The 57671-nt window shown below is 42.0% G+C and carries 43 protein-coding genes (2 of these 43 cut by a window edge); 20 read left to right on the forward strand and 23 right to left on the reverse strand.

Annotated elements, in window-relative coordinates; genetic code table 11:
• The 3 genes from btsR to AAEZ02_RS04565 form a co-directional block, all read left to right on the forward strand.
• Window positions 1-405, forward strand: partial view of a two-component system response regulator BtsR gene (gene btsR / locus AAEZ02_RS04555; protein WP_124011770.1) — the 3' portion only. It extends 306 nt beyond the left edge of the window; the window shows 405 of its 711 coding nt (coding positions 307-711); the start codon falls outside the window, past its left edge; the stop codon is at window positions 403-405.
• Window positions 406-536: 131 nt separating this feature from the next.
• Window positions 537-2009, forward strand: a complete 1473-nt coding sequence (locus AAEZ02_RS04560; protein WP_101032113.1) for a carbon starvation CstA family protein — start codon at window positions 537-539, stop codon at window positions 2007-2009.
• Window positions 2010-2118: 109 nt separating this feature from the next.
• Window positions 2119-2532 (forward strand): VF530 family protein, encoded by a 414-nt coding sequence (locus AAEZ02_RS04565; RefSeq protein WP_124011771.1) that lies wholly within the window; start codon window positions 2119-2121, stop codon window positions 2530-2532.
• A gap of 28 nt (window positions 2533-2560) precedes the next feature.
• On the opposite strand, the gene AAEZ02_RS04570 is transcribed toward AAEZ02_RS04565, so the two are convergent.
• From AAEZ02_RS04570 to AAEZ02_RS04580, 3 genes are read right to left on the reverse strand one after another with little or no spacing between them, the layout of a single operon-like run.
• The gene (locus AAEZ02_RS04570) at window positions 2561-3496 is read right to left on the reverse strand and encodes a hypothetical protein (RefSeq protein ID WP_124011772.1); all 936 of its coding nucleotides are present in this window, start codon (window positions 3494-3496) and stop codon (window positions 2561-2563) included.
• A 20-nt stretch (window positions 3497-3516) separates the two neighbouring features.
• Window positions 3517-4125 (reverse strand): GTP cyclohydrolase II, encoded by a 609-nt coding sequence (gene ribA / locus AAEZ02_RS04575; RefSeq protein ID WP_101032116.1) that lies wholly within the window; start codon window positions 4123-4125, stop codon window positions 3517-3519.
• A 37-nt stretch (window positions 4126-4162) separates the two neighbouring features.
• Window positions 4163-4519: a YibL family ribosome-associated protein gene (locus AAEZ02_RS04580; RefSeq protein WP_101032117.1), complete on the reverse strand. Its 357-nt coding sequence runs from the start codon at window positions 4517-4519 to the stop codon at window positions 4163-4165.
• Window positions 4520-4964: 445 nt separating this feature from the next.
• Between AAEZ02_RS04580 and AAEZ02_RS04585 the strand changes: the two genes are divergently transcribed.
• Both AAEZ02_RS04585 and AAEZ02_RS04590 read left to right on the forward strand, forming a co-directional pair.
• Window positions 4965-7442: a TonB-dependent receptor gene (locus AAEZ02_RS04585; RefSeq protein WP_124011773.1), complete on the forward strand. Its 2478-nt coding sequence runs from the start codon at window positions 4965-4967 to the stop codon at window positions 7440-7442.
• A gap of 170 nt (window positions 7443-7612) precedes the next feature.
• Window positions 7613-8851, forward strand: a complete 1239-nt coding sequence (locus AAEZ02_RS04590; RefSeq protein WP_124011774.1) for an NADH:flavin oxidoreductase/NADH oxidase family protein — start codon at window positions 7613-7615, stop codon at window positions 8849-8851.
• A gap of 34 nt (window positions 8852-8885) precedes the next feature.
• Here AAEZ02_RS04590 and nrdG read toward each other — a convergent pair whose 3' ends face one another.
• The 3 genes from nrdG to rssA all read right to left on the reverse strand — a co-directional run bounded on the left by nrdG (window position 8886) and on the right by rssA (window position 12921).
• On the reverse strand, window positions 8886-9353 hold the full coding sequence (nrdG, locus tag AAEZ02_RS04595; RefSeq protein ID WP_124011775.1) for an anaerobic ribonucleoside-triphosphate reductase-activating protein: 468 nt from the start codon (window positions 9351-9353) through the stop codon (window positions 8886-8888).
• Window positions 9353-11470 (reverse strand): anaerobic ribonucleoside-triphosphate reductase, encoded by a 2118-nt coding sequence (nrdD, locus tag AAEZ02_RS04600; protein ID WP_124011776.1) that lies wholly within the window; start codon window positions 11468-11470, stop codon window positions 9353-9355. Before nrdD ends, nrdG begins: the two co-directional genes overlap by 1 nt.
• A 512-nt stretch (window positions 11471-11982) precedes the next feature.
• Window positions 11983-12921 carry a patatin-like phospholipase RssA gene (rssA, locus tag AAEZ02_RS04605; protein WP_124011777.1) on the reverse strand — a complete coding sequence of 313 codons (939 nt, stop codon included), beginning with the start codon at window positions 12919-12921 and terminating at the stop codon, window positions 11983-11985.
• Window positions 12922-13106: 185 nt separating this feature from the next.
• On the opposite strand from rssA, the gene AAEZ02_RS04610 reads away from it, so the two are divergent.
• From AAEZ02_RS04610 to AAEZ02_RS04620, 3 genes are all read left to right on the forward strand, one after another.
• Complete coding sequence (locus tag AAEZ02_RS04610; protein WP_101032123.1) at window positions 13107-14462, forward strand: DEAD/DEAH box helicase; 1356 nt, start codon at window positions 13107-13109, stop codon at window positions 14460-14462.
• Window positions 14463-14579: 117 nt separating this feature from the next.
• Complete coding sequence (locus AAEZ02_RS04615) at window positions 14580-15017, forward strand: DUF3010 family protein (protein WP_101032124.1); 438 nt, start codon at window positions 14580-14582, stop codon at window positions 15015-15017.
• Window positions 15018-15133: 116 nt separating this feature from the next.
• Complete coding sequence (locus tag AAEZ02_RS04620; RefSeq protein WP_101034695.1) at window positions 15134-15736, forward strand: YgjP-like metallopeptidase domain-containing protein; 603 nt, start codon at window positions 15134-15136, stop codon at window positions 15734-15736.
• A 197-nt stretch (window positions 15737-15933) separates the two neighbouring features.
• Here the strand turns inward: AAEZ02_RS04620 and AAEZ02_RS04625 are convergent, their stop codons facing one another.
• Both AAEZ02_RS04625 and AAEZ02_RS04630 read right to left on the reverse strand, forming a co-directional pair.
• Window positions 15934-16257, reverse strand: coding sequence for a hypothetical protein (locus tag AAEZ02_RS04625; RefSeq protein WP_124011778.1), 324 nt, complete (start codon window positions 16255-16257; stop codon window positions 15934-15936).
• A gap of 650 nt (window positions 16258-16907) precedes the next feature.
• Complete coding sequence (locus tag AAEZ02_RS04630) at window positions 16908-17399, reverse strand: MarR family winged helix-turn-helix transcriptional regulator (protein ID WP_124011779.1); 492 nt, start codon at window positions 17397-17399, stop codon at window positions 16908-16910.
• Window positions 17400-17491: 92 nt separating this feature from the next.
• Here AAEZ02_RS04630 and AAEZ02_RS04635 point away from each other — a divergent pair, with 92 nt between their 5' ends.
• Entirely contained in the window at window positions 17492-18691 is a 1200-nt protein-coding gene (locus AAEZ02_RS04635; RefSeq protein WP_124011780.1) for a multidrug effflux MFS transporter, read from the forward strand.
• Window positions 18692-19542: 851 nt separating this feature from the next.
• Here AAEZ02_RS04635 and AAEZ02_RS04640 read toward each other — a convergent pair.
• From AAEZ02_RS04640 to AAEZ02_RS04655, 4 genes are all read right to left on the reverse strand, one after another.
• Window positions 19543-20826, reverse strand: a complete 1284-nt coding sequence (locus AAEZ02_RS04640) for a peptidoglycan DD-metalloendopeptidase family protein (protein ID WP_164839576.1) — start codon at window positions 20824-20826, stop codon at window positions 19543-19545.
• Window positions 20827-21145: 319 nt separating this feature from the next.
• Window positions 21146-24844, reverse strand: coding sequence for an AAA family ATPase (locus AAEZ02_RS04645; RefSeq protein WP_124011781.1), 3699 nt, complete (start codon window positions 24842-24844; stop codon window positions 21146-21148).
• A complete protein-coding gene (gene sbcD / locus AAEZ02_RS04650) occupies window positions 24841-26184 on the reverse strand; it encodes an exonuclease subunit SbcD (RefSeq protein ID WP_124011782.1) in 1344 nt (447 codons plus the stop codon). The genes AAEZ02_RS04645 and sbcD overlap by 4 nt, the downstream gene beginning before the upstream one ends.
• A gap of 88 nt (window positions 26185-26272) precedes the next feature.
• The gene (locus AAEZ02_RS04655; protein WP_101032129.1) at window positions 26273-27034 is read right to left on the reverse strand and encodes a TSUP family transporter; all 762 of its coding nucleotides are present in this window, start codon (window positions 27032-27034) and stop codon (window positions 26273-26275) included.
• 276 nt (window positions 27035-27310) lie between these two features.
• On the opposite strand from AAEZ02_RS04655, the gene AAEZ02_RS04660 reads away from it, so the two are divergent.
• Complete coding sequence (locus AAEZ02_RS04660; protein WP_124011783.1) at window positions 27311-27988, forward strand: SDR family NAD(P)-dependent oxidoreductase; 678 nt, start codon at window positions 27311-27313, stop codon at window positions 27986-27988.
• Window positions 27989-28071: 83 nt separating this feature from the next.
• On the opposite strand, the gene AAEZ02_RS04665 is transcribed toward AAEZ02_RS04660, so the two are convergent.
• Window positions 28072-28275 (reverse strand): hypothetical protein, encoded by a 204-nt coding sequence (locus AAEZ02_RS04665; RefSeq protein WP_101032130.1) that lies wholly within the window; start codon window positions 28273-28275, stop codon window positions 28072-28074.
• A 94-nt stretch (window positions 28276-28369) separates the two neighbouring features.
• Between AAEZ02_RS04665 and AAEZ02_RS04670 the strand changes: the two genes are divergently transcribed.
• Window positions 28370-28576 carry a hypothetical protein gene (locus tag AAEZ02_RS04670; protein ID WP_101032131.1) on the forward strand — a complete coding sequence of 69 codons (207 nt, stop codon included), beginning with the start codon at window positions 28370-28372 and terminating at the stop codon, window positions 28574-28576.
• A gap of 117 nt (window positions 28577-28693) precedes the next feature.
• On the opposite strand, the gene AAEZ02_RS04675 is transcribed toward AAEZ02_RS04670, so the two are convergent.
• The 8 genes from AAEZ02_RS04675 to smc form a co-directional block, all read right to left on the reverse strand.
• Window positions 28694-29080 carry a ribonuclease E inhibitor RraB gene (locus AAEZ02_RS04675; protein ID WP_124011784.1) on the reverse strand — a complete coding sequence of 129 codons (387 nt, stop codon included), beginning with the start codon at window positions 29078-29080 and terminating at the stop codon, window positions 28694-28696.
• 10 nt (window positions 29081-29090) lie between these two features.
• Window positions 29091-29324 (reverse strand): RNA-binding S4 domain-containing protein, encoded by a 234-nt coding sequence (locus AAEZ02_RS04680; protein ID WP_101032133.1) that lies wholly within the window; start codon window positions 29322-29324, stop codon window positions 29091-29093.
• A 50-nt stretch (window positions 29325-29374) separates the two neighbouring features.
• Window positions 29375-30181 (reverse strand): SDR family oxidoreductase, encoded by an 807-nt coding sequence (locus AAEZ02_RS04685; RefSeq protein WP_124011785.1) that lies wholly within the window; start codon window positions 30179-30181, stop codon window positions 29375-29377.
• A gap of 27 nt (window positions 30182-30208) precedes the next feature.
• On the reverse strand, window positions 30209-31408 hold the full coding sequence (locus AAEZ02_RS04690) for an HD-GYP domain-containing protein (RefSeq protein WP_124011786.1): 1200 nt from the start codon (window positions 31406-31408) through the stop codon (window positions 30209-30211).
• Between the two features lie 166 nt (window positions 31409-31574).
• Window positions 31575-32084 (reverse strand): DUF2919 domain-containing protein, encoded by a 510-nt coding sequence (locus tag AAEZ02_RS04695; RefSeq protein ID WP_101032136.1) that lies wholly within the window; start codon window positions 32082-32084, stop codon window positions 31575-31577.
• Between the two features lie 54 nt (window positions 32085-32138).
• The gene (gene ligA / locus AAEZ02_RS04700; protein ID WP_124011787.1) at window positions 32139-34151 is read right to left on the reverse strand and encodes an NAD-dependent DNA ligase LigA; all 2013 of its coding nucleotides are present in this window, start codon (window positions 34149-34151) and stop codon (window positions 32139-32141) included.
• Window positions 34152-34252: 101 nt separating this feature from the next.
• Window positions 34253-35302 carry a cell division protein ZipA gene (gene zipA / locus AAEZ02_RS04705; RefSeq protein ID WP_101032138.1) on the reverse strand — a complete coding sequence of 350 codons (1050 nt, stop codon included), beginning with the start codon at window positions 35300-35302 and terminating at the stop codon, window positions 34253-34255.
• A gap of 21 nt (window positions 35303-35323) precedes the next feature.
• On the reverse strand, window positions 35324-38758 hold the full coding sequence (gene smc / locus AAEZ02_RS04710; protein WP_351122111.1) for a chromosome segregation protein SMC: 3435 nt from the start codon (window positions 38756-38758) through the stop codon (window positions 35324-35326).
• A gap of 160 nt (window positions 38759-38918) precedes the next feature.
• Here smc and cysZ point away from each other — a divergent pair, with 160 nt between their 5' ends.
• On the forward strand, window positions 38919-39692 hold the full coding sequence (gene cysZ, locus AAEZ02_RS04715; protein WP_124011789.1) for a sulfate transporter CysZ: 774 nt from the start codon (window positions 38919-38921) through the stop codon (window positions 39690-39692).
• Window positions 39693-40820: 1128 nt separating this feature from the next.
• On the opposite strand, the gene AAEZ02_RS04720 is transcribed toward cysZ, so the two are convergent.
• Window positions 40821-41942, reverse strand: coding sequence for a beta-ketoacyl-ACP synthase III (locus AAEZ02_RS04720; protein WP_101032141.1), 1122 nt, complete (start codon window positions 41940-41942; stop codon window positions 40821-40823).
• Window positions 41943-42340: 398 nt separating this feature from the next.
• Here AAEZ02_RS04720 and cysK point away from each other — a divergent pair, with 398 nt between their 5' ends.
• From cysK to pflA, 6 genes are all read left to right on the forward strand, one after another.
• Window positions 42341-43306 (forward strand): cysteine synthase A, encoded by a 966-nt coding sequence (gene cysK, locus AAEZ02_RS04725; protein ID WP_101032142.1) that lies wholly within the window; start codon window positions 42341-42343, stop codon window positions 43304-43306.
• A 733-nt stretch (window positions 43307-44039) separates the two neighbouring features.
• A complete protein-coding gene (locus AAEZ02_RS04730) occupies window positions 44040-46910 on the forward strand; it encodes a TonB-dependent receptor domain-containing protein (RefSeq protein ID WP_124011790.1) in 2871 nt (956 codons plus the stop codon).
• Window positions 46911-47533: 623 nt separating this feature from the next.
• On the forward strand, window positions 47534-48424 hold the full coding sequence (locus AAEZ02_RS04735; protein WP_124011791.1) for a LysR substrate-binding domain-containing protein: 891 nt from the start codon (window positions 47534-47536) through the stop codon (window positions 48422-48424).
• A gap of 1462 nt (window positions 48425-49886) precedes the next feature.
• Entirely contained in the window at window positions 49887-51419 is a 1533-nt protein-coding gene (locus AAEZ02_RS04740; protein WP_101032145.1) for a DUF3360 family protein, read from the forward strand.
• Window positions 51420-51821: 402 nt separating this feature from the next.
• Window positions 51822-54104 carry a formate C-acetyltransferase gene (pflB, locus tag AAEZ02_RS04745; protein WP_124011792.1) on the forward strand — a complete coding sequence of 761 codons (2283 nt, stop codon included), beginning with the start codon at window positions 51822-51824 and terminating at the stop codon, window positions 54102-54104.
• A 77-nt stretch (window positions 54105-54181) separates the two neighbouring features.
• Complete coding sequence (gene pflA, locus AAEZ02_RS04750) at window positions 54182-54919, forward strand: pyruvate formate lyase 1-activating protein (protein ID WP_351122116.1); 738 nt, start codon at window positions 54182-54184, stop codon at window positions 54917-54919.
• A 51-nt stretch (window positions 54920-54970) separates the two neighbouring features.
• Here the strand turns inward: pflA and yfbV are convergent, their stop codons facing one another.
• Window positions 54971-55408, reverse strand: a complete 438-nt coding sequence (yfbV, locus tag AAEZ02_RS04755) for a terminus macrodomain insulation protein YfbV (RefSeq protein WP_206191814.1) — start codon at window positions 55406-55408, stop codon at window positions 54971-54973.
• A 225-nt stretch (window positions 55409-55633) separates the two neighbouring features.
• Between yfbV and ackA the strand changes: the two genes are divergently transcribed.
• Together ackA and pta are read left to right on the forward strand one after the other, a co-directional pair.
• On the forward strand, window positions 55634-56836 hold the full coding sequence (gene ackA / locus AAEZ02_RS04760) for an acetate kinase (protein ID WP_101032149.1): 1203 nt from the start codon (window positions 55634-55636) through the stop codon (window positions 56834-56836).
• A 61-nt stretch (window positions 56837-56897) separates the two neighbouring features.
• Window positions 56898-57671, forward strand: the beginning of a protein-coding gene (gene pta / locus AAEZ02_RS04765; protein ID WP_101032150.1) for a phosphate acetyltransferase. 1374 nt of this gene lie beyond the right edge of the window; only the first 774 of its 2148 coding nucleotides appear in the window; it begins with the start codon at window positions 56898-56900; the stop codon falls past the right edge of the window.

The following is a 57671-nucleotide window of genomic DNA, read 5'->3' on the forward strand; positions in this document are numbered from 1 at the left end:
ATTGATGAAAAACGCTTTAACCAAACACTCAATCGAGTCAGAGCCGATCTGTCACCACAAATGATGCACCCTATGATCCCAACTCAGTTAGCCCATTTACCCTGTTACAGCGGTAATAAACTCAAAGTAGTCGCAACGGCTGATGTTGAATATATTTTTAGTGATGTCGGTGGGATCCATGTGTGCTCAAATAAAAATTATTGTCACACCCAATTAACCTTGAAAGTGTTGCAAGAAAAAACCCCGTTAATCCGCTGCCATAAACAATATTTATTATCTCCCAACGCTATTTCTGAAATAGAACTCATTGATTCAGGTGCAGAAGTCACTACCCGTAGTGGTGCAAAAGTGCCCGTTTCACGCCGTTATTTAAAAGAGCTTAAATTATTACTGGGCTACCAATAACCAACTCATCTCGCCGCTTAGTCTGCCTATTTACCGCTTAGGCACCCGATCCGACCACTTAATTAACTGTCACCCTTTTTTGATAAAAACTGCTTTACAGTGATATCACTTAAAAATGGGGAGATAACAAAATGACGTGGTTTTTACTCTGTGTGGGCCTGCTAATCGGCGGCTACTTTATTTATGGGGCCTTTGTCGAAAAAGTATTCGGCATCAATACCCAGCGACAAACACCTGCTTTCACCCAAACAGACGGCGTCGACTTCGTGCCAATGTCCAAAGGTAAAGTGTATTTAATTCAACTGCTAAATATTGCCGGTGTGGGGCCAATTTTTGGTCCTATTTTAGGCGCATTATATGGCCCAGCCGCTATGTTGTGGATTGTATTTGGTTGTATTTTTGCCGGTGCGGTTCACGATTACTTCTCGGGAATGCTATCGGTACGCAATAACGGTCAGTCAGTACCCAGCTTAGCAGGTAAATACCTAGGTAAAAACGCCAAGCACTTTATGAACTTGTTTGCCATTATCTTATTATTGTTAGTCGGCGTGGTATTCATCTCTGCACCTGCTGGCTTACTGAGCAAACTGACTGGTTTAGATGTTACCCTCTTTGTTGGTATTATTTTTGTCTATTATTTAATTGCCACCATCGTTCCTATCGACAAGATCATTGGTCGCTTATACCCATTCTTTGGCGCATTACTGGTATTTATGTCAGTGGGACTTATCATAGCGTTAGCCATGTCAAGCGAACACACCATGTTAGCGGGTTTTGAAATGGGTGACTTCGTTACTAATTTAAACCCTAACGACATGCCATTATGGCCTGCCTTGTTCATCACCATTGCTTGTGGTGCCGTATCTGGTTTCCATGCTACACAATCACCATTAATGGCACGTTGTGTTGAAAATGAGTCAAATGGCCGCTTTGTGTTTTTTGGTGCCATGATTGGCGAAGGTATTATTGCGCTAATTTGGTGTGCCATTGCATTATCATTCTTTGGTGGTGTAGAAGGATTAAATGCCGGTATGGCAGGCAACCCAGCTAACGTAGTGTACGAAGCCTCTAACGGATTATTGGGCACATTTGGTGGCTTCTTAGCTATCTTGGGTGTCATTGTATTACCTATCACCTCTGGCGATACTGCATTTCGTTCAGCTCGCTTAATCTTGGCTGAATTCTTTAACATTAAACAAATCGAGTTACCTAAGCGCCTTATGCTTGCAGTGCCCCTTTTTGTTGTAGGTGCGGTGCTAACTCAAGTCGATTTCGGGGTGATTTGGCGCTACTTTGGTGTCGCAAACCAAACTACCGCAGTGATGATGTTATGGACTGCAGCAGCTTATTTACTGCGCCATAATAAATTTCATTGGATTTGTACTGTACCGGCGATGTTTATGACTTGTGTGGTGATTAGTTTCATACTCAACTCATCAACATTAGGCGCAGGTTTACCGATGACAGTGTCAACGATTGCAGGTTTAGTCTCCACAGCAATAATCACTGCGATGGTGATCATAAAAACCAAAGGCAAAGGCGATGTTGATACGGACAATGATATTGACGATGATGATAAAGTTGAACTAGCCAACGAGCTATAACATTCAGTATGGTTAAATAAATGGCAGCCTTGGCTGCCATTTTTACGTTGATATCACTTTGGCGACAATGTGGGTATAATATTGCAAACTTAATTAGCTCGCACAATCCATGACCCAAGCAAACAATCCGCTTCACGGCATTAAACTAGAAACTATCGTTACTGAACTCGTTGAAAAGTACGGGTGGGAAGAATTAGGATCTAGGATAAATATTCAGTGTTTCAAAGATAATCCGAGTGTAAAATCAAGCTTGAAGTTTCTGCGTAAAACGCCTTGGGCGCGTGATAAAGTTGAATACTTATATCTTAAGGCCAACAAACTGCCCTTGCCGCCACCTAAAGACGATAACCGCGGTTCTTTTGCGGCTAAAACGCGGCCTGCGAAGGTAAAAACACCGTCAGCTAAACCCGTCTCAAATAAAACGGTTGCCGCTAAAGCTAAAGCTGACTCTGACTCTGACACAGCAAGTACAGAATCAACAACACCAGTCAATGCCGATATTTGGGGAGCAAGCTCAAATTAGCTTATCAATGGCTAAACTCTGCCAGGGCTTATAGCGGAAATTCGAAAATTAATCGCCAAACTTTAAGCCCGCCACCCACTTGATAACTGAACCCAAAATGTTCGATTTTTACGCTGTCTAAGCCTATCGCACTGAAGCTGATGGGTTTTGAAAAGGCTAATGTCGTGCCGATTTCATAAGTGTATGAGGTTAAAACATCATTACCAACTGGGGTGACGAATTTTAGTTTGTCAAAATACCAATGTGCGGCAATAAAAAATCTCGGCGCAACAAGGGTATCTTGCCACTGCCAATCATAATTAACCCCAAAGTCGATACCGGTTTTAAATACCGAATAGCCTTCTGTGCTGTCATTTTGATTACTTTGATAGCCGGCATAATACACTCGGTTTACCCATACAGGGGTGAATAAAGGCGCATCAAGTTTATAGAGGGCCGATATGCCTGTGGAAAAAATCCCGACATGGCTGTAAGTCGAAAAATTATGCCCATAGCCTAAATCAACATAACTCTCCAATGTTAGCTGATCATCCACCAGCCAATGATATTCAAGCCCTGGCGTTAAAGTAATAGTGCCCACATTGTTAGGAAAACTGCCTTGAGGTAAGTCATTAAATGAATAATCAAAAAAACCAAACGATGCCGTAAAACGTAACTTCAACACGTAATCATCTGCTGAATCAAGTTCGAATCCCATCGGGATATTGGCAACAGCAGCACTTTGGCCAGAGGTACGATAAATACCACTGCCTAAGTAATTGGCAAATGCATAATGAGAAGCATCTGGTTCAGAGATCAATTCAGGCGATGTAGCGGGAGATAATTCAGATGCTTGGCTAATATTACTGCCAAGAATGAGTAATACCGTCACGGATATGACGCGAGAAAAAGGATACAAAAAACGCGTATAACTAAACGATGATGAACCAATGAGTGGTATGATCTGCCTTTGTTTCATCATCATCTAAACTTTATGTTGTCAGGCTATTCATCGTGGAAGTAGTGCTCCGACATCATATGACCCATTTCAGTTGACTTGGTCTTTAAATATGATTCGTTGTAACGATTTTTACCTACTTGTAATGGGATACGTTCGACCACTTCAATGCCAACATTTTGCATTGCCATGACTTTACGCGGATTATTGGTCATCAACTTCACTTTAGTGACCCCAATTTTCTCTAGCATAGGCAAAATCATGTCGTACTTGCGCATATCCGCTTCAAAACCTAAACGCAAATTAGCTTCTACCGTATTGGCGCCAGCATCTTGCAGCTCATAAGCACGAATTTTATTGAGCAAACCAATCCCACGTCCTTCTTGACGTAAGTACAACAAAAAGCCTTGGCCTTTCTCAGCAATGCTTTGCATTGCTGCTTGTAATTGAAATCCACAATCACAACGTAAACTAAATAATGCATCACCGGTCAAACATTCTGAATGAATACGACCTAGCATAGGTTGAGTGGGATCCAGTTGACCGAATGTCAACGCAACGTGTTCTTTACCCGTGGCGGTCTCTTCAAAACCGTGCATAGCAAAAACCCCCCAAGGAGTGGGTAACTTAGATGTTGCGATATACTTTATCGACATGAATTAACCTTACGACAACTAACTGTAAAAGAAAATATTAGAACTTAGCAGGAGCAAAACCTGTTACATCTTTAATGCCCATTTCACGGCCTAATGCCGTTAAAGGATGCACAACCACTAAGCCTTTAACTGATTTATTTAACTTGCCCATATCAGCTTGTTCTGCTTTGGTTAGCGTGCGCTTAAAGCCTAGCGCTTTCAACGCTGTACCTTCTTGGCTAAACTGACGTGTTTGTTGGCCTTTAATATTTGCGATTCGCTTAGTAACGGTTGCCACTTCTTTCTTAAACTGCAGGACAATCGCGGCATCACCACGTGCTTCAGCCGCGGCTAATTTGCGACGAAACTTGTCTAATTTATCATTCCAAGTCTGCAGCTCTTGCTTTAAATTCATTTGATTACCTTCAATGCTTTACTGTGTTAATGATTCATTTTCGCTTATGCGTTTATCACAACACCGTTTCGGAGGCAGATTATATACCCAAAACCCCCTAAGATGCGAATAGCAAACGCTTGATATATGAATGTACCAGCAAACTTTTTCACCCCATACAAATAATCAAGATATTATTACATTACAACAAACAATCAACACTATTGGACTGTGCACATTTTGCATGACTTACGTAATGTGTTTTATGCCATCGTATATACCTAATCGCCCCATGGTTTATGCCCTTCGCTGCCAAGTTAGTGATCCGCATTTCTCACTCATATTGATTAATTGATCCGCAACCAAATCACCTATATCCCCTTTTTACGACATTTGAGATAAATCACTATTGCAATACTTATGATAATCATTATCATTCGCACTATTGTAAATAAAGGTGCCTGTTATGACGTTACTCCGTTTATCTCTCCTTGCCATTGCCTGTCAAGGTGTACTGTTTCCCGTTTATGCTCTCGCACAAACTCCCATTAGCCAGCCTAAAGCAGGAACACAGGCATCAACTGATAAGGCCAATACATCATCCCCAACTGATTATGAACGTATTACTGTTTACGGCAGACAAAACCACGTGGTGATGAACTCAGGACTGGCGACCAAATCGAATATGTCACTGATGGAAACCCCCGCAGCGGTGGTTATTGTTGATGAGGCATTAATTGACTCGCAAGGCATCACTAATATGCAAGAGTTGGTGCGTAACATCAGCGGAGTGACTCAAGCGGGCAATAATTATGGTATTGGCGACAACTTAGTGGTGCGCGGATTAGGTGCCAACTATACCTATGATGGTATGTATGGCGGCGCAGGTTTAGGTAACACCTTTAACCCAACACGTTCGCTGACCAACGTCAGCTCAGTCGAGGTGCTCAAAGGGCCTGCAACAGGACTTTATGGCATGGGCAGCGCAGGCGGCGTCATTAATCTTATTGAGAAAAAGCCAGCATTTGACGGTAAACAGTTGTTTGAAGCAGAAGTGGGTCAATGGGACACTTATTCATTGATGGCCGACAGCACAGGCGCAATAACCGACGATATGGCTTATCGAGTGGTGGCTAAAAGTGCCCGCAGTGATGGCTATCGCGATTTGGGTACCGACAGAGATGAAGTTTATGGCTCACTAAAGTTTGTATTAGACGACAACCAAAATCTGATGCTATCTGCTGCTTACATTAACGATGCCATTCCGGTTGACTCGATTGGCCATCCTATCCGTATTTATAATGCCGCTTCTGTCGATGGTAAAACTGCAGCTGACGTTAGCTGGCAAGATCTGGTTAACGACCCAAGCAGCAAAGGTTTACAACTTAGCGATGAGCAGCGCCAACAACTGGCTGACTCGTTAAGTGCCAGTGACGGACAAACGCCATATGAGTTTGGTCCCAATGGGCTTATTTCACCGATGGCGAAAGACAACCAAGGTGAAGAGTTGCGCTTTAAACTCACCCATAATATTTACCTCACCGATAACTTATTCTTAAACCAACAGCTGCAATATCGTAATTACGAAACGGCTTTTGCTCGTCAAACGGGTGCTTATAACTATGTATATTGGCAACGAAATGGAGTGATTAACCAAAATCCTCGTGCGCCGCTTGTTGAAAATGATGTGTTATATCCCTACGCAGCACGTCGTCAGGAATACCGCAAAGTGTCCGCAGACGAAAAGTCATGGCAGTATTTTGCCGACTTACGTTATGACTTTGACATTGGCAACATTAGTAACGAATTACTGGTCAATGTTAACGTTGAAGACCGCGATATCCGCTTTAAGCAGTATTCGATTTACGACGCCGACTATACCTTGAAAGACCCCAACGGCAATCAATCCTATCAAGGCTCTCTACCTTTTATTTATGATATCCGTAACCCAAATTGGGGTGAAGGAGAATTTGAAGATTACGACCCATTATTAACCAGTAACTACAATAAATCTGTCACTGCATGGGGTTTGGGCGTACAACATGTGGGTTACTTAGGGGGCGGCTTTACCAGCCGTATTGGCGTTGCCTTTAATGAGATTAAACAAAGCTATGAACACTTAGGTGTTGATGCCCGCTACAGCAGTAGCCTAGCCGATCCTCAGCCAGAAGCCGACACCACAGATAACGGTGTAACCTACAATTTAGGCTTAACCTTTATGCCTACTGCCGATATCTCTATATTTGTTAATCACTCTAAAGGCCGAACAGCATACCGTGTGTTAGGCGACGTAAAAGGTAATGAAGCTGACCGCGAAGATTCGCAATCAATCAGTAATGATTTGGGTATTCGCGCCAAAGCATTTGATGACCAATTATTGGCATCATTAGTATTGTTTAAAACCTCACGCACCAATCTGGCTTATACCAACCCAAATTACGACAGTAGCGCGGTCACGCCTGATATTGACCCATACTTTTATGATGGCAGCGAAGATACCAAAGGGGTAGAACTGGATCTGAATGCTTATTTAAGTGACCAGTGGAAAGTGAACCTTAACGCGGTTTACCAAGATGCCAGAGACAATCAAAATCCCAATAGTAGTGATTATGGCCAACGCCAAAAAGGTGTGCCTTATGTAACCGCGGGGGCTTGGGTAACTTATGCAGCAGAATTGGGCTTATCAGCGCCACTATCATTAAGCCTAGGAGCCAAATATGTGGATGAGCGTAGTACACACTCAAGTTCGTTTGGCATACCTGACGGCTACGTACCAAGTTACACCGTAATCGATTCAGCCATTAGTTATGATGTTGAGCGTTATAAAGTTCAATTGAACATTAATAACATCTTTAATGAAACTTATTACGATAAAGCCATGTTCTTAGGCGGATTGCCCGGCGAAGAGCGCAACGCGAAGTTAACGGTAACCTATCGAATTTAATGCAATAGTGGTTTGGGTTCGGTTTGATCAAAATCGAATGACAACATGGTGTAAAGCACTGCCTTTTGCAGTGCTTTTTTATCCCTGTTTGATAAGGATAATTGACTATCTAGGCTACATGTAGGATAACCGAGACATTAATTCAAGCGGTTACCTTAGGATATTATTTGATGGCTAATACCATTTTTACCCCATACACCTTGACCAATGGCGCAATTATTCCTAATCGGTTGGTCAAAGCCGCCATGGAAGAAAATCTTGCTAATGCCCTGCAACAACCTGATCACGCATTGTTCAGCTTATATGATGCTTGGGCAAAAGGCGGCGTTGGATTAATGATCACCGGCAACGTCATGATTGATCCCTTAGCCATGACCGGCCCTGGCGGCGTGGTATTAACCTCTAGCAGCGCACTTGCCCCCTTCACTCAATGGGCCAAAACGGCTAAACAACATAGTGCCAGAGTATGGATGCAGATCAATCATCCCGGCAGACAGGTGTTTAAAACCATGGGCGGTAAGAATATTGCCCCATCAGCTATCGCACTCGATCTGGGTAAACATTCATCAATGTTTTCTGAGCCTAAAGCCATGACTACTGCAGATATTGACGACGTTATCCAACGTTTTGTTACCACAGCCAGCATGGCTCAACAAGCGGGGTTTGATGGCGTACAAATTCATGCCGCACACGGATATTTACTGGCACAATTTTTATCGCCATTAACCAACAGGCGCAATGATGAATGGGGCGGAAGTCTTCATAATCGTGCCAAACTATTAATGGAAGTGGTCAAGCAAGTTAGGCTGAGATGTGGTGCCGGTTTTGACATTGCGGTAAAACTCAATTCAGCCGATTTTCAACGGGGTGGCTTTGATATCGACGATGCCGAAAAAGTCATTACTATGCTGGCGCAGCATCAAGTAGAAATGGTGGAATTATCAGGCGGCAGCTATGAAGCACCCGCTATGCAAGGTCGCAGTGCCGATGAACGCACCTTAGCTCGAGAAGCTTACTTTTTAAGTTTAACCGCGCAGTTGGTCCAGCGCAGCCCTATACCTTTAATGTTAACAGGGGGGATTTATCGCCTGCCAGTGGCACAACAAGTCATTGATACCGGCTTTGCCTTATGCGGTATTGCCAGCGCCCTCGCCTTTTATCCCAACTTAGCCAATAAGTGGCGAACACAGCCCGAGTTTATCCCGTCTATTCCAATGGTTAATTGGCAAAGTAAGCCCTTAGCTGGGCTGGCAACTATGGCTATCATTAAACGCCAACTTCGCCGCATAAGCCAAGGGAAACCACCACAAACCAATGATTCCCCCTTGTGGAGTTTAGTGGTCGATCAATTTAGAACGAAACAACGCACTAAGAGTTATCGACATGCTTTAGGCATCACGAACGCTTAAAACACTCATGCTTAACACCGTCTAGATTCAAACACTATCTGTTAAAACGATAAACCTGTTGATTGCTGCTACCGCGCCACAATAGCGCGGGATCAGCTTTATCTTGTTCAAACTTACCGTCAATCATTACATCCACCAAGTTCACCACGGTTTGTTGCTGCTCACTTAGATCAGCAAGTTGGTAACCGGTCCATAACCAAATATCTTTCTCGGGACATTCATCCTTTACCCGCATCACCAATTTCAATATCGCTTCAAGGTTAGCGGGATGCAGCGGATCACCACCGCTTAACGATAAGCCGCGACGGAAAATACGACTGTCGGTTAAATCATTAAGAATCTGATCTTCTAACGCTTGGCTAAATACATGCCCAGCATCGACACGCCAAGTGCTTTGGTTATAGCATCCCTTACAAGCATGCTCGCAACCGCTGACAAATAACGTGCAGCGATTGCCCTCGCCGTTGATCACATCAATACTATGATAAGCACTATAATACATTATAAATGCTTCACTCTGCGCTTCACTTCTTCTTGCTTACCAAAGTTAAACGGCCGTGAATCTGGGCTGCCCAAATAGCCACAAACTCGTCGAATCACAGACACTCGACTAGGTTCGTGATTACCGCATTTGGGGCAAACAAAGCCCTTGCTGGTACAATTGAACTCACCGATATAGCCACAATCGTAACACTCATCAATCGGAGTGTTGGTGCCGTAATATGGCACCCGACTGTAGCTGTAATCCCAAACATTTTCGAGCGCTTCAATATTGTGCTGCATGTTAGGGTATTCGCCGTAGCAAATAAATCCACCATTGGCGATAGCCGGATAAGGTTGTTCAAAATCAATCTTATCGTATGGATTCACTTGCTTTTCAACATCTAAATGGAAACTATTCGTGTAATAGCCTTTATCTGTCACCCCTGCCACCACACCGAACTGAGTCGTATCAAGCTGGCAAAAACGGCTACATAAATTTTCACTAGGAGTACTGTACAAACTAAAACCATAACCCGTTTCTTGCTTCCAAGATTCAGTGGCTTGCTTCAAATGATTAATGATCGCAACAGCTTTCTCACGTAATTGAGCGTTATCAAACACATGTTCAGCATTGCCATACAAGGCATTAATGGTTTCGTGTAGGCCAATAAAGCCTAACGAAATTGACGCACGACCATTTTTAAAGATCTCGCTAACATCATCATCGGCATTTAAGCGCACGCCACACGCCCCTTCCATATAAAGAATTGGTGCCACTCGCGCTTTAACCCCGGTTAACCGAGCAATGCGAGTATCTAACGCTTTGCGTGCAATCAGTAGTCGCTGGTCGAGTAATTGATAAAAACGCTGTTCATCTTGACCTGCTTCCAACGCAATACGCGGTAAGTTAAGGCTAACAACACCTAAATTATTGCGTCCTTCATGTACCAATTGGCCATCTTCTTCATAAGTGCCCAAAAATGAACGACAACCCATCGGAGTTTTAAATGAACCAGTGACTTTCACCACTTGATCATAATTTAAAATATCAGGGTACATGCGCATAGTTGAACAGGTTAATGCCATCTTTTTAATGTCGTAATTGACGTCAGCCGCTTTATGATTCACGCCATCTTTAATCGCAAACACCAATTTAGGGAATACTGCCGTTTTACGGTTTTTACCTAAGCCAGCCATGCGCACAGTTAACATAGATTGCTGAATTAAACGAGATTCCCACGATATCCCCAATCCAAAGCCAAAGGTAACAAAGGGCGTTTGCCCATTGGCGGTATGTAAGGTGTTGACTTCATATTCAAGCGATTGAAACGCGTCATGACACTCTTTTTCGGTTTGAGTCATCGCATAATCTTCCACGTCGGCCACTTGCCATTTTTTAGCGACGCTAAGGTGCTTTTGATAACTAATTTGTACAAACTCAGCTAACACTTCATCAATACGGTTAATCGTTGTGCCACCATAAATATGGCTCGCCACCTGTGCAATAATTTGCGCCGTCACAGCCGTTGCGGTCGAAATCGATTTAGGCGGTTCTATTTCAGCATTGCCCATTTTAAAGCCATGAGTCAGCATGCCGGCTAAATCGATTAACATGCAGTTAAACATCGGGAAAAATGGTGCGTAGTCTAAGTCGTGATAGTGGATTTCGCCCTTTTCATGTGCTTCGACAACATCTTTAGGTAATAAGTGAGTTTTGGCGTAATGCTTGGCAACAATCCCGGCAAGTAAGTCACGTTGAGTGGGGATCACTTTGGCATCTTTATTGGCGTTTTCGTTTAAAATGGCACTGTCTGATTGCTCAACCAAGCCGCGAATAGCACAATTTAATTTACTTTGAGTTTCACGATGGGTATCGCGATCATGGCGATACTCAATGTAATGACGTGCCACCGATTTATACGGCCCAGACATTAATAAGTTTTCGACTGCATGTTGTAGTTCGTGAATATCAACTTCGGTTTTCGCAGCCATTTGCTGTTCAACCGTTTGCGCTAACTGCTGCGCATATTGATGATCTGCTTGACCTGCAGACTCCATTGCTGCTACTACAGCCTCTTTGATCCGACATCCATCAAAGGCGGTTCGACATCCATCTCTTTTCACGACTACAAGCATACGACCATCCTTACAAGCACTATATATAGAACTTTAATTTACAAAAAACACAATATAGAGTGTATTAGACACATTAACGCTGAGCATTACTTTGATCCAGATCATAATTCTCAGCACTACTTAATATTGAAAAACATCTTGCTTTCAGCAAAAGATATTGTAGGAATGTTCACTGATCCGTCGGATAAAAATACAAGGGGAGAGATGGTAAATTGTTTCACAATATGGAGTGTTTTCGTAAATCAATATTGCCATATTCAAACACCGCTAGCGCGGTACTCAACAAGCTAACATAACGCTTAAGCGCGCTACGCTGTCATCGAACACCATTCTAGTCGTCATATCAACAAACTAAGTGACTTGCCAATGACTCTTTATTAAAGGAGCATTGAACATAATGATGACAACAACCCAACTTGGACAATACCGTTATTGCATAAACATTAATCGAGCGGTATCGAACTCGTGCATCCGTAATGGGCACATGACTCATATTCGACACCGCATAAGTGTTAATTTAAGGTCGCTTCAATTAAATGTTGAATATCTTTTACTGCCTGCTCACCCGCTTTAATGGCTTCTTTTGCACGATGAAATTCCATTGTGCCAATGTCATTAACATAAGGCACAATACAAATATCTGGTGGCTCGCCCATTAAACGCGAGCGTTTATGGCGTTGTTCTAAAATATCCATTGATTGTGACATAACGGCCAACATACCTGGATGGGATTTTGAACTGCCTATAGCAAGCTTGTCAGTTAAGACACTCATGTAGTCTTTGCCTTTGCCCCATAAATCCATAAAACCTGATTCAAGCTCTGCCTTTTCATCAATCGTCTCTGACTTACTCGCTTTTCGGCTTTTTACTTGCTCTGGGGCCTTATGAAGTTGATCACGGCGATGACCGTTTAAATCCACTGCAATAACCACATCAACCCCCATCGAACGGGCTAATGACACAGGTACCGGATTGACCACGGCGCCGTCAACAACCCAGCGATGACCTTGCTGTACTGGGGGTAAAAAGCCGGGCATAGAACATGAGGCGCGAACCGCATGGCGTAAGTCACCTTCTTTAAACCAAATCTCTTGTCCAGAATATAAATCGGTAGCCACTGCAGCAAAAGGACGTTTTAACTGTTCAATGTTGATATCGCCAATGCGATTAGCTAAGACATCAAATACTTTCTCGCCGCTAATTAAGCCGCCTTTACGCCAGCCTAAGTCCATTAATCCGAGTACGTCCCAACTCGAAAAACCACTCACCCAGGTTTCAAGTTCACCCAAATGATTATTCGCATAGGCCGCGCCCACTAATGCACCCACTGAACAACCCGCAACTTTGTCAGGGTAAATATCTAACTTGGCTAAACCATTCAATACCCCAATATGTGCCCAACCTTTCGCGGCTCCACTGCCTAGGGCTAATCCCACGGTGAGCTTTGTCATCTTTTTTCCTTCCATGCTCAGCATATTAATCTTTACGAAAAGGTTCGGCAGAATCGACCAATAGCGATGCCGAACGAGGGCAATAATATAAAGCTAAAAAATAGCATAACTAAAGCGACTCTTGTTGGCTATAGCAAGGTGAAACAGCTATAATCACCGGCTTACATTTTTTAGGGGATTTACCTTTGCAATTTACCGATTTTTCGTTGGACAAGCGCCTGCTTGACAGTTTAAAGCACCTTGGCATTTCTACGCCTACCGATGTTCAAGCGCAAGCACTTCCCATTGCCTTATCAGGTAAAGATTTAATGGCATCGTCTAAAACGGGCTCAGGTAAAACCTTAGCGTTTTTACTGCCAGCAATGCAACGGGTAATCTCTTCAAGAGCATTGTCGAAAAAAGATCCTCGGGTACTCATCTTATTACCGACACGTGAATTAGCCCAGCAAGTTTATGGCCAATTACGCTTATTAGTCGCCAATACTCAATATAAGGCCATTAGCGTACTCGGTGGTGAGAACTTTAATGACCAAGCCAAAGCCTTGTCGAGAGATCCTCACTTTATTGTCGCCACGCCTGGACGTATTGCGGACCACTTACAACAGCGTCACTTGTATTTAAATGGCCTAGAATTGTTGGTTCTTGACGAGGCTGACCGTATGCTCGATTTAGGTTTTGCTCCGCAGTTAAAAGCGATTAATGATGCAGCCGATCATAAACGTCGCCAAACCTTGATGTTTTCAGCTACGTTAGATCATGACAGCATTAATGACATTGCCGCAACGCTACTCAAAACACCGAGTCATGTATCGATTGGTGAGTCTTACACAGAACATAAAGACATTGAGCAGCGTATTATTTTGGTGGATCATTTAGACCATAAGCAAGCCTTGCTGCAGCACATTTTAACTCAAGAGCAACACAAGCAAGTAATTGTATTTACGGCAACACGTTCAGACACAGACCGTATAGCCACTTTATTAGCATCACAAGGCTTTACCACCTCTGCGCTCAGTGGTGATTTAAAGCAATCGGCTCGTAACCAGATTATGGATCAATTTGCTCGAGGCCAATCACAGATATTAGTGACCACAGATGTAGCATCACGCGGCCTTGATTTAATCAACGTATCGTTAGTGATTAACTTTGATATGCCAAAGTTTGCTGAAGAATACGTCCATCGTATTGGTCGTACTGGCCGAGCGGGCGCTAAAGGCGATGCGGTCTCATTTGTGGGTCCTAAAGATTGGGACAGCTTTAAAAAAGTACAACTGTTTTTACGTAAAAACTTTGAGCCCACTGTGATTGAAGGCTTAAAAGCTAAGTTTACCGGCCTAAAAGATAAGCCTCAAGCAGGTAAAGCAGCGGTTAGTACCAAAGGTGTTGAAGTCAGTAAAAGAGCCAGCGCCACTAAAAAACCTAAAGCGGCACCCAAGAGTGATAAACGCTTTATTACTGGCGTCGATGTCGGTGATGCGCCAGTACGCCGTAAAGTAAAACCGATTCAAGTTATTGAAGACGACGGCACAACAGAAGACTAAATCGCTCTCAAACTGCGATAACAAATGATGGATGTAGGGTAATCGTTACCCTACACAAATGAACGATAACGACAATGCCAACGGCACTCTCGTATGAATAAACCAGTAAGGATTAACATGAAAATTTGTGGTGTTGAATTAAAAGGCGGCGAAGCCATTATCTGTTTACTGACCTATGAAGGCGAAACGTTTAACGTGCCAGCATGTCGTAAAGTCTCATTCAGTATTTCACAATCGGCAAGCACTGAATCAATTCGTGAATTCAACTTTGCGTTTCAAAAATTAATCGCCGATTATAAAGTCGATGAGATAGCCATTATTGAACGTGAACAAAAAGGTAAATTTGCAGGCAGTGCCACCAGCTTTAAACTGGAAGCAGCCATTCAATTAAGTGATATCCCTGTTACGCTTATTTCTCCTTTGATCGTTAAAGAGCAATTAAAGCGTAACCCACCACAAGTTGACTTTGAATCATTAGATCTAAAACGCGTCCAGCTTAATGCATTTGACGTTGCTTATGTTCAGCATAACCGACTCATCTTCGGTAAAGTGTAATCCACTGCTGCCACCGTTCTATATTGGCGTTACCGATACCGACACAGATAGCGGTAACGTCAAAAACAATCAGTTGACCTATGTCAGACAATAAAGCGCCCAAAGCCCCACCTAAAATGCCCGTCAAATCGGCAAGCCAAGCATTAAAACCCAAAACCGATATAAGCCTGTTGATCACTAGCGCCGACATTAAAAAACAGCAAAATGAGCAAAGTGCGTTACGGTATTTAAACGGTTACCAGCCTGACGTGGTTGATAAAATTCGCCAATTGGTTGATGCAAACGCATTAGGCACCCACTTTTTAACCCGTTACCCGAAAGTACACGACGTTCGCACAGACAAAGCCTTGTATGATATGGCAATAGCATTAAAAAATACGTATATGCGTCAATCAGATCCATTAGCCAAAGTCATTTTTGATGACAAGATTAGCTTAAGCCATCACGCGCTAGGTTTGCATTCATTTGTTAATCGCCGTCAAGGTAATAAAGTCAAAGCCAAAAATGAAATTCGAATTACCTCGCGCTTAAAGCACATTCCGTTTGAGCTATTGCAAATGGTGGTAGTGCACGAATTGGCTCACCTGCGGGAGAAAGAGCACAACAAAGCGTTTTATCAACTGTGCACCTTCATGCTCGCGGATTACCATCAGTTAGAATTTGATATGCGAGTCTGGTTAGTAGCCGAAGAAGTGGGCCAATCGCCTTACGCGAAATAATCGATGAGCTTTTAGCTCAACTTTTTGCTTTTAAAAAGTTGCCCAGAAATTGAGCTCAGACATCATCCAATTAGATTGTGTTGTAACTCATTTCTGGACGAAAATAAGTTACTGCATAGATACAACTGTTTTCACTTCGCATGAGTAAAAGTATTAGATTTTGCGCCCTCTTGTTTAGGCGCTTATTAGCTACACATTTACTGGAATACTGATTTGTTATTTGAGTAAAAGCGATAATAAGCAGAGTGCAAAGGTGTTTCTTGTGTTTCACACCAGTACACCTCTATTAAAGAACTCATTGTTTTTAAGTCACTTACTTGTCCATAAAAATTTACGTAGGGCGTTTTTACTTTTTTTTCAACGAATAACTCAATTGCTTGCTGTGCTCTCTTCTGAGCATGTGAGTGTAAAACTAATTTAGCTTCACGTCCTACAGACGTAGCATCTCCACAAGTAATAACTTCTGAACTATATGCAATACCAGAACAGAATAAAGCAAATAAAATTGAAATATACTTCATCGTTTTCCTGTATCGCTAACACGCAATAAACGGCGAGAAACAGTTTGCTAAAATGGAGCGGAATGAGCCAACTGTTAAGAGTCCGACTTAAAAACCCTTGTTATCATTCGTCTTGCGAGCTGCTCTCTTGGGACTAAAGAACCCACAAGCCTCCCGAGTAGCAGTCGTTGGTTGATCCCAAGAGCCACATAAATCTTTTTGATTTTCTGGCGTTCTTGTAAACTGTCTACATTGCCCACATCGATGCATTGGTAGCTCCACTAAATAAAAATAACTTTATGCAAATCAAAATAATTCACCTTTTATTGGCTCCTAACAACTTATTGAACGGCTCGTCAAATAAAGTCTGCCGCTTAAGTTATTGATTAATAGCATCCTACAATTGTTATATCTTTGATGTAAAGCGACAAATTATTCGCCAAATACATCGCCACCCGTTTTTGAAGAAAAGGTTAGTGGCCATGTTATCTGGCAGTTTTTTGATTTATCTATGGGAAATGACAAAAGGCTAGACATCCAACCCTTTGTTAGCCAAATAAATTAATAAGTGAATATCCCACCATTTTAACGAAAGAGAACACTGTAATGACTGATATCGTGATATTTTTCAGTTTACAGTTATTGATGGATAACCGCCCTCTTCGTTCACGTTATTCCCATTCGCCTAATATTTTATTGAGTAACACATTTAATGCTGTTTTTTCATTTTTAGATAAAAAAGCCATTTTTTCTTGCTCTTGTTGATGTAATTCAACAATTACTTTGCCAATTAAAGATTTACCCTTCTCGGTTAGTTGAACTAACTTTCCACGTTTATCTTGTGGGTTATCTACACGCTCGATAAAACCTGCATTAGTGATCCGATTTAACAATTTAGTCAAACCTCCGGAGCTAAACAACATAGAATGAGATAATGCTGTGGCTGATAAACAGTGCGGTGGTGGTTCTTTTCTCAATGTTTCTAATGCACTAAAATCAGCCGATTGGAGGCCATAACGTTCAACTACTTTAGTTAAATTCTGCTGTAAATGTTGGTGAATTCGATGAATTTTTAATATTTCAGGTGAAATATTTTGATTGGATTCCGGCCAATTCTCTGCTGTTTTTGTCAGTATGCTAGTAATTGATTTTTGTTTGCTCATAATCTCATTCCTTGTTAATGAAGACAATATAACTTGCTAGAAAGCTAAAATACAACTACTATCTTCCTTTCTGGAAAGCAAGTTAGGCTGTTATGAGTAAGTTTATTTCTACACCATTATTATTTTTATTGGCGGGTATCTCCGCATTAACACCTTTTGCAACAGACGGGTATTTATCCGCTCTTCCGGTCATGGCTGAAGATCTCAATACGGATATATCATTGATAGCGGTGACGGTTAGTTTGTATATCTTTGGCCTCGCTATTGGTCAATTGATTGGCGGACCATTATCAGACAGATTCGGTCGCAAGCCTGTCATTATCACAGGTTTGGCCATATTTTCCATTGCGAGTTTTTTTATTCCCTATGGCCATTCAATAGAAATGCTTTGGGGATTGCGTATGATCCAAGCTATCGGCGGTGGTATTGCCGTTGTCGGTGTTCCTGCCATTATAAGAGACAACACGTCAGGAAAAGATTCTGCTCGGTTATTTTCATTAATTATGTTGATTACTATGCTGGCTCCTTCAATTGCGCCTTCCGTGGGAACTGTCATTTTAAAGACCCTGGACTGGGGCTGGATTTTTACTTCATTAGCATTGCTCGGTCTTATAGTGACCATATCGGTCATCGTCATCATGCCCAAAGAAACTAAAACTAAACAAAGGGTTAAAAATCGTGGTTACCTTAGTGTGTTTAGAGAACGTCGTGCATTAGGTTATTTATTAGCTCAAGGTTTTGGCTTCTCTGTCTTAATTACTTTTTTGACTAATGCTCCTTTTGCCTACATGGAGCAATTCCATGTTGATGAGGCGTTTTTCTCTGGATTATTGATCCTTAATGTTGCTGGGGTTGCTGTTATAAATCGTCTTAACCATTTTTTATTACAGCGGATTGAGCCGAATCAATTATTGAAAATATTTTTAAGTATTCAGATGCTTGGTGTGTTGATATTGGTGGTTGCAACCGCCTTTTTCCCTAACATTTTGTGGCTAACTGTATTTGGTTTTGTTGCGACAACAGCAACAATAGGAGGAATAATGCCCAATTCAAGTGCCTGTTTTATGAATTATTTTGGTAAAAATGCAGGGATTGCAGCGGCAACCTTAGGTGCGACTCAATATCTTGTTGGGGCAGCAGTGAGCGCTCTAGCAGCAATATTGAGTGATGATTCCCTATGGCCGATTGTGCTTATAATGACGACCGCCACGATCATTGCACTTTGTGGTGCGCTCTACCGACCACAAGCTCAGGCTGAAGATAACGTTCAAAACCTCAGCCATGCTGGTTAAGTTATTTTTTCTGAGTGAAATACATTGAAATACATTGAAATACATAGCTGAAATACATAGCGGCCCATTTTTTGAAATAACAAATAACCCCTTTCTATTTGAGTTGCGATCACCTTGTATAATTTTATCATCGAGCAAATTCAACAGGATGGTTTAACAAATTAGCACTCGATGGCCAATTCATCAGTAATATGGTCGATTTAACACAGCAGGATAGCTTGATATCAATCAAGCCTAAAGTGATGTTATGGGATTAAAAAGTTAGCGTTTAGGCACACGACCAGCGCTGGTAGTTTGCTGCGCCTTGGCGTCATTTTCGGTCTAAATGTACATATACAACACTTAACTTGAGGCCGTTGAAGACTCTTTACAAAAGACTGCGTGAGCCTGAAGGCCTTTCTCGCACATCCATGTGCTTCAAGGCATCCTGCCTATCAGATCCCCATAGGAAGCTATAGCATTTTCACTCTTTACTGCAAGATGAGCCGAAGCAGGCTTCAAATGAAGTTAAAAACTGGATCAATCCCCATAGCGACCTTTTCGCAGCGGTTATTTAATCTATTGGAAAAATGTTGCGGGGCGGCTGGGCGGCTGGGCCAATTATTTTATAAAGAATAAAGAGACAATAGCCGTTGGTTTCCTCTTGGTCTGATGTGGCGAAGCGCCACGATGTTAGTGGCCGCAGGCCATAAATAATAGATCAAAAAAACTGACTCGCAACCATGACTAGGAGAATGAAAAACTAAAATACCAACACAACATGGATACCCGCAAGCCATAAAAAATGCAGCCCTTAGGCTGCATTTTTTATGGCTATCACAACTACACTCGGTGTAATAAGCCTCAGCTAATTAACCCAAATCCATCATCATGCTTCGGCTACGTACCAAAGCTTGAAAGGCGTGTAATTGCTTTTTAGGTAAGACTTTAGCTTCTGCGATGTCGGCTTTCATTGCGTCTACCGGACGACCATTCACAATATACTCATAATGTAAGTGTGGACCCGTTGACGCACCCGTATTACCTGATAATGCAATCACCTGCCCTCGTTTTACACGTTGGCCTCGTTTAACTAAAAATTTCGACAGATGCAGGTAACGAGTACGCACTTTATTGTTATGTTCAATCACAATATAGTTACCCGCGAAAGCATGCTTCTTAACCAGCGTCACCACACCATCACCCGGAGCCACCACTTGAGTACCAATAGGGGTAGCAAAGTCGGTACCATTATGTGGCCGAATCCGACCCGTAATCGGGTGTTTGCGGTTGGGGTTGAACCGAGAACTTAACCGCACAGTTCTATTTAATGGGATACGTTGGAAAGCAGGCGTTAAACTTTGACCTTTAATATCGTAATAGTTGCCATCAGCATTTTGAAACGCGGTAATGTCCCGACGCCCGGTATTAATACGAATGCCTTCAATCGATGTGATACCTGTTGGTTCACCTTCAACAAATTGATCGTTGACTAAAACCGAAAATGTATCACCTGCACGTAACTCACGTGAAAAGTTTAATTTTGACTTTAACAGTGATTCGACTTTCTGAATCTCGGCAGCACTTAGGCCTGCATTTTTAGCCGATACATAAAAAGAGCCGTTAATTTCACCGCCCACAATGCGGTTTTGCCATATGCCATCGATATTAATGTCATTTACGGCGTAAGTTCCGTCTTTAAAACGAGTAAATACCACTTGATGAGCAGGGTTAAAATACAGCTCTAATTTATCAAGTTCACCATCGGCATTATCCCAAAATTGGATGCGGTTACCCGGTAACAGGGTATCTAAAGCTAAAACTTCTAAATCAGCCTCAAGCACTTTATACATGGTTCGTTGGTCAATACCGGCTAATTCAAACAAACGACTTAAGGTATCACCACTTTCAATCACCCGATTTAAAATAGGTGTTGCAGGCTTAACGATCGTCAAAGCTGTATCTTGCTGAGCTATGTGTGGCAATAATGAATCAATATCAATGGCCACAGGAATACGTTGTGATGAAAACTCTTGTTGTGTTGGCCATAAAAGCGCAGCGCCTACAGCAAATACACTTACTAACAAGACTTTCTTGTGCAGGTTTGTCACGTTTGGTAAGTTCAATTGACTTGCGGCTAGCCGCTGGAAGTCCATAACTTTACTTATTAGCAATATCTAATCCACCCTAAAAGACGACTCTTTATATTTATTTTATTTTACTGCACATTGTTATTGCGACACAGAGGCTAACGTCAGTTAACGCTATGTCATTATCTCATTTTTATAATGAAAATAACCCTACACTTGATACTACGCCATCCGGTAAAAACGGTTTAACATACCGACTTTTGCACTCAAATTACATTCCAACACTCTTTTATATCAAAAAACAATCATATTACAAATATAAAATATTATTTATTTAACCTTTAATTTGAACTCGATTGCAGTAATCACTGGAGTTTGAGGCAGATCACCCTGCATTAATCGCAAATTCATTCTGTAATTTGCTAATACCAAGACCGTTCATTTTATTCACTTTTATCTGTACATCGATCCGCTCTTTCATGGCTTCAATATGGCTAATGACGCCTATCATTTTGCCCGATGCATTTAAATTATCTAATGCATCTAATGCAGTATCTAATGTCTGGCTGTCCAAGGTACCAAAGCCCTCATCTAAAAAGAGTGAGTCAATGCTCGTTTTATGACTTACTAGATCAGATAACGCCAACGCAAGGGCTAAGCTAACTAAAAAGCTCTCACCACCAGACAGTGTACGGGTATCGCGCACTGTGTCACCTTGCCAGGTATCGAGCACTTGTAATTCTAATGCATCTGACTCTTTGCGTTCGAGTAAGTAACGGCCTTGTAAGCGTTCAAGCTGTCGATTCGCTAATGCGACTAAATGATCTAATGTAAGCCCTTGGGCAAATTTACGGAACTTATCGCCTTTTTGTGAGCCTATTAGTGCATGCAAATAAGCGAGGTCGTCGTAAACTTGCTGCTGTTGTGCCTGCTCTTTTAGCAATTGTTGCTGCCCTTCGCGCTTACTTGCATCTAGCTCTAGCTCATGGGTTAACCGCCAAAGCGTCTGCGTTAATTGTTGATGCTCAGAATCGAGGGCTTGATGCCGTTGGAGCATGACGGCTTGTTGGGTTAAATCATAGTTATGTTGTTGACCAAGCAGAGCAAGCTCCGCTTGCAACGCAATGGCTTGCTCAACTAAGGTATTTGCCTTAACAATGTCATTGTCTAACTGTTGTTTAAGCTGTTGCAACCTGTGACGCTCATCAGCACAGAGTAATGCTTGCTCGAAAGCTTGTTGGTCGGAAAATGGGCTCGCTTGTAGAGCACTATTCCATTGGCTTTGTAATTGCTGCCATTCTTGATTAACTTGTGTTGCCTGAACTTGCATGGATTGCTGCTGTGCACTTAAGCTGGCAAGGTGCTTATCTGCTATTTGTAATTGCTGCTGTACTAACTCAAATTGTTGTTGTGCTTGATCTAACACCGTTTGACTGCGTTGTTTTTCATCCTCAATGACTTTATCAGCAAAGACCTCGTTACGTTGACCTAACACAGTACTGAGCTGCGTCTGTACCTTATCAACTTGTTCACTGATCGCGGTTAACTTGGCGGTCTGCTCGTCCGCTTGCTGATGATTGGCCATGAGCTTTTCAGCTGTGATACTCAATTGCTGCTGATTGTCGACAGCCTGCTGCTGCGCTTGAGTCCAACACTCGAGTTGTTGTTGTAACTCGTTGAGCCATATAACGGCATTCACTATTGTTGGCGGCGTTAACCCTGAAGCAGTAATTTGTGTTTCAAGCGCATTGATTAATGCAGTTTGCTGCGCAGTGACGGCCTCAATGTGCTGTTGATGGTTGAGTAAACCTTGCTGCAAGTTATCAAGCTGTTGTTGTAATAACCCTTGCTGATTGATCTGCTTAACGAGCGCTTGCTGTGCTTGAATCACATACTGTTGGTGTTGATGTAACGTTTTTTGACATTGGCTAAGCTCAGTAATGGTGACAGCCAATTGCTGTTGTTTGGTTTCGGTTTGGGCAATGTAATCGGTTAATGCTTGTTCTTGCTGCAAATCCAACTCAAGAGAGATTGATAATGTCTCAGTTTGCTGCCGCCACTGCTGCGCAATGGTTTGAATATCTGTGTGAATTTGACTTAGCTGTTGTTGTAAATTGTCATCGTTAACTTGTAACGCCGTTTGCTGATGGTTAAGTTGCTCACCTTGCTGTTTAATCACATCAAGTTCAGCTTGTAACTGTTGCGCCCTTTGCTCGGTAACCGACACATTCAGCGCTTCATAGCGCTCAACTAGCGGATGATCGGTCGAGCCGCACAAGGCGCAAGGCTCACCCGCTTTTAGTTTGGCGCGCTCGATGGTTAAATTGGCAATTTGTTGCTCTTGCTGTAGCAACATTTGAACATCTTTAACTTGCTGATTTTTATCACTCCACTGAGTTCTCACCACAGTAAGAGACTGTAGCAGTGCCTGCAACTCAGTCTTAAATTGCGCCGATTGACGGGTTAACTGCTGACATTGCTGTTGCTGGCGTGCAAACTGGCTAAACAACTGGGTTAATTGATAACGCCCAGATTGCTGCTGAACAACTTGCTGATAATCATCATTAATTTTCGTTTCGTCTTGTCCAGCCAACAGCGTAATTAATGCTTTTTGGCTGTCATCTTGCTGCGCTGTCGCCTGAGTTAGCTCCGCTTGAGCCTGTTGTATTTGCGGCGCGAGCGCAGTGAGTGTGTCTTGAGTTTGTTTTATGCCGGCTTGTTGCTGAGTACATTGGTTATGAATTTGGCTACGTTGGTCACTTAGTTGCACAACTTGTGTGTATTGGGTTTGCCAAGCGGCAAACTTTTTAGCCACTTCTTGACCTTGAGGCAAACTATCAAGTTGATGATCAATTTGCTGCTTCGCCGCTGTCAGCGCCTGTTGCTGGGTCAATAACAGTTGTTGTTGCTCGCGGCCCTTTTGTTGCTGTTCATATGTTTGTTGATGGGTTAATTTGACCTGAGATAACTGATAACTGTGCTGATTAATTTGTTGATCCAGCGGCAGTACTTGCTCATCGATCAACGACAGCAGTGTTTTATGCGCCTGATTAACTTGCTTAACCTGTTGCTGGCCCTGTGTGTGCTGGTGTTTATGGGTTTGCAGTGCCGTTTCAGCTTGCTCGGTTTGTTGGCTTAATTGACGGATCTGTGCGGTTAACTCTTGGACTTTTTTGTGCGCTTTTTGCTGTTGCTCAAATAATGGCAAAATGTGTTGTGCCGGCTCGCTATGCTGCAATTGTATTAACGCTTCACTATGTTGCTGCTGGCACGTTAGCGCGTCTTGCTGTTCGCCCTGAACCTTTACCAATGCCTGCTGTGCTTGCTCAGAATTAGTGGCCCAAGTGATAAATTGGCTTAACTGAGTCAGTTGTAATTGTTGCTGCACCAATGTTTGTTTAAATTGTTCAATTTGTTTATTTTGTTGATCGACTTGTTGTTCATCAAACAACTCGACACTGCCCAGTTTGGCCTCGAGTAATTTCACATTAGTCTTGGCTTCACTAAAGTGCTGATGAACCCGCTCAGAAATAAGCCCGTAAATTTCAGTACCGGTGAGCTCTTCAAGTAATTCCGCTCGGTCATTGGCATCGGCATTCAAAAAAGCGGCAAACTGCCCTTGAGATAACATCATCGATTTAGTGAAGCGAGCAAAGTCGAGCCCGGTGATCTGTTCAATGAGTTCCGTTTTGCGCTTTATTTGACTGGCAAGAATTTTACCGTCACTCAGTTGTGCCAGTTCCACTTGAGCATCTTGCAAGTTACCGTCGGCTTTGTCGCGCGAGCGACGTTGGCTCCAAAAGGCGCGGTAGGCAATGCCTTTCACTTCAAATTCGACTTCGGCTAAACACTCTGCGGTGCCGCGAGTCATTAACTCGTTAGTGGTTTTAGAGATATTATTTAACCGCGGCGTTCGGTGGTAAAGCGCTAAGCAAATGGCATCGAGTATCGTGGTTTTGCCTGAACCCGTTGGGCCTGTGATGGCAAATAGTCCGTTTTCAGCAAAAGGCGATTGGGTAAAGTCGATTTTCCACTCGTTTTTAAGCGAGTTAATATTTTTAAAACGAAGGCTTAAAATTTTCATGACTGTTCACCGTCTGTAGCACTTTTTGTTGCAACCTCTGTTTTACCATGATGGGTCATCGTTTCTTGCAGAACATGGCTCGCGGCGGTTTCTTGGGTGTTTCGCTCTGACTCCACCTCGGCAACTATTTGGCTAAAGCGCTGCTTAATTCGGCCTAATTGTGCCTGTTGGGGATCGCTGTCAAATTGCTCTTGGGCTAAACGGCGCGCAAACACTTCCTCGACACTCAACTCGGATAAGGTTTCATTATCAAGCTTTTTAATGTGTTGCTGTCGTTGACTACGGGCACGCTTTAATTGCAATACCTCAACCGCCTTGTCTTGAGTCATGTCAGCAATACGAGACTGTAGATCAGACAAATAGTCTTGCTGCGATACTTCAATGCTTAACCAAGTGGTTTTTGTCGCGGCTGTTTGAGAAGAAAATGCATTTATCTGCTGCTCAATGCTATCTAAATCACCTTTTAGCACCTGCATGGGCTGAAAAATAGGCACCATTAATGGCGTGACGAGGGATAATTGAGCATCAGTAAATTCAACCAAAAACACTGATTTATTACTGGTGTTATTGGTCGATAGTTCATCAAAACTTAATGCTATCGGTGAGCCGCTGTAACGAATATGCGCAGATTTCGCCACCACTTGTGGGCGATGAATATGGCCTAATGCAATGTAGTCTGCCGCGGGGAAATGTGCCGCATTAAAGGCATCTAAACTGCCAATATAGATATCACGTACTGATTCTGAAGTGCTGGCTCCTACCGTGGTTAAATGACCTGTCGCCACAATGGGTACCTGCGTGGTAAATGTGCTATTGAGCTGCTTAGCTTGCTCAAAACAACGCTGATATAACGCACTAATGGCATCACCCAGTTTGCGTTGCTTATCCATTGAAGACTCACCAGATTCACTTAACACTACATCACGTGGGCGTAAAAAAGGTAACCCACATAAAATAGCCCCAATTTCACCTTGGCGGGTTTTAAGTGCAAATACATGCTCTTCAAAATGTTCTAATGCACCAGGGATCACGATAGTATTAAGGCAAGCCAGTAGATGTTTAGATTCATTCAAGGTCGAAACAGAATCGTGATTACCGCCCAGTAAAATCAGCTGGCAACCCGTTTGTTGAATTTGAACAATAAATTGATTGTACAGTGCTCTGGCATAACTTGGCGGAGTGCCAGTATCGAAAATATCGCCAGCAACAATAATGGCATCAACTTGATGGAGGCTTATTTGCTCAAGTAACCATGTCATAAAGGCTTGGTGCTCGGCTGCGCGGCTTTTGCCATAAAAATATTGGCCAAGATGCCAATCTGATGTGTGAATGATGCGCATAACATCCCTTTAAATATAAACAAACATGAACGTCAAATAATGATGGCGTGAATAAGCCCAAATTATCGATACTATGACCACATGTAGATCACATGTATTGCGACCACAATAATTTCCCGCTCATACCTAATGACATCACCACCACCAAAGGTTTAATAATTTTAACCCCTTTAGTGACCACTAAACGTGAGCCTAACGTTGCGCCAACCGCTTGGCCAACGAGCATAATTAATCCCAGCACGACCGCCACTTGCCCCCCGATAAGAAAGAAAATTAGCGAGGCGATGTTAGTCGCAAAGTTTAATAATTTAGCATGAGCAGTTGCTTTGGCTAAACCAAACCCAGCCAATGAGACAAACGCTAACGCAAAGAAACTCCCAGTACCGGGACCGAAAAAACCATCATAAAACCCAACGACTAATGCCGCAGTGAAGGCAAAAACACTCGGAGTAAGAATTTGCTGGCGATCTTGCTCGCTAATTTTTTTAGAGAATAAAAAATAACAGCCAATCGCTAAAATCAAAAATGGTAGCACCACTTCCAGTAGTTTTGCATCGATCATTTGTACTAATATTGTGCCGATAGAGGCACCGATAAATGCGCATAGCAATGACAGTTTTATGCTAGGCAAATCAACCATTCCTTTGCGCACAAAATATAAACTCGCAAAAAAACTACCACCACATGCTTGCAGTTTATTGGTACCCAATGCGGCCGCAGGCGGCAATCCCGCCCACATTAATGCCGGTATAGTCAGTAACCCTCCGCCACCGGCAATCGCGTCAATAAAACCCGCAACCAAAGCAACAAAAAATAAAATAACCGCGAGCTGGAGCGTGAGTTCAAACATTACGTTTCTCGTTATTAGCAACAAGGGTGAAGTCGGTAAGACATAAGACGAGGCGTTATTAGACAATCTTTATCGTCAAAATACAAAGCGTTCCGAGATATTTATTCAATTTTACTTAACTAATAGCGACTCTGGAAAATAAATGATTATTAAATAGCTCAATGTTTGACTATTCACCTTCCATTGATAGTCGTTGATGCAACACAAGCACTTTGCGGTTCACTTATGCATTGGTATAGTAGCCAACCTAATGTAAATTTGGCTGAAGGTTTTATTATGATTGTTATTACGGGCGCGAGCAGCGGCTTAGGCGCTGCACTGACTCAACAATATGCAGCAGAAGATCATACCCTGTTGATCACTGGTCGCAGTGAGCAAAAATTAGCGGATGTAATGGCCAGCTTGACTCCTCTTGAGCAAGTTAAGGTGCAGACTCACGCAGCAGACTTATGTGTGGCAGAAGAGGTCAGTGATTTATTTTCGCGTTTATCAACGCCACCAAGCAGCGTGATCCATTGTGCTGGTAGTGGTTATTTTGGCCCAATTGAACAGCAAACGCCGCAAGCTATTAATCAGTTGATCAACAACAACCTAACTTCAAGCATTCTGGTATTACGAGAGTTGGTAAGTCGTTATCGCGATCACAAGGTCACGGTTATCGTGGTGATGTCGACCGCAGCGCAAGCAGGTAAAGCCAATGAGTCAACCTATTGTGCAGTAAAATGGGCGGTTAAAGGCTTAGTTGAATCGTTGCGATTAGAATTAAAAGATAGCCCGATGAAATTAATTGCGGTATATCCAGGAGGAATGGCAACAGACTTTTGGCAAACTAGTGGCAAAGACATTAATACCTCAAGCTTTATGACCGCAACAGAAGCCGCCGCCATGCTCAAACAAGCCTTAATAGCGACAGAACATGGTTATGTCTCTGACATCACCATTAACCGAGGTTAATATTCCGTTAATTAGTTAACCTAAAGTAGAACGAACGGTTTATTATCCCAAGTTAACTGCTAGTGATGTTTTTGAGTTTGGGTTTATTTGGGTAAAAATGGTTTGGTTGACCAATACCAGCAATATATCCACCCTGCGGGCGCAAAAATAACGTTTAACACTATGGCGTAAAAACCAACTAACGGTAAATTAGGGGTTTTACCTTTGGCAAACTTTAAGGTAAAGAACACCACAACCAAGGTTAAAACGAAAATAATTTGACCAATCAATGTGGCATTTAAATTCATGATGTTACCCTTTTAACCATCAAGCCCGTTATGCTGAAATAGCAACGACGTTGCTGATGATACCTCATATTAGATTATTGATAAGGCTACTACAATGTGTAAAAAAGTCGTCGTAATACTGCTGTCGATAAGCCTTGTTCTGGGCTTGTCAGCTTGCGCTGAATTAAAACACACTGGCAAAGAAATTGGTCACACCACCAAAAAAGTGACCACTGCAATCGGTCACGGGACCCGCGATACCGTCAAGGCCATTGGTCACGGAACCAAAGAAGTCATTAATGACATAAAAGAAGATGACTAAACCCTGTCGCTTTATATCATCAAAAAGCCGTTAATGCTGGGCATTAACGGCTTTTTGATTCATTGAATGATTCATTGAATGATTCATTCAATAAATCAATCTTTAGTGATGGCGATGTTAGTGCTTGCAATGCTCGCTGTGCACATGGTCATCATCAGTAAATTCACTATCGCTAGCTTGGTTTTGCATTACGCCCCAACCATCAGAAATACCGTCAAACTCTTGCGCAAAGCTATTTAACTCAGTTTCTTTGGCAACAAGTGCTGCGTAATCAGGTACCATTTGCAGGCAAACAATCACTTCCCACTTAGTGCTTTCTTCATCAAAGTTAACCTCAAGCTCACCTTGCATGTCGGTTTGACTTAATGCTTCTAACGCCGATTCGGCATCACGTTGGTCATCAAACACTAAGAAGAAATCTACTTCTATTGATTGAGTAAGGTCAATACCGGCATCAGCCATTGCAGCCAACATTTGGCCATTATCATCGTCTGGGAATTGCATTTATCAATCCTTAGTCTGCAGGAACAATTTCAATTGTCGCGTCATTGAACGAAATTATATCGCCAACAACACACTTTTTACGTTTACGAGTATCAACGTCACCATTGACGGTAACTTGACCTTCAGTAATGACATGCTTTGCTTCGCCACCGCCGTTCACTAAACCGAGTACTTTTAGTACTTTGTACAGTTCTACGAATTCATCACCTTGAAGTAATGCAAACGCTTGAGTTTGAGTCGTCACAATAATCGCCTTTTAATCAAAATATGCTGGCTATTATAGCCTATGCCAGTTTAGCAAGCATCAAGCATTTTGAATGGGCTACTAAACGCATATTGAAACCCTAATTGATGACTGATTAATTGACCGTCGATAATTTTGCTTGGCTGTTGCTGCTGATTAAACTGCGGGGCAATTAATCCAAGATGCTCGGCGGCGGCAGCATAAAACGCTCCACGAGTAGGATGTTCATTTGCTGTGAGATTATAAATCGGTAACGTATCCGTACGAGAAAGGATCAAGCTAACGGCTGCAATACAGTCATCTAAATGCACTAGGTTAACCGCTACATTAGCGCCGCTAACATCGGTTTTACCCGCAAAAAAACGTCCCGGATGACGCTTAGGTCCAACTAAGCCTGAAAATCGCACAACACAGCTATTTGCCATTGCTGAAAATATGGCTTCAGCTTGCAATAAGGTGTGACTGGTATCATTAAATGCGCCAGCATCTTGTTCGGTTACCGTTTGATTTAGCGACGGATAGACCCCAGTGGAACTGATAAAAATAACTTTTTGATATTGGCGTTCACCCATCAAATTTTTCAACTGGGTTAAATAGCCAAGATAGTCAGTTTCACCTCGTCGCAGTCCTGGCGGTAAGTTAATCACAATGGCGTCAGCATCGAATAAAGTCGCCTTTTTTACCTGGGTAGTCACATTCGCCAAATCTAATTGATAAGCCTCAATACCAGCTTGCTGTAATTGAGCTAAATCATCAGGATGACGTTTTGACGCTTTAACCTGAAAACCTTGTTTCATTAATTGTGTGGCGAGCGGAAAACCAAACCAACCGCATCCGATAAGGGTAATTGTGTTCATCTATCCTCAATATTACTTCGTTAAGTCTTAATGATTGAAGTTATTGAAGTAAAAGCTGATTGGACTATTAACTTGCAATGTTTTCATTGCCCCATCAGATAAGTCATCTAACTTTACAACTTCTTTCACTTGGACATCTTCATTAATTAAAAATCGAAAGCTAGGCTCTGCACCGCTGACATTACAAGACCACACATGTGGCTGCTTGACATCGGCGGTAGTCATCATCACCTTCGCGATGCTGTCGTCAGTTAAGCGCACTATAGTGCCAGGTGGATAGATACCTAAAATTTTGACTAACACCGAAATCAAATTATCACTGTGTTTACTACTGTGAGTTTTAAATAAAATACCCAGTGCAATTTGCGGAGTCTGGTATTGGTGTAATAAGGTTTCATAGTCATTGGCTAATGACACTATTTGGGTGGTGAGTAAAATGTTGGCTTCAGTCAAATGATGAGGATAACCACTGCCATCAATAAACTCGTGATGATGCAACACAATGTCTAACATAGCGTCAGGAAATAACCCCGTCCGCTTAAGCATCTCATGGCCAAAATTAGGGTGCATTTTTAAAAAATTACTTTCATGATCGCTTAACTCACCACGCTTACGCCTGATAACATCAGGCACTTTGAGTTTACCGATATCGTGAAACAAGCTGCCTAATGCAACGTCACGGACATCTTTTTTAGGCAGTGATAATGTGTGGCCAATCATCATAGAAATAACCGCGACTGAAATACCATGTTGAGTCACACTCACATCCGTCTCACCACTGCTCACTAAGGTTAAGTGAGGGGTTTCGCTTTCATACAAATGTTCAACTAAATCTTCGACTAACGTAGCAGTTTCACGATAAGCGCCTTCGGGATCACTCACTATTTTACCAAATCCCGTTCTGATATCATTAACTGATTTCAAAAATCGCTGTTGACTGACTCGGATACTTTTTTTAGCCAATGGTCGATAATCAATGTCTTGATTAACGACTTTTTCGGGCTGTTCAATTTCAACAGGAACATCAATTTTAGGCAGTAAGTCATGCCCATCAACCAGGTACACAAATGACACATCGAGACCTTTGATCATCTCGATTTGAATTTGTTGTTCAATCTTAACTTTACTGCGAAAAAAAGGATGGCTTGTCCATGACAAAGGCAGCTTAACGGTTAACCCGATAACCATTTGCGATACAGGTATTTGTGTTAATTCGACTTTAGCCAAAGTATTGATCCTTTTCACATTCGCCACGTTATAGCTAAGATGATAATGTCATTCTTACACTAACATTTTCAGTAATAGAGTTATGTGTATCAAGGCCTTACATCTTTACCTTTTGGATCACAGTTAATATAGAGCATTTATACCAAGCCGTACATTGTTTAGTATGTTACTTGATCTCGTCATCAGATGAGGTTTCAACTTTTACTGCGGTATCATCTGCTGTCCAGTCGGCAAAGTAGTAATATAACCTCTTTGATTTAAACACATAAATGACTGACCAAAATAGAAAAAGTGCATCAATCGAATAGCTAATTTTAAACAAATAGTCATCGTGCACCATCCGCTGAAATAAAAATAGTCCATCAACAATGAGTAATCCCCATAACAACCAACCACTATATCGAAATAAAGGCATTAATATCGGCCAACTGCGTTTACGCTCGGCAATAATAAGTCCATAAATCAACACCGCACCGACACCGGTAATTAAGGCCAATATAAAATCGCTTTTTTCAGGATAAAACAACCGAACTAAACCTGATCGATCATTAAACTGGGTCAAGGATGCAATAAAAATACACCAGCCACGGGCTAAGAAAACCAAGATCAAATATAAAAACAAGGGTGGTTTTATGTGGCCGCGATCATCAAGCCAAGTAATATTACTAAAATTCACAATAAACTCTTATCGGCGGCCACAAGTATAAATTAAGCATCAATATCATCAGCATTAGTTGGATGCATTCAGTAAATCCAGCAAACCTTGTTCATCTATCACAGTAACACCCAACGCCTCTGCTTTTGCGAGCTTAGAGCCAGCAGCCTCACCCGCGACAACACAATCGGTATTTTTAGATACACTGCCGGCTACTTTTGCCCCTAATGCCTGTAAGCGTGCTTTGGCGTCATTGCGATTAAGTTGCGTCAATGTACCGGTTAACACCCAAGTTTGACCTTTTAGGCTCAATTGCGACTCATCAGCTTTTTCTATTACAGGCCAAGTAATTCCGGCGTTAAGCAGCTGCTCAATCACTTCAATGTTATGGGACTGAGCAAAAAATTGACGGATATGTTTTGCCACAATTTCACCCACATCTGCCACTTCAAGTAATTGCTCGACACTGGCATCGCAGATCAGCTCAAAATCGGCAAAGTGTTGTGCTAAGTTGGCAGCAGTAGCCTCGCCAACTTCACGAATGCCTAAACTATATAAAAAACGCGCCAACGTGGTCGTTTTAGCCTCTTTAATAGCAGCGACAATATTAGTCGCTGACTTCATTGCCATGCGATCTAACATAGTGACAGTCGAAGGCGTTAGCTTAAATAAGTCTGCAGGGGTTTTAACCAATTCTTTATCGATCAGTTGTTCGACAATTTTGTCACCCATGCCGTCAATATTTAATGCTTTACGGGAGGCAAAATGTTTAATGGCCTCTTTACGCTGAGCTTCACAAAATAATCCTCCACTGCAACGCGCTGTGGCTTCGCCCTCTAAACGCTCAACAGTACTTTGGCAAACAGGGCAGTGATCGGGAAAGATTATATCTTGAGCCTCATCGAGACGTTTTTCTGGAACAATCGCGACAATTTGCGGGATCACATCACCGGCGCGACGAATAATCACGGTGTCGCCAATCTTAACGCCTAAACGGGCAATTTCATCAGCATTGTGCAAGGTGGCATTAGACACAGTTACGCCACCGACAAATACAGGTTTGAGACGGGCAACCGGAGTGACAGCGCCCGTTCTACCTACCTGAAAATCAACCGACTCTAACAGGGTCATTTCTTCTTGTGCTGGGAATTTGTATGCGATGGCCCATCGAGGTGCTTTGGCTACAAAGCCCAGAGTCAGCTGCTTAGCAATGTCATTGACCTTAATCACCACACCATCAATTTCATAGGCAAGCGCACTGCGCCTGGCCATAATATCAGCATAATACGCGTATACTTTATCGACTGAATCAGCCACTTTTACTTCACTGCTGACCGGGACGCCCCATTGTTTTAATTGAGACAACTGGCCAAAATGGCTTGTTTGCATCGGTTGTGATTCACCTTCCACCACGCCTAATGCATAAGCATAAAATCCTAGTGCGCGTGCAGCGGTAATTTTACTGTCTAATTGGCGTAAACTGCCTGCCGCGGCGTTACGCGGATTAACAAATACTTTGTCGCCTTTACCGATTTGACGCTGGTTTAACGCCTCAAATGCCGCTTTGGGCATAAACACTTCACCACGAACTTCAACTAAATCCGGAAATCCTTCACCACGTAATTTAAGTGGGATGGATCTAATTGTGCGCACATTTTCAGTAATATCTTCACCCACACTACCATCACCTCGTGTTGCTGCGCGTTCAAGAACGCCCAAACGATAGGTAATACTCACCGCGAGACCATCGAGTTTAGGTTCGCAAACATACTCAGTGCTATCGACTTTATCGATAATACGCTTGTTAAATGCCGCAAAATCAACTTGCTCAAACGCATTGTCGAGGCTTAACATCGGTTTAAGGTGGGTAATTTGGGAAAATTTTTGTAAGGCCATCCCACCGACTCGTTGGGTCGGTGAATCTATGGCTTTACATTGCGGATAGTCACGCTCTAACTCAGTTAAGCGTTTAATTAATCTATCGTATTCAGCATCGGGTATCGACGGAGCATCATCAACGTAATAGCGAATATTATGTTGATTAATAGTGTGAGTCAGTTGATCCATTTCAGTTTGAATAGCGTGCATTGTGGTATCCGTCATACGAGTTGTAACCGTGATATTCTTGATAAAGAGTAAAGGCATAAAACAATTAAGGCCGCTGCTGCGGCCTTAATAAAAATATCTACCTACGCCGCATTCAGTCGTCGTAGATAATCTTTTTTGGTCTCATCTGACCAAGGTTGACGTTGTCCGTCTAATAATTGGGCACCGAGATCATCGGCAATTTGATAGGCCGAGTTCAGCATTATGGTAAAGTTCATTAACGGATCACCATAACAAGGTAATGTCATAAATAACACCACGCCTTGAGTGACAAACTGCTCCATTTGATCTGGGTCAAAGATGCCAGGTTTTAACATGTTAGCGAGTGAAAACAGCACCTTGCCCGTGCCGGCATTATCAATGTGGCGATGAAAAATATCCATCTCACCGAATTTAAAATTAAGCGATAACAAGCTTGGCAGTAATTCTGCTCCCTGAATTTGCTCACCTTCTTTAGCAACAATATGCAGCACTAATACATCGGTAGGCTCAGCAAGTTCATTAACAGGCGCATCCGCAGGCGGATTAATGTTAACGCTAGGGTCAACTTCAGTATCAACTTCAGCATCAACTTTAGGCACTGCAGCTTGCCCCGTTGGCTTAATCGGATCCGGTTTGGTTACAGTAGGCTTACCTGTGTAGCTTTCTAACTTGGCCGTACTGGTTGAAGGATTAAATATCTTTTTAGGGGTGTTCATTGACACGTTTGCAGTGGGTTCGGGTTGAACCTCATCGTCAACAAATAACGCTTGTTGAGTGGGGTGCGCCGCTTTAGGTTCAACATGGGCAGGCTTAGACTTTTTAGGATCAGGCTGACGCAACGAGTCACGTAGTGGAGTGTCCGATAACCTAGCCTCGCTCGGATTGGATTTTTGGCTTAACTGGGTCTTAAGTATCGGCTTAACAACGGGTTCTTCAATGTCATCTGATTTGCGCACGCGCACTTTACCAATACCATCTGCGTCAAAACCTTCAGAGTCTGTACGTTCAGCTTGGTCTTTATAAAATCCAGCCATCGGACTTTGCTTCATTGATTTAGGTTGTTGTTTACGAATCGACCAAAAACCGTGCACTAACACCGCAATAATTGCGATTGCGCCTAATACGAACAACACAAGTTGTAAATCTTTCATTAGATTCCCTGTCTTCCTAATTTATACCGCGTCAGCCATGGCGACGGCGGCTTCAATGTCCACTGCGACTATCCTTGAAACGCCAGGTTCATGCATAGTAACGCCAATAAGTTGATCAGCCATTTCCATTGTTATTTTATTATGACTGATATAAATAAATTGCACACTTTGTGACATTTCTTTCAGTAAGCGACAAAAACGTTCGACGTTGGCGTCATCCAAAGGTGCATCGACTTCATCGAGCATACAAAAAGGTGCTGGATTCAGTCTAAAAATAGCAAAGACTAATGATAATGCGGTTAACGCTTTTTCTCCACCACTTAGTAAATGTATGGTGCTATTCTTCTTACCTGGCGGCTGTGCCATGATAGTAACACCCGTTTCGAGCAGGTCATCACCGGTTAATGCCAAATAAGCCTTTCCCCCGCCAAATACCTTTGGAAATAGTAGCCCTAAGTCATGGTTTACCGTTTCGAATGTGGCCTTAAAACGGCTTCGGGTTTCTTTGTCTATCTTACGGATAGCGTCTTCTAAGATCGCTAACCCTTTATTTAAGTCGTCGTCTTGACTGTCTAAATAGGCTTTTCGTTCTCGTTGCGATTCAAATTCTTCAATGGCGGCAAGGTTGATGGCACCTAAACGTAAAATGTTTTGTTTTACTTTTTCAAGCTGTTGCGCCCAAACATCAACAGATGCATGTTCAGGGATTTCGACAATGACTTGTTGTAGCTGAATTTGCTGTTCTTGCAGCAATTGCAGCTGCGCATTCGCCTGCCCTTTTAAGCCCTCACGACGTAACTTTAACGTGCTTATCGCTTGAGTCAAGTCTTGTAACACTACAAGCTGTTGTTTTTGCATCAATACTAAACTGTCTAAGCTAGTTTGAAGCTCTGCTTGTTGGGAACGATTTTGTTGTAATTGTCGCTGCAGGGCTTGCTGTTGCTCAAGAGCTTGTGCCAGTTGTGTTGATAATTGGCTTAAATGATGTTGACCTCGTTGTTGCTGATTGTCGAGCAGCATTTGTTGTAGCTGAGATAATTGGCTTGCTAATTCTGTCTGTTTTTCATGTTGTTGCTTTAATTTCTGCTCGCTTAATGCATGTTGGGTGGCATGTTGTTGCACTTGTGTTTGCTGCTGCTTAACACGATTAGCAGCATCACCGCGAATGGCTTTGGTTTCACGTAACTGAGCTTGACTCGTTTGCCAAGCTTGCTGGGCAACGTCGTGTTGATTCATCGCCAGTAACAATGCATCTTCTTGGGTCGAGACGTGTTCTTCAAAGACCTCTACTTGCATTTTTTTATCGCATATTTGCTGTTCGAGCTTGGCGATTGATTGACTGCATTGTTGTTGTTTATCGCGTTTTTCAACCATTTGCTGAGTTAAACTGGTCACTAACGAGTGCAGTTTTGTTTGTTGGATCTGTAACTGATGACAGCTTTGTTGGCATTGACTCAGTGCCACCTGAGTTGACGTGGCGATATGGGTTAACGATGTTAACGCTTGTTGAGACGATGACAGCTGCTGTTCAAGCACGGCTGATTGCTGGCTTAAGCTTAATCGTTCTTGGCTTAGGACAATCGCCGATTGCCCAGACTGAGTAGGGTTAAGTACAAAACCATGGCCAATCAACAAGCCTTCTTGGGTGGCAATATATTGATCAGATTGCAATGTCGGCAATATCGTTTTTGCTTCACGGACACTCGACGCCCACACCACTTTTTGTAACCACGGCGCTAAATTTACCGGGGTCGTTAATGCGGGATAAACCACTTGATGTTGCTGTTCAAAACCTACTAATGGTTCTGTAACACTTAACAAGGATGTTTGGTCCAGCGCTAAAACAGGTAATTGACTTAATCCTTGTAAGACGTTGTCGACGGCTTTTTCCCAACCTGGCACCACCTCAATCACTTGCCATAATTGTTGGCCATCATCTTGGGTATGATCCGCAAGCAGCTCATCAATAAATTGCAATCGTGAATGATGATGAGTCACCGATTGCTTTAGTGTTTGATAAGTATCGCTAGCTTGAGTCACGCCCTGCTGCTGCTCGATTAATGAGAGTTCAAGCTGACTGTGTTGCAGCTGTTTATCATTGAGTTGTTGTTCAATACTGGCTAATTCTGTGGCACTGCTTTGCAACTGTTGTTGCCCATCTTGTTGGGTTAACGCCGCCAGTTCAAGCTGTGATTGTGATAAATGCTGCTGGTCTTGAAGTAAACTTTGCTGCTGGTGACTGAGGGTTGATTGGCTCAGGGCTAACTGCATTTTATTGGCGGCTAAGGTTTCGGCATACTGGGTTAACTGACGTTGCTGAGCATCAAACGTCTCTTCAATAGCAAAGACTTGCTCATCGATCTGCTCAAGCGCCTGACTCGCCTGTTCATAAGCGGGTTGATGAGTATTAACTTGCTCAACCAATCGCTGATGAACATGGTTCATATCGACAATCTTATCGTCAGCTTGTTGGATCTGCTGCTGTAATAGTTGAATTTGTTGCTGCAACTGGGTGTCTTGTTGCTGCTGATGTGCAAGCTGTTGCTCAAGTTTGCTCATGGTATTACCGGTTTGGTAATACTGTTCCACCAGTTTATGTTCGCCGTCACTGAGTTCTGCCAATTGCTGTTTCAGCTCGATAACACTGGTATCTGCTTGCTGCGCGGTCTTTGCTAACGCTTCAGCCTTGAGCTCACGTTCAGCGGTTTCGGCATCGAGTCTGTCGGTTTGCAGCGACAGTTGTTGGTATCGCATAACCAATAGTTGGCTATGTAACTGGCGTTCACTATTTTTTAATTCTCGATACTGCAGAGCCGCTGTTGCTTGTTGCGATAATTTGTCTAACTGGGTACCGAGCTCAACCCGGATATCATTTAAACGTTCGAGGTTTTCACGGGTATGACGAATACGGTTTTCGGTTTCACGACGGCGCTCTTTATAACGAGAAATGCCCGCAGCCTCTTCAATAAACACTCTTAACTCTTGAGGTTTAGATTCGATTAAGCGTGAAATGGTACCTTGCTCGATAATGGCATAGCTACGCGGCCCAAGGCCAGTGCCCATAAATAAGTCGGTAATGTCTTTTCGACGACATTTTTGGCCATTTAAAAAATAATTTGATTCACTATCACGATTAACTTGTCGTTTAACCGAAATTTCTTGATAACTGGCGTACTGGCCAGTGAGCCTTCCCTGAATGTTCTCGAACACCAGTTCGACACCCGCAACAGAAATAGGCTTACGTGCCGATGAGCCGTTAAAAATCACATCGGTCATAGAATCGCCACGTAGTTGCTTTGCCGAACTTTCACCCAGCACCCAGCGCACGGCATCAATCACATTGGATTTTCCGCAGCCATTAGGGCCGATAATTGCCGACAAGGCATTATCAAATGGGATTTTAGTTGGGTCTACAAACGACTTAAATCCAGCAAGTTTTATGTGTTTTAATTTCATGTTGCCAGTTCAGGTACGCTATAAATGGAAAAAGCAGTTCACTTTAGCAATTGAGATCCATTTTGTAACGATTTTTATCCTTTAGACACCGTTTATCACTTGTTTTATTGCGCTAGGCTGGTCAAAATCAATTATATAAGTCACAAAATAGGCAGTCTTAATGGTCAGCAATTCGAAAATCGGTAACAAGAGTGGTGTAAATTATTTTATCCAAGGGTTTCAACTAATTAAACAACCGGGATTACGCTCATTTGTTTTTATTCCACTGATGATCAATTTAGTCTTATTTGCCTCCGCGATGTATTTTGCGCTAGGACAATTAACAGAGCTATTTACATGGATGGATAATCAACTTCCAGAATATCTAAGCTGGTTGAATTTTCTGTTGTGGCCATTAGCGGTATTAACGATGTTAGTGGTGATGTCATTTCTATTTAGCTCAGTGATGAACTGGATTGCGGCACCTTTTAATGGCTTATTGGCCGAAAAGGTAGAACAACATCTCACAGGAAAAAGCTTAAATACCGGTAACTCCGTCGATATGATTAAAGATTTACCGCGTATTTTTGGCCGAGAATGGATAAAACTTAAATACTACTTGCCACGAGCATTATTGTTTTTAGTCTTATTTTGGTTACCTATTGTCGGTCAAACCGCAGCACCCATATTATGGTTTATATTTACAGCATGGATGATGGCGATTCAATATTGCGACTTTCCATTTGATAATCATAAAGTCAGTTTTGATGACATGAAATTTGCTCTGAGAAATACCAAGGGGTCTAGTTTTAGCTTCGGTGCTACTGTGACACTGTTTTCAATGATCCCCATTGTTAACTTTGTCGTCATGCCCGTCGCCATTTGTGGTGCAACCGCAATGTGGGTCGATAAATATCGAGAGGCTTATAAAAATAACGCTATCGCCCCAGACTAATCCATAGAGGGCGAATCTATAAAAAAATAGCCCAAAGCGTCATCACCTAGATTGCACAGCCTAAGCCCAATGCCTAGCATCGGGCTTTTTCATTATATCCCCCGCACTAATTTAACATTCCGAGACAATTTTACGATACTTTAATACCCGTTGGACCTAGGTGTTAATGTCTTTTCTACGCCACTTTTTGCGATAACTGTCTGCAATAATAAGGGCAATAATAAAAATGAAAAAGAGTTGCCAACAATAATAGTGATCAACGATTTAATTCCAGCTAACGACTTACTCCAGATAAACGACCTTACACTGGCTTTAGTATTGAGCCGTTTTCCTCTTTACCGCGTTGCCAGCTTCTAACCAGCCGTTTTATTTCACATACTCACCATCGATGAAGACATTGAATTTGATGGTGACGTTAATGGATCCGTATGGCAGCAAGCCTTAAATAACCTCAATGGTGGATAATAAAGGTTATCAAACAACGCTTTGTTCAATAATCGTTATTGTCTCGACGGACCGTATGCCAACTATTGATCCGTCAATTGGCCTTGTTAGCAAAACACGGGGCAAGTTTGATATTGCAGACTTGAAATAAACTCGTTGTTAACGATTTATCTCATCTTTTATCAGACTTGAAGCTAAATACAAAAAGGCCGTTGATGCTTAAGCATCAACGGCCTTTTTGTGTTTCTCTGATTAAAAATAGCTTATTGAGAAACAACTGTCATGTTTAGCTTTAGACAAATATTCATCCGCGCGCTGTTATTCATCCGCTCATCCGCGCGAAGCAATGTGCGTGCAAATGTTTCATTACTCATGATAGACACGCCACAGTTAAATGAAATAAACACATCTCCAGCACAATTCCCCATGGGATTGTTGCCACATTGCGGTCTACATTTATTGACCTATGTGCTTGCTTTAATGGTCTCTAAACCTTTAAAAACAATAACTATGCCTTATTGATTATTCCTAACACTACCAAAACACTCGACATATCAGGTGATATCCACATAGAATCCAAAATCCTCAACAAGCATATGCGTTAATATTTTGGTTATAGTGGTGCTATCGTCTTCAATCAACACTCACAATATATTCAGCTTTATTATCTAGAACTCGAGTCAATTAACACTTCTCAAGTACAATACTACCTATAGAGTAGCCTGCACCAAATGAGCACAACAAGCCCAGATCACCCGTTTTAAAATCTTGATTGAATTTATGAAAAGCAATAACCGATCCCGCAGAAGCGGTGTTGGCATACTCGTCCAATATGATAGGCGCTTGAGTGGGCTCAACATTATCACCAAGAAGCTTCTTCACCACAAATAAATTCATGTTTATATTGGCCTGATGAAGCCATAGACGCTTAAATTCTTCAGGTTTTATTTGCTCGTCGCTAAATTGGGCATCTAAATGTTGGTAAATCATCGGCAATAATTCTTTAAATACTTTGCGGCCTTGTTGATGAAACAATTTATCAGCTGTGGTCGCATTTTCAGGATCGCAGCGATTAACAAAACCAAAATTACTGCGGATATTGCTGGAATAATCCGTTGCACAACGGGTAGACAATACGCTAAAGGCATGAGTAGATGTCGATAATTCATCGCGTTCAACCACCACCGCGGTGGCAACATCACCGAAAATAAAATGACTGTCACGATCACGGAAATTGATTTGCGGTGATGTTAATTCAGGATTGATTACCAGTACCCGATTAGCGGTTCCGCCTCGAATTGCATCAACGGCATTCACAATCGCAAAAGTAGCAGATGAACAAGCCACTAACATATCGTAAGCAAACCCTTTGGTGCCCATGGCTTGCTGGATCTCAATCGCAATGGCCGGATAGGCTCGCTGAGTATAAGCACAGGCAACAATCACTAAGTCGATATCTTCAGCCGTTAAGTTTGCTTGTTGTAATGCTTGTTTCGCGGCTTCAATGCCCATTTCTGCTTGCATAGACAAGGATTCAGAAGGCTTATCAGCAATTAACGGCATCATGATGTTGGTATCGAGAATACCTTCTTTTACCATGACATAACGGCTTTTGATCCCAGAGGCCTTTTCGATAAACTGACTTGAAGAATACGCCAAGGCTAGCACTTTTCCAGCCTCAATATCTGCGGCATGCTGTTGATTAAACTGGTCAACATAACTGTTGTAACTGTTAACTAATTCGTCGTTAGATACACTGTAAGGTGGTGTATATAAACCACTTCCTGAAATCACAACTTTATTCATTTTACTCTACCATTTTTAGTGAATGAGTTAGCGAAAGCTCATCTGCGCCAGACACATCGACATCAATAAATCGATCTGTTTTATTGAAGGTTTGACAAGCACTTATCAATATCATGACTCGTCAATTGGGTGGCACGACATAGAAACATTTTGCTGATTAACGCCATTCTAGTATTTTATAATTTATTCTTGGCATACTAAATTAAATTTCTCTAATGGTCAGACCATTAAAGGAGGCTAATTCGACTCAAAAGGCTATTAAAGCGCCGCAAACAGGATATTTAGAATAAATAGGCTACCATTAATAACTAAAAAGAATAAGGCAGAACAAACTTTCACTTCTAAATCCTGCTGAGCAGATTATGATTAGATAATGCAAACATAGGAGCAAATAATCCATGAGCAAAATTTTCGAAGATAATTCATATACTGTGGGCAACACACCGCTGGTTCGTTTAAATCGCGTCAGCAATGGCAGGGTGTTAGCCAAAGTAGAAGCTCGTAATCCAAGCTTCAGCGTTAAATGCCGTATTGGCGCTAACATGATTTGGGATGCAGAAAAAAAAGGTCTATTAACCAAAGATATTGAGTTAGTTGAACCTACATCGGGTAACACAGGTATTGCACTTGCTTATGTTGCTGCTGCACGTGGTTACAAATTAACCTTAACCATGCCAAATACCATGAGCTTAGAACGTCGTAAACTGCTTAAAGCTTTAGGTGCAAACTTAATCTTGACTGATGGCGCCAAAGGTATGAAAGGTGCCATTAATAAGGCTGAAGAAATTCGCCAATCGGCACCTGAAAAATACTTGGTTCTTGGTCAATTTGATAATCCTGCTAACCCTGAAATCCACGAAAAAACCACAGGTCCAGAAATCTGGAATGATACCGATGGTGAAGTGGATGTATTTGTCGCCGGTGTCGGTACTGGTGGAACATTAACCGGTGTAAGCCGTTATTTAAAAGCACAAGGCAAGACTATTACGTCTGTGGCGGTTGAACCGGTTGACTCACCTGTAATTGCTCAAGCATTAGCTGGACAACCTATCCAACCTGGTCCTCATAAAATCCAAGGTATTGGTGCAGGCTTTATTCCAGGCAACTTAGACCTATCCATTATTGACCGCGTTGAAGCCGTCACTAATGATGAGTCAATTGAGATGGCTCGTCGGTTAATGAAAGAAGAAGGCATCTTAGTCGGTATCTCTTCTGGTGCCGCTGTTGTTGCCGCGAACCGTATCGCTGCATTACCCGAGTTTGCAGACAAAACTATTGTGGTTATATTGCCTTCTGCTGCAGAACGTTATTTATCGACTGTATTATTTGCTGGTGAATTTAACGACAGTGAAAACGTGCAGTAATGTCAGTTGTTTGAATAATCGTTGCTTAACGGATCAATCTAATAACAATGATTATTGATTCTTTACATTATTAGTATTTAGTCGATGCCAGCATATTGCTGGCATTTTTATTTCAGCAATTCACGTTATAAACCGAGTGTGTTGCGAAAAGTGGAATAAATCAAACGATTTATTCCGTTAAGTCAAGAGTCTCCGGGTTATATAAAAAATCACAAAAAACATATAAATATTCACACTGTAAAGAGAAATTCACGGCCAATAAAATTAAAACTTATTGTTTGTAACATAATGCTAATATTCTCCAATTACACATAAATAGATTTTAAATAGGTTAAAACGGTGATTTACTTCAAAAAAAATCATAGATTAAATTTTTTCATCTAAAAATTAAAAATAATTTACAAACAAATTATTAACAATTTCATTTTTACCTACTTAAATACAAATCAAAAAACCTACAATCCTAAAACAAAGTCGCACCAATAATGAGCACGCCATTAACAACTTGGAAGATTACCTTTTAATTTCACACACATGTTGCCGCTTGTTATTCTTATTGTTAATAATGTGACTATTAATTGTAACCACCAACTCGATACTCACTCGGCTAAACCAATATTGTTTTTTTATTTAGGTATGGTTATATCAATAGTGGTGTAACTTTGTTTCATTTTTATATTAAAAATGATCTGAATGATTACCTCATAATAAAAACATTTCTGGGAGTGATAAAATGCAAGTTAATTCACATTTAGCCAAAGCAATTCGCTTTGCGCTAATCAGTGGCGTTGCTGTTTCAGCAGCGACCACATTCAATACCTATGCTGAAGACGTTGCTAATACAGCGTCGCCTGTAGAAAGGATTTCAGTAACCGGTTCACGTATTATTCGCGAAGGCGCTGTTGCACCAACACCGGTAACCGTCATTACCGGCGACGAATTATTATCAACGGGTGTGACCAATATTGGCGAAGCCTTAAACCAGTTACCTGCGCTAGGTAATACTTATTCGCTCGCCAATTCTGGCCGCTTTATCGGTACTTCTGGGCTTAACTTGCTCGATTTAAGGAGCATGGGTACCGCCAGAACACTTGTGCTGGTGAACGGTAAGCGTCATGTATCAAGTTCTGCGGGTACTTCATCTGTCGACATCAATACCATCCCAAGTGTATGGATCGATAAAGTTGAAGTGATTACCGGTGGTGCATCAGCCATTTATGGTGCCGATGCGGTAACGGGTGTGGTTAACTTTATTTTAAAGAAAAATGTTAATGGCTTAGACGTATCCGCCACCAAAGGTTGGGCGGATGATAGTGGCCATAACAAAGATCGTTTTTCATTATCTTATGGTACTAATTTTGCCCAAAACGATGGTAATGTTGCCTTTGCCGTTGAATACAGTGCCCAAGAGCAATTGAGAGCGTTTGACCGTGATCAGACGTCGACTGCTTTTACGAGCCTAGCAAATTCAGATCGTATTACCGATAACAATGACCCTAGCGATCCAGACAAGATCTGGACACCTAATGCGGGACACTACACCATTAGTAATGCGGGTAACGTTAATTTAGATGGTTGGAAGAGCTTTAATCCAGATGGTTCTCTAACAAATGTTTATTCAGGTCAAAATGTTGATGGCATTCGTTGTGCTGATTGTGATTTCACTAATTTAAACCAATTTGTTGAATTACAGCCAGAATTTGAACGTTATAACATTAACTTTAAAACTAACTATCAGTTAAATGATAACCATAACGTCTATTTTGAAGCTAAATACGTTAACAGCCAATCCACCGATGAAGGTCAACCTGCATTCTTCTTCGGTAACCCGGTTAACGATGTCCAAATTGATAATGCTTTTATCAATCCGGAACTGGTTGCGTTAATGAAAGCAAACAAAGATAGCGATGGTAATGCTGCCCCATTAGACTCGATTAATGTTCGCCGCTTTATGACTGATTTAGGTGTGCGTATTGAAGATGACACCCGTGAAACTCAACGCTATGTATTCGGCCTTGAAGGCTTAGTCTTTGATGATTGGGATTACGATGTTTATGCCATTTATGGTCAAACCGATCTAGAACGAGTTAATAAAAACAACCTAGTCTATGACAACTACAGCAACGCCCTTGATTCCGTGCTCGAAAACGGTGTTGCGGTATGTCGAGATCAAACGGCTAGAGATGAAGGCTGTGTCCCAGTCAACATCTTTGGTTTTGGCGCGCCAAGTCAAGATGCTATCGATTATATTAATACCACGTCAACAGGTACATCGATTATTAAGCAAACCGTATTAGGTGGGACATTAACAAACTCATACTTATTTGAACTACCAGCGGGTTATGTTGGTTTATCTACTGGTGTTGAATACCGTAAAGAAGAAAGTGAAGTCTTTGAACCTGACAATGCCGAAGGTACTTTCTTTAATGCATTAGGCGAAGATAAAGGTGATTTTGATGTCAACGAAATCTTTGCTGAAGTCACGCTTCCTTTGCTCGCCGATTTACCTATGGTTCGCCAGTTAGACCTAGATCTTGCAGTGCGCTATGCTGATTACAGCACCATTGGTAATGCGACAACGTGGAAAACAGGTTTAAGCTGGGAAGTCGATGATCAACTCAGACTTCGTACCACATACTCAGAAGCCATTCGCGCCCCCAACATCAGTGAGCTTTATGGCTCAGCAAGCCAAAATTTCTTCAACGTGAATGATTCTTGCCGTGCTAAAAACTTAAATGACCTAGCCGATCCAACCCTACGCCAAGCCAATTGTACAGCATTGGGGATCCCAGCTGGTTTTGATGCTGACTACGACGATAAAACCCTTGAAGGGTTAAGTGGTGGTAACCGCGAGCTAAAGGCCGAAGAGTCAAAAAGTTATACTTTAGGGGTTGTTTATCAACCTGATTATATCGATGGGTTATCAATCACCACTGATTATTGGAATATCGAGATCGAAAACGCCATCAGCGCCGTTGGTGCTCAGGATATTATCGATCGATGCGTTGATTCGCCATCAGGTGTGGATAACGAATACTGTAGTTTGATTACTCGTGACGCAACCAGTCACGAAATTACTCAAATTAGACAATTCTCGTTAAATATTGCCTCGCTTGAAGCGGCTGGTATCGACTTTGATATTGGCTATATCTTTGAAGCCTTTAATGGTGATGTTCGCACGAACCTGATTGCGACTCGTCTCCTAAAACGTAAAGATTTCTCATTCCAAGATGAGCCTGATACATTTGAGGAACTTGCAGGCACGGCAGGCTATGCTGAATGGCAAGCAAACTGGAGTCTAGGTTACTCAATTAATAGCTGGGATGTTAACTGGAGAACGCGCTATGTTGAAGGTGTGAGCCTTTATACCGATAAAGAATTAGCATTAAACGCCAATCCTAACAGCAACATGGAATTTAGCGATTACTTTATCAGTGATGTCGCAGTTACCTATAACTTTGACTCGGGTATCAAGTTGAAATTTGGTATCGACAACCTGTTTAACCGTGACTTACCTTACGGCTATACTGGTACAGATACTACCAGCTCAGCTTACGATAACGTCGGCCGTTTCTTCCATACGACCGCGACCTATAAGTTCTAAGCGGTAGGTTGATTGGTTGGTTAAAAACGGCATCTTAAGATGCCGTTTTTTATCTACTCATTATCTCAATAGTATGCGCAAAAAAGAAACCGCAAAGTGGCCAACACACCTGGCATCAGTATTGGCATTGATAACGGCTGAAATAACGACTAACACAATCATCAGTCACACAATTGATATTAGCGATTCAAATTTATCCGCTCAATTTACGATGATAATTATTTATACCCAAGTTTGGATAATACACTGCCATCAAGCAATCCTTTGTCTTACTAAGCTCCTTGTATTGACTTGCCATAGTGCCACTATGAACACGGCTATTAACACGGCTATTAACACGGCTATTAACACGGCTATTAACACATTAATACGCCTTATTAACAAAACAAATGCTACTCTTTTACCTCTTTATCTCATCCCTTAATCCGAGCTGAGGTTACATAATTTAATTAATACCTAATATTGTTAATAATCCTAAGCACAATGAGTTTTTTTTCGACCAATAACACAGTATTCTTGTATCAAGCCCACAAATTATGAAGCAGTACCTATACCTGCAATCAAAAATAGCAGATCATACTCATATTGTTTTATATATTGTTTTTCCACAGATAAGGTATTTCATGCATTATACGCTTAAGCAAATAGCCGTTTTCGATGCCGTCGCAAGTTTAGAGAGTGTCAGCGCTGCGGCCAAAAAACTGTCAATGAGCCAATCAGCGGTTAGCATGTCGTTAAGCCAGCTCGAACACTTATTAGACCGGCCATTATTTATTCGCCAAGGTAATCGACTTATTTTGAGTCATTGGGGCCGATGGTTACGCCCTAAAGCTCAAAAACTACTGCAAGATGCCCATCGAATTGAATCTGGACTTCATGAACAGCACATCATCAGCGGTACAGTAAAATTATGCTCTAGCCAAACGGCCGCGGAGCATTTACTCCCCGCTCTTATTAGTAAAATTGATAATGATTTTCCCGAACTTAGAATCGAAATTGCAGTCGAAAATAGCGATAAAGTGGCTCAAGAGGTCCTCGACTATCAATTTGATTTAGGCGTGATTGAAGGCCGCAATGACGATAGTCGATTACATCAAGAACCTTGGATTGATGATCACCTTGTGGTTATCGCCTCACCGAATCATCCGTTCGCGCAAAACGAACGCACTAGTATTGCCCAATTAGAACAAGCCAAATGGGTGCTAAGAGAGCCAGGGGCTGGCACGCGACGTATTTTTGATGCAGCAATCCACGGCTTAATCGTTAAATTAAATGTCTGGAAAGAATATGAGCATGTCGGGCTATTAAAGGCTTTAGTCAAGAATGGGGTTTATTTAAGCTGCTTGCCCTATTTAGATGTAGAAAAAGACGTGGCCAAAGGAGAATTAGTCATGCTGACCACGCCAGAGTTAAACTTAAACCGCCATTTATCGTTTATTTGGCGTCAAGATACCGGTGAAAACCCACTACGAGATTGTCTCATTGCAGAAGCAAAGCGTGTCTCTCACAGTTAACGACCCATCGATACATCTACGTGTCGATCAATAGACTTCAGCAATCGAGTTACTAACCGCTAGATTGCTTTTTTCCTCAGTTGCCAAATCAAACTTCGACACCGCAAAGTTGTTCATTTTATTGGATGATTTATGCTGATATTGGGGTGTTAGCCTAACGATTCCTCAACCGCTATTAAATCATTTTCACCTGTTATTGCTAAGGACTGAGCCGCAGCGGATTGAGCTGCCGATAGAGCTCTGCATGACTCAAGCCGCACTTATTACCAGCAAATGAACGCGCTGTTAAATCAAGCTTATGTTTGTGTTTACAAACACAGTAAATGCCGCTACTTAATGTGTGACTTGGTACTGGGTAATATTTGTTACCATCCCCATTAGATTATTATTAACCATAGGGCCATAAAACGCCTGTATCCCTTTGACATTCAAATTATCAAACACCACGATATCACTGGCCTTAGCCATAGTTAGATACTTGGTTGGCGATCCCTAAGCGTTGTGGAAGATTTCCCCGTAAAGAGGATGGAGACGGTCTTTAGTTTTGTACTCGCGGTTTGAACCCTTCTTTTTGCGGCTCAACTGGACTTAAATTTGGTTACTTTTTTTGACGACGTCTTTAGCAACTTAGCATTGATAACCAATACAGAATTTTAGCCGACAACAATATTAACGATTAATGCCGTAGCAACAACCGGAGACAGTCGTTATTTTGCCGTCTTACATTCAGCTTCTTGCACCAATGAAACATGCCATTTATCGTGGCTCAATGGCACCGTTATCGTCTTAATGCCATTCTTTAGATTGCGGTGCTGGTTTATCAATACGTTGCCCTCTTAGGGAATACTGATTTACCTATTCTCAATACAATTACAATTACAATGAGAATTAGAATGGCAACATCTGCAGTTAACATAAATTGCGGTTGCAGCCATGGCGCCTTTTGCACTGAAATGTTCTATATTTATAATCATGATCAAGATGGTGACGCCTGCAAATACCTTTTTTTTAGGCGACCTCAGGATACCGCCATCAACAATTAAGTAGAATTGAACCAGACTGATACTATGTATCAATATTATTGATTTGGATTGATATTTTAAAGGCTGTCTTGCTGGAATAGCTGACTATTATGCCAATTTTCCGTTCTAACTTTGCCATCAACTTGTTAACCAGCTCTCACTTCCAGCAAACAAAACAGTAACTTTCTTGAAACCTGAGTGATGCAACCTCATCGCTATGCTAAAATCACTAAGGTAAATTGGTATGACCAAAGCAAGGCCGAAATAAGGACGTCACTGTAATGCCTCGCGACAAAGGTATTGCAGCTGAACAAAGTGATATGAGCCAATTTAGGCTCGCTGGCAAGCTGCTCTCATAGACATCGCCGTCACTTCAAAGGAACACACTCAAACTTCATCATTTGATGGACTAACCTGTTCTTTTCGGAGAATGAGAAATTATGTCAGAAACTGTCAGCAATTCAGAAAAAAAAGCTCAAGAAGCTAGCTATAGCGAGCTTCATCGCCCCGCGAGCGAATTTGAAAGTCGCGATGCCTATTTAGAAAACGAACTCAAAATAATGAAGCCAAGACGCTGGAGACTCAATCTTCCTGGGCGTGATTTTCGCTTTGAATGGGAAGACTTAGTTCCAGCCATTGCAGGAACAATTGGGATTACTGTGATGTATTCCGCAGTAATGGCTGCTTGGGCTGCAGGCCTAAGTGATAAATGGGACCACGTGAGTCTTGGGGCTGAATTTGCTATCCAAATAGTCCGTGTAGAAATGCTAATACCAGCACTACTATTTTGTATCATTAGCTCTGGTTTTATTAATCCAAGAGCCAATCTCGGTGGCAACCATGGGCCGATGATCCCGTTAATTGGTACCATCGCACTCGCCGGTGCTCATCCCTTAGCATTGGCAATCCTCATTGGCATATTTGGCTTATTATTAAGTTATTTCAAAGGTGGCTCTAAACTGGTTAACCTCACCAGTAGCGGCGTGGCTGGCGGCTTATTAGTGTTCCTAGGGTTTATGGGTGCAAAAAGTCAGATAGGCTCGTTATTTACTTGGGCAGGAGGACTTCAAGCCAAGCATGGCCTTGACTACTCACTCGGTTATGTCGCATTTGCCATATTATTAGTTAACGTGATTATCTATGCCGCACTAGCTAAATACGGTAAACGTTGGTTAGCCATTCCTTTGTGTTCTATTGCGGCTGTCGCATTGTCATTTGGTCTCGGCGCGGGTTTAGATCTGCAATTTACCACAGCTCCTGGCATTCCCAATCTCAATCCTGTTTATTGGTGGGGCTCAACTGATCAAGGTTGGCAGTTAGGTTTACCTAATATGGCGCATTTTATTGCATCATTACCGTTCGCCATTCTTGCTGTTGCCATGTGGTCGCCTGATTTCCTTGGTCATCGTATTTTCCAAGAATTAAATTATCCAAAAGGGGCTGAAAAGGTACTGATGGATGTCGATGACACCATGGCTACTTGTTCAGTAAGACAGATCGTTGGCACCGCAGTCGGAGGCGGTAACATTACCTCTTCTTGGGGAACTTACATGATCCCTGCCGCCATTGCCAAACGCCCTATTCCTGCTGGAGCAATCTTACTCGGTATCATGTGTATTGTTGTTGCTATCTTGGGTTACCCAATGGATATAACCGTATGGCGCCCTGTAATGGCGATTGCACTGCTAGTGGGTGTATTCCTACCGTTACTTGAAGCAGGCTTGCAGATGGTTAAAGACACCACGAGTAGCCAAGCTGCAGGTATCTGTATTTTTGCTTCATTTGTGGCCAATCCAGTATTAGCGTGGGCATTGACTATGCTGCTTGATAATAATGGCTTAATTGGTGATAAAGAGCGGCCTAAAACCTTATCATTTGCCGACCGTATCGTCATCCCGAGTCTTGCATTTGTTATTTGTTTAGCGGCCATGTTAGCAGTAGGCATGATCGAAGGGATACCTGGGTTCTTATAATCCCGTCATGCTCAGCAATACCAAAATATAAAGGCGAGATTGACAAGGGTTTCGCCTTTCTATTTGCTGACAATTCTATGTTCAACTCTTAATTCTAGATAGATTTGTTAGACAGCTAACACTTTTAGAATTTAAATATCAATTTTACCGATATGGTCAATCAGCTGTGCTATTATTAACCCATGGATAAATGGTCTTACCAATTATACATTAGCTGAAACAATATCGATTAGCGTCATTACAAAAGTCAGGCAGAACATTTCTGACACCAATGTCGCAGAACATGTTAACGGCTCAATCTAGCGAATGCGCCTAGACGACAGAATGTAAACACTTACGGATAACATCACCTTGTACTATTTGAGATGATGCCCGTAGAAAATCAACCAGAGGGTTAAATAAATGACAGATAAAACCGAACTATTTGCCAACGCGTGGGAAGGTTTCGTAGCTGGCGATTGGAAAACAGAAGTTAACGTACGTGACTTTATTCAACAAAATTACACACCATATGAGGGTGACGAATCATTCTTAGCTGGTGCAACTGCTGCAACATTAACTTTGTGGGACAAAGTAATGGAAGGCATCAAAATTGAGAACCAAACTCATGCTCCTGTCGATTTCGATACAGAGGTGGTCTCGACTATCACGTCTCATGATGCTGGTTATATCAATAAAGATCTAGAAACCATCGTTGGTTTACAAACAGAAAAGCCGCTAAAACGTTCGATGTTGCCTAATGGCGGTATTCGCATGGTTGAAGGTTCATGTAAAGCTTATGGCCGTGAACTCAACAAAGATGTTAATTACGTTTATTCTGAATTACGTAAAACCCATAACCAAGGTGTGTTTGATGTTTATACCAAAGAAATTATGGCTTGTCGTAAATCAGGCGTATTAACCGGTTTACCTGATGCTTATGGTCGTGGTCGTATTATCGGAGATTACCGCCGCATTGCTTTGTACGGTATTGATTACCTAATGCAAGATAAGTTTGCCCAATTCAGTTCACTGCAAGCGCAGTTTGAAGCCGGCGAAGATTTATCAAGTGTGATCCAATTACGTGAAGAAATTGCTGAGCAACATCGTGCTTTAGGCCAAATGAAAGTTATGGCGGCCAAATACGGTTGTGATATTTCTGTACCGGCTCAAAATGCCAAAGAAGCGATCCAATGGACTTACTTTGGTTACCTTGCTGCAGTAAAAAGTCAAAATGGCGCAGCAATGTCACTCGGTCGTACCTCAACTTTCATTGATGCCTACATTGAGCGTGACATTAAAAATGGTGTCCTTAATGAGCAGCAAGCCCAGGAAATGGTTGACCATTTCGTAATGAAATTGCGTATGGTTCGTTTCTTACGTACACCTGAATACGATGAATTATTCTCTGGTGATCCAATTTGGGCCACAGAATCTATCGCAGGTATGGGTCTTGATGGTCGCACACTGGTCACCAAATCTAGTTTCCGCTTCTTACATACCTTGTACAACATGGGCGCAAGCCCTGAGCCAAACATTACCGTGTTATGGTCAACGCAATTACCACAAGGTTTTAAAAGTTACTGCGCCAAAGTGTCTATTGATACCAGTTCAATTCAATATGAAAACGATGATTTAATGCGCCCAGACTTTGAGTCAGACGATTACGCCATCGCCTGTTGTGTTAGCCCAATGATTTTGGGTAAGCATATGCAGTTCTTCGGTGCTCGCGCTAACTTAGCCAAAACCATGTTATATGCTATTAACGGTGGTGTTGACGAAAAACTTAAAACTCAAATCGCGCCAAAATCTGACAAAATCACTGCCGAAGTACTTGATTTTGATGATGTAATGTCACGCTTTGACATCTCAATGGACTGGCTTGCAACACAATATGTGTCTGCACTTAACGCGATTCACTATATGCATGACAAATACTCTTATGAGTCAGCGTTGATGGCATTACATGACCGTGATGTGCGCCGCACAATGGCCTGTGGTATTGCTGGTTTATCGATTGCCGCCGATTCATTGTCAGCGATTAAGTACGCTCAAGTTAAGCCTATCCGCGACGAAGATGGTATTGCTGTTGATTTTGATATTCAAGGTGATTATCCAAAATTTGGTAATAATGATCCTCGTGTTGATGATATAGCTTGCGATTTAGTTGAACGTTTTATGGCGAAAATTCGCACTAAAACAATGTATCGTAATGCGATCCCAACACAATCAATCTTAACCATCACCTCAAACGTGGTTTATGGTAAGAAAACCGGTAACACTCCTGACGGTCGTCGTGCTGGTGCGCCATTTGCTCCAGGCGCAAACCCAATGCATGGCCGTGATGAAAATGGTGCGATTGCTTCATTAACATCGGTTGCTAAACTGCCATTTGCCCACGCACAAGATGGTGTTTCTTATACTTTCTCTATCGTGCCAAATGCATTAGGTAAAGATGATACGGGTCGTCGTACTAACTTAGCGTCACTGATGGATGGCTACTTCTTAAGCAAGCCAAATCGTGAAGGTGGTCAACACTTAAACGTTAACGTGATGAACCGTGAAATGTTAGAAGATGCTATTGTTAATCCGGATAAATATCCACAATTAACCATACGTGTATCGGGTTATGCTGTTCGCTTTAATGCGCTCACCCCAGAGCAGCAGCAAGATGTTATCACTCGTACATTTACAAAAAGTATGTAGTCTCTGCTAAAATTGGCTGTATCGATGGGTGATTTCTTATCGATACAGCCTTTTTTATAGACATTTAAGGAACAACAATGACGTTAGGTCGCATACATTCAGTTGAATCATTCGGAACCGTTGACGGTCCTGGGATCCGCTATATCGCTTTTATGCAGGGGTGCCTTATGCGCTGCCAATATTGCCATAATCGTGATACGTGGGATTTGGACGGCGGCAAAGAAACTTCTGTTGCTGAAATAATGGACCAAGTCATTGCTTATAAACCATTTTTAGAAGCCAGTGGTGGTGGTATTACTGCTAGTGGTGGTGAGGCTATTTTACAAGCTCAATTTGTGAGTGAATTATTTAAAGCCTGTAAAGCTGAAGGGGTACACACCTGTTTAGACACCAACGGTTTTGTGCGTAAATATGAACCTGTGATTGATGAGTTGCTCGACAATACAGACTTAGTATTACTTGATATCAAACAAATGGACGATACCAAGCACATCGAGCTGACAAAAGTCAGTAACCATCGAACACTACAATTTGCCCAATACCTTGCTAAACGAAATATCAAAACCTGGATCCGTTACGTGGTCGTCGCCAGATTTACTGAAGACGTTGAGTCAGCCATTGCATTAGCTGAGTTCATTAAACCAATGAATAACGTTGAAAAAGTTGAGTTATTGCCGTATCACCCTTTAGGGCAGCATAAATGGCAAGCCTTTGGCGAAACATACACCATGGCAGATGTTTCACCGCCGAGTACCGAAACAATGCAGAAAATTCAGCAGGTATTTTTAGATCGAGACATTAACGCGACATTTTAGTCACAATAAAAAAATAGACTTAAATTAGCAGAGACTTATAAAAAAGAGCGATTACAGTTCATCCCAATAACTTTGATCTAAGCGTTCAAAAGCCAATTTCAAAATGGCAGCCATATCTGAATAACAGGCTGTCGAGCCTAATGGTTGGCAATAGATACCCATCTCAGACAATGTTGAACTGAGTTGATTGCTCCAATCGAATAACGATAAAGGCAATGGATGGCGTGCTCGCCACCCTAACCATAATAAGCCTTGTAATGGCAGGCTGATAAAAAACAGTAACATCGTTAATGCTTGCGGTAAATAATCCCAGCCCAATACATAGAGTTGGCTGGCCGCAACCACCAATGCCAATATCGGCATTGCGATAATAGCTAATTGAGTCGCTTTGACGACACGGTACTCTGGGAAATAAAACCCAAGTTGCCTAACCATTGGCCAGGTCTTCATATAACGTTGACCGTCACCAAGTAATTTAACCAAATTCATGTTCAATATACGGCTACCTTTACAGCTTAGGACATGAGTATAACGATAACATAATACAGTGTCATGCCCAAAATGCACTGGCCGATTTGCCACTATAATGATTTAACTTACAGTCGCAAATCACAACAAGAACAGCGAAGTATGGCGTTTATGAATGATCATAAACCTTAATCAAAATGGAATTTTCCTTTTTCATTTAGTTTCATTGACTTAAAAGGCGTTAACATGTCAGACAAATTAGTACTCGTGCTCAACTGCGGTAGCTCATCATTAAAATTTGCCATCATTGATGCTCAATCAGGCGATGATAAAATTTCTGGTCTAGCAGAATGTTTTGGTTTAGAAGATTCACGCATTAAGTGGAAATTTAATGGCAACAAACATGAAGCCAGTTTAGGTGCCTTTACGGCACATCGCGAAGCGGTAGAATTTATCGTTAATAACATCTTGGCAGAACACCCAGAACTTGCGGCTAAAATTAAAGCCGTTGGCCACCGTATCGTCCATGGTGGTGAAAAGTTTACCCGCTCTGTTATTGTTACCCCTGAAGTCATTCAAGGTATTGAAGATTGTGCGTCGTTAGCTCCACTGCATAATCCGGCGCATTTAATTGGTATTCGTGCTGCAATAGCGTCTTTTCCTAACTTGCCACAAGTGACTGTATTTGATACCGCATTTCACCAAACCATGCCCGAAAAAGCTTATATTTATGCCCTACCTTACAAATTGTATCGTGAACATAGTATTCGCCGTTATGGCATGCACGGTACGAGTAATTTATATGTCTGTCGCGAGGCGGCCAAAGTATTAGGCAAAGACACAAAAGACATCAACGTTATTTGTGCACATTTAGGCAATGGCGCATCGGTAACAGCCATTAAAGGCGGCATAAGTGTTGACACGTCTATGGGCTTAACCCCACTAGAAGGGTTAGTCATGGGCACACGTTGTGGTGATTTAGATCCATCGATTATTTTTCATCTCGTTAATCAACTTAATTATACCATTGATGAAGTTAATAACCTGCTGAATAAGCAAAGTGGTTTGCTCGGTATTTCAGAATTGACCAATGATTGTCGTGGTATTGAAGAAGGTTATCATGACAACCATAAAGGGGCCACGTTAGCCCTAGATATTTTCTGTTACCGTTTAGCTAAATATATCGCCTCTTACACTGTGCCACTAGGCCGTTTAGACGCCATTATCTTTACCGGTGGCATTGGCGAGAACTCAAAACTTATTCGCGAAAGAGTTCTTAATTTATTAGAAATATTTAACTTCAAAGTCGACGACGACTTGAATACAGCGGCTCGTTTTGGCCAACAAGGTATCATTACCAAAGAAGGCAGCCCTATTGCCATGGTCATACCGACAAATGAAGAGTGGGTCATTGCTGAAGATGCAATCAAGTTGGTCACAGCGAAATAAGCCCCTATTCGGTCTTATACTCGGTTAATTAACATGAACAATACGCACACAAGAGGTCGTTATGTCTCGTAATATTTTACTTATTCCAATCGGTATTGGAGTAGGATTAACATCACTTAGCTTAGGTATGGTTCGCGCCCTAGAACGTAAAGGCGTTAAAGTACAATTCTTTAAACCTATTGCACAGATCCGCTCGGGTGATACAGGTCCTGAACGTTCAACCACCATTTTAAGTACCTCACCAACGGTCAATCCGTTAGAGCCATTTTCAATGGAACACGCTGAAGCCTTAATCCGCACAGAGCAAGTTGATGTCTTAATGGAACAAATTATTGCCCGCACTGCAGAATGCGCCAGCAATACTGAAATCTTAGTCGTTGAAGGCTTGGTGCCGACACGTAGCCACCCTTTTGCTGATGACATTAACTACGAAATAGCTAAAGCACTAGATGCTGATGTTATTTTCATCGCAACACCAGGGGTTGATACGCCTAATGGGTTAATGAATCGATTAGAAATCACCTATAACTCTTGGGGCGGACAAAAAAACAAGCGCATAATTGGCGCCATCATTAATAAAATTGGTGCGCCAGTTGATAATGAAGGTCGTACTCGTCCTGATTTATCTGAAGTGTTTGTTAATAAGCAAATTAACGCCACTGATAGCGCGGACATGTTCCAACTACCCAGTAAAAGTCCACTGCGCATTTTAGGTAGAGTGCCATACAATTTAGAGTTAATTGCACCGCGCGCATCTGATTTAGCAAAACACTTAAATGCTAAAATCATTAATGCCGGTGAAATGAATACTCGCCGTATGCGCCGGGTTACATTT

The organism is Shewanella sp. T24-MNA-CIBAN-0130 (assembly GCF_040310185.1).
Classification (GTDB): Bacteria; Pseudomonadota; Gammaproteobacteria; order Enterobacterales; family Shewanellaceae; genus Shewanella; species Shewanella psychromarinicola.

Coding starts and splice junctions, on each gene's coding strand:
- AAEZ02_RS04560 (WP_101032113.1), top strand. CDS start 537: ATGACGTGGTTTTTACTCTGTGTGGGCCTGCTAATCGGCGGCTACTTT.
- AAEZ02_RS04565 (WP_124011771.1), top strand. CDS start 2,119: ATGACCCAAGCAAACAATCCGCTTCACGGCATTAAACTAGAAACTATC.
- AAEZ02_RS04570 (WP_124011772.1), bottom strand. CDS start 3,496: ATGATGATGAAACAAAGGCAGATCATACCACTCATTGGTTCATCATCG.
- ribA (WP_101032116.1), bottom strand. CDS start 4,125: ATGTCGATAAAGTATATCGCAACATCTAAGTTACCCACTCCTTGGGGG.
- AAEZ02_RS04580 (WP_101032117.1), bottom strand. CDS start 4,519: ATGAATTTAAAGCAAGAGCTGCAGACTTGGAATGATAAATTAGACAAG.
- AAEZ02_RS04585 (WP_124011773.1), top strand. CDS start 4,965: ATGACGTTACTCCGTTTATCTCTCCTTGCCATTGCCTGTCAAGGTGTA.
- AAEZ02_RS04590 (WP_124011774.1), top strand. CDS start 7,613: ATGGCTAATACCATTTTTACCCCATACACCTTGACCAATGGCGCAATT.
- nrdG (WP_124011775.1), bottom strand. CDS start 9,353: ATGTATTATAGTGCTTATCATAGTATTGATGTGATCAACGGCGAGGGC.
- nrdD (WP_124011776.1), bottom strand. CDS start 11,470: ATGCTTGTAGTCGTGAAAAGAGATGGATGTCGAACCGCCTTTGATGGA.
- rssA (WP_124011777.1), bottom strand. CDS start 12,921: ATGACAAAGCTCACCGTGGGATTAGCCCTAGGCAGTGGAGCCGCGAAA.
- AAEZ02_RS04615 (WP_101032124.1), top strand. CDS start 14,580: ATGAAAATTTGTGGTGTTGAATTAAAAGGCGGCGAAGCCATTATCTGT.
- AAEZ02_RS04620 (WP_101034695.1), top strand. CDS start 15,134: ATGCCCGTCAAATCGGCAAGCCAAGCATTAAAACCCAAAACCGATATA.
- AAEZ02_RS04625 (WP_124011778.1), bottom strand. CDS start 16,257: ATGAAGTATATTTCAATTTTATTTGCTTTATTCTGTTCTGGTATTGCA.
- AAEZ02_RS04630 (WP_124011779.1), bottom strand. CDS start 17,399: ATGAGCAAACAAAAATCAATTACTAGCATACTGACAAAAACAGCAGAG.
- AAEZ02_RS04635 (WP_124011780.1), top strand. CDS start 17,492: ATGAGTAAGTTTATTTCTACACCATTATTATTTTTATTGGCGGGTATC.
- AAEZ02_RS04640 (WP_164839576.1), bottom strand. CDS start 20,826: ATGGACTTCCAGCGGCTAGCCGCAAGTCAATTGAACTTACCAAACGTG.
- AAEZ02_RS04645 (WP_124011781.1), bottom strand. CDS start 24,844: ATGAAAATTTTAAGCCTTCGTTTTAAAAATATTAACTCGCTTAAAAAC.
- sbcD (WP_124011782.1), bottom strand. CDS start 26,184: ATGCGCATCATTCACACATCAGATTGGCATCTTGGCCAATATTTTTAT.
- AAEZ02_RS04655 (WP_101032129.1), bottom strand. CDS start 27,034: ATGTTTGAACTCACGCTCCAGCTCGCGGTTATTTTATTTTTTGTTGCT.
- AAEZ02_RS04660 (WP_124011783.1), top strand. CDS start 27,311: ATGATTGTTATTACGGGCGCGAGCAGCGGCTTAGGCGCTGCACTGACT.
- AAEZ02_RS04665 (WP_101032130.1), bottom strand. CDS start 28,275: ATGAATTTAAATGCCACATTGATTGGTCAAATTATTTTCGTTTTAACC.
- AAEZ02_RS04670 (WP_101032131.1), top strand. CDS start 28,370: ATGTGTAAAAAAGTCGTCGTAATACTGCTGTCGATAAGCCTTGTTCTG.
- AAEZ02_RS04675 (WP_124011784.1), bottom strand. CDS start 29,080: ATGCAATTCCCAGACGATGATAATGGCCAAATGTTGGCTGCAATGGCT.
- AAEZ02_RS04685 (WP_124011785.1), bottom strand. CDS start 30,181: ATGAACACAATTACCCTTATCGGATGCGGTTGGTTTGGTTTTCCGCTC.
- ligA (WP_124011787.1), bottom strand. CDS start 34,151: ATGCACGCTATTCAAACTGAAATGGATCAACTGACTCACACTATTAAT.
- zipA (WP_101032138.1), bottom strand. CDS start 35,302: ATGAAAGATTTACAACTTGTGTTGTTCGTATTAGGCGCAATCGCAATT.
- smc (WP_351122111.1), bottom strand. CDS start 38,758: ATGAAATTAAAACACATAAAACTTGCTGGATTTAAGTCGTTTGTAGAC.
- cysZ (WP_124011789.1), top strand. CDS start 38,919: ATGGTCAGCAATTCGAAAATCGGTAACAAGAGTGGTGTAAATTATTTT.
- AAEZ02_RS04720 (WP_101032141.1), bottom strand. CDS start 41,942: ATGAATAAAGTTGTGATTTCAGGAAGTGGTTTATATACACCACCTTAC.
- cysK (WP_101032142.1), top strand. CDS start 42,341: ATGAGCAAAATTTTCGAAGATAATTCATATACTGTGGGCAACACACCG.
- AAEZ02_RS04730 (WP_124011790.1), top strand. CDS start 44,040: ATGCAAGTTAATTCACATTTAGCCAAAGCAATTCGCTTTGCGCTAATC.
- AAEZ02_RS04735 (WP_124011791.1), top strand. CDS start 47,534: ATGCATTATACGCTTAAGCAAATAGCCGTTTTCGATGCCGTCGCAAGT.
- AAEZ02_RS04740 (WP_101032145.1), top strand. CDS start 49,887: ATGTCAGAAACTGTCAGCAATTCAGAAAAAAAAGCTCAAGAAGCTAGC.
- pflB (WP_124011792.1), top strand. CDS start 51,822: ATGACAGATAAAACCGAACTATTTGCCAACGCGTGGGAAGGTTTCGTA.
- pflA (WP_351122116.1), top strand. CDS start 54,182: ATGACGTTAGGTCGCATACATTCAGTTGAATCATTCGGAACCGTTGAC.
- yfbV (WP_206191814.1), bottom strand. CDS start 55,408: ATGAATTTGGTTAAATTACTTGGTGACGGTCAACGTTATATGAAGACC.
- ackA (WP_101032149.1), top strand. CDS start 55,634: ATGTCAGACAAATTAGTACTCGTGCTCAACTGCGGTAGCTCATCATTA.